Here is a 56,076-nt window from a genome sequence, read left to right on the forward strand (position 1 = left end):
GATAATCGTCTCTACGGCCTGTTCAATAACGCCGGGTATGGCGTCTATGGCCCGCTGAACACCATCAGCCGCCAGCAGATGGAACAGCAATTTTCCGCTAACTTTTTCGGCGCGCATCAGCTCACCATGCTGCTGCTGCCGGCGATGACGCCGCACGGCGAAGGGCGCATCGTGATGACCTCCTCGGTGATGGGGCTTATCGCCAGTCCCGGCCGCGGAGCCTATGCCGCCAGTAAATATGCCCTCGAGGCGTGGTCCGACGCGCTGCGCATGGAGCTGCGCCACAGCGGTATTCAGGTCAGCCTGATTGAACCGGGCCCGATCCGCACCCGCTTTACCGATAACGTCAACCAGACGCAAAGCGATAAGCCCGTAGAAAATCCGGGCATCGCCGCCCGCTTTACCCTCGGGCCGGAGGCGGTGGTGGAAAAAGTGCGCCATGCTTTTACCAGCGATAAACCAAAGCTGCGCTATCCGGTCACCCTGGTCACCCACGCGGTGGCGCTGCTTAAGCGCCTGCTGCCTGCCCGCGCGATGGACAAAATTATCCACGGCTGAGTTGAAGCGCGGAATGCCGCCCCCATGTAAAACAGAAATCGACTAACGAGAAATGCCCATGTCCGAACAGAATATTGTCAACATTAGCGAAGCGAACCTGCAGCAGACGCTACAGCAGTCCATGAACGTTCCGGTGCTGTTTTATTTCTGGTCTGCCCGCAGTCAGCACTGCGAACAGCTGACCCCGGTGCTCGAGCGCCTGGCAGCCCAATACAACGGCCAGTTCACGCTGGCGAAGGTCGATTGCGACGCCGAGCAGATGCTCGCCTCACAGTTTGGTCTGCGCGCCATCCCTACGGTTTATCTGTTCCAGAACGGCCAGCCGGTGGATGGTTTTGAAGGCCCGCAGCCGGAAGAAGCGATCCGCGCCCTGCTGGATAAAGTCCTGCCCCGTGAAGAGGAGCTGAAAGCTCAGCAGGCGCTGGCCCTGATGCAGGAAGAAAAATACGCCGATGCCCTGCCGCTGCTGAAGGAAGCCTGGCAGCTGTCGAATCAGGAAAGCCAGATTGGCCTGCTGCTGGCGGAAACGCTGATTGCTCTGCACCGTTCCGATGAAGCGGAAAGCGTGCTGAAAACCATTCCTCTGCAGGATCAGGATACCCACTATCAGGGTCTGGTGGCGCAGATTGAGCTGCTCAAACAGGCCGCCGACACCCCGGAAATCCAGCAGCTGCAGCAGCAGGTGGAACAGAATCCGGAGGATGCGCAGTTGGCCTCCCAGCTGGCGCTGCAGCTGCATCAGGTCGGGCGTAATGAAGAAGCGCTGGCCCTGCTGTTCAGCCATCTGCAGAAAGATTTAGGCGCCGGCGATGGCCAGGCGCGCAAGATGCTGCAGGAGATCCTCGCCGCCCTCGGTACCGGCGATGCGCTGGCCGCCAAATATCGTCGTCAGCTCTATTCGCTGCTGTACTAATCCGTTGCCTTCCCCGGATAGCGCTGCGCTTATCCGGGCTACGCGAACTATGCGGAACGTAGCCTAAGTAGCCCGGGTAAGGCGTGAACGCCGCAACCCGGGATCGTTCACGGGCGCTTTTTCAGCTGCGTCACCACCAGCTGATGGCGGGCGTTGAAGAACTTCCGGTAGGTCAGATAGCCGGCGATAATCGTCGACAGGCTGGCGGTCGACAGCAGCATAAAGGTCACCATGATCTGGTACTTAATCGCCTTCACCGGGTCAATACCGGCAAAAATCAGCCCCGACATCATCCCAGGCAAGCTCACCAGACCGACCGTTTTCGCCGAATCGACGGTGGGAATCAATGACGCGCGAATACTCTCGCGAATCAGCCGCGCTGAGGCCATCTTCGGCGTCGCGCCGAGGCTCAGTTTCTCCTGAATCTGCTGCTGCTCGCTGCTGAAGCGCTGGCCCATATTGTTGTAGCACAGCCCCACCGCCACCATGGCGTTCCCGGCCACCATCCCGGCAATCGGGATCACCTGCATCGGCACGAAGGCGATCGAGCCAGAAAACACCAGTACCGCCAGCGTTAGTCCAGCGCCAGTAGTGATGGCGATAAACGACGAGATAAAAGCTTTGTCGATATATTTACTGCGCTTCTTCGCATTCCATGCCGCGTTAAAGCAGATAAACAGCACCATCAACAGCGTCAGAACCGCATGATTGACGTTAAAGATATATTTCAGCACATAGCCGACGATTATCAGCTGCACGATCGCCCGGCAAATACTCCAGATAATATCTTTTTCCAGCGCCAGCTTTTCCCGATAGCTGACCAGAATAGCGATCAGCACCAGCACCATCGACAGCGCCAGCGATTCGTTCGTAATGTTATGCCCGTTCATGCTGTACCTCCTGCATATTTCCGCCGGCAGGTTGCAGCGTAATCACTTCATCGGCATGCGAAATTTCATTGCGATCGTGGGTGACCCACAGAACAGCGACCTGTTTTTCCGTTGCGTAGCCATGAATAATTTCATTCACATTCTGTTTATTACTTTCATCCAGCGCGCTGGTAATTTCGTCCAGCAGCAGCACGCGCGGCAGAAATTGTAGATTGCGGATCAGCGATACGCGCTGCTTTTCCCCGCCGGAGAGTTCATTAATGGATTTTTCCAGCATATTTTCGTCAAGGCCAAAGCGCTGCAGGTCGGCCAGCAGCGCCTGCGGATCCGGTTGTTTATTGCGGATCTGCCACGGAAAAATCAGATTATCGTAAACCGAATCACCGAACAGGGCCGGCGTCTGCGCGCAGTAAGAGACCTGTTGGCGATACCTTTCCGGCGACAGCGTCGCGACATCCGCATCGTCGAAAAACAGGCGCCCGGAGGTTGGGCTGAGCAGCGAGGCGATAATCTTCAGCAAGGTACTTTTCCCGCAGCCGGAAGGGCCGGTAATCAACTTGAATTCTCCGGCGCGAAGCTGAAAATTGATATTGTGTAAAATAACGGCATCGTCGGTCTTAAACCCCACACCGTCGAGACGCAAAAGCGCGTTATTTTCCTTCATGAGTCTTCCTGATTATTTTCTGAAACACCGCTAGTTTACCGCACTTTCCTTTCTCCAGGATGAGGAGAAAGATATACTCAGTTTAAACATGCGCTATTTCCTTGTAGCGCCCCGCCAGGCAACAAGACAGGAGGTTTTTGATGCTAATTTTTATTCCTATCCTTATTTTCGTCGCGCTGGTTATTGTGGCCGCGGCGGTGAAAATTGTCCCGCAGGGCTACCAGTGGACGGTGGAGCGCTTCGGGCGTTTTACCCAGACGCTGCAGCCGGGATTAAGCTTAGTCGTGCCGTTTATGGACCGTATCGGCCGCAAAGTGAACATGATGGAGCAGGTGCTCGATATCCCCTCGCAGGAGGTTATCTCCCGGGATAACGCCAACGTCACCATCGACGCGGTCTGTTTTATTCAGGTGATCGACGCGCCAAAGGCCGCCTACGAGGTCAGCAATCTTGAGCAGGCGATCGTCAACCTGACGATGACCAACATCCGTACCGTGCTCGGCTCAATGGAGCTGGACGAAATGCTCTCCCAGCGCGACAGCATTAACACCCGCCTGCTGCATATCGTTGACGACGCCACCAACCCGTGGGGGGTGAAAATCACCCGCGTCGAAATTCGCGACGTTCGCCCGCCGGCGGAGCTTATCGCCTCGATGAACGCCCAGATGAAAGCCGAACGTACCAAACGCGCGTACATCCTTGAGGCCGAAGGGGTGCGACAGGCGGAAATTCTGAAAGCGGAAGGGGAAAAGCAGTCGCAGATCCTCAAGGCCGAGGGCGAACGGCAGTCCGCGTTCCTGCAGGCGGAGGCTCGCGAACGGTCCGCCGAAGCGGAAGCCCGCGCCACCCAAATGGTCTCCTCGGCGATCGCCTCGGGCGATATTCAGGCGATCAACTACTTCGTGGCGCAGAAATACACCGATGCGCTGCAGCAGATTGGCGCCGCTAACAACAGCAAAGTGGTATTGATGCCGCTGGATGCCAGCAGCCTGATGGGATCGATCGCCGGGATCAGCGAGCTGATCAAAGAAGGCGCTGGCGATCGGAAAAAATCATGATCGGCATGATCCTCGCACACCCCCATCTGTTCTGGCTAAGCCTCGGCGGGCTGCTGCTGGCGGCCGAGATGCTGGGCGGCAGCGGATACCTGCTGTGGAGCGGCGTCGCCGGCGTGGTGACCGGCGCCCTGACCTGGCTCCTGCCGCTGAGCTGGGAATGGCAAGGCACGCTGTTTGCCGTTCTCACCCTGCTGGCGGCGTGGCTGTGGTCGAAATGGCTGCGCAAGCGCGTCAAAACGCAGCACCCGGCCGATGCCCAGCTCAACCAGCGCGGGCAGCAACTGGTGGGCCGCCGCCTGACGCTGGATGCCCCGCTGGTGAACGGCCGCGGCCACGTCCGCGTGGGCGACAGCTCCTGGCCGGTGATTGCCGATGAAGACTTCGCGGCGGGCAGCAAGGTTGAAGTGATTGCCGTAGAAGGGATTACGCTACGAATCAGACCCGCCGTCCGTTAAGCCTGCGCCTTGCGATGGCAGCAGCCGGAAAGATTATCGATAATCGGGCACTCCGCGCTGTCGTCGCCGGGGCAGGATTCGGCCAGCGCCAGCAGGTGCGCGCGCATATTTTGCAGCTCGCGGATATGGTTCTCGATATCCGCCACTTTCTCCAGCGTGCGTTTTTTCACATCGGCGCTGTGCCGCGACGGGTCGTTGAACAGGGCCACCAGTTCGCGGCACTCTTCCAGGTTAAACCCCACCTGCCGCGCCTGGCGCAGCAGCGTCAGCTCATCGAGATGCTGCTGACTATAGGTGCGGTAGCCGTTTTCGCTCCGCAACGGCGGCGTCACCAGCCCCTTCTCTTCATAAAAACGAATCGCTTTGCTGGTTAAGCCGGTTTTTTTCGCCACATCGCTGATATTCATTTTTTCTCCTTGACCTTCCCCTTGCTGGAAGGTTTAACCTTCTTAATACTCGATGAAAGAGTGGGTCTGGTCAATCGTTGACCGGAAAATTATTCAGGAGTTATTTATGTCTAACACTATCGACCTGACGCTGGATGGCCTCTCCTGCGGCCACTGCGTCAAACGCGTGAAAGAGAGTCTGGAGCAGCGTCCTGACGTTGAGCAAGCGGAAGTCACCCTCACTGAAGCCCATGTGACGGGCAGCGCCAGCGCGCAAGCGCTGATTGATACCGTTAAACAAGCCGGATACGGCGCGGAGCTCAGCCACCCAAAGGCTAAACCGCTGGCAGAATCATCAATCCCGTCGGAAGCACTGACAGCGGCCACTCCTGAGCTTCCGGCAGCCCATGACGAAGATGACAGTCAACAGCTGCTGATCAACGGCATGAGCTGCGCCAGCTGCGTCTCCCGGGTACAAAACGCGCTTGCCGCGGTGCCGGGCGTCTCACAGGCGCGGGTTAACCTGGCGGAACGCACGGCGCTAGTGATGGGCAGTGCGTCCGCCGCAGAATTAGTGCAGGCGGTGGAGAAAGCCGGCTATGGCGCGGAGGCGATCGAAGACGATCTGCAACGCCGCGAACGCCAACAGGAAACCGCCCTCGCGACGATGAAACGTTTTCGCTGGCAGGCGATTGTCGCCCTGCTGGTCGGCGTGCCGGTGATGGTCTGGGGCATGATCGGCGATAACATGATGGTCAGCGACGACAACCGTTCGCTGTGGCTGGTTATCGGCCTTGTCACCCTCGCCGTCATGGTCTTCGCCGGCGACCACTTCTACCGCAGCGCGTGGAAAAGCCTGAAAAACGGCACCGCCACCATGGATACGCTGGTGGCGCTCGGCACCGGCGTCGCCTGGCTGTACTCGATGAGCGTCAACCTGTGGCCGCAGTGGTTCCCGATGGAAGCCCGCCATCTCTATTACGAAGCCAGCGCGATGATTATCGGCCTGATTAACCTCGGCCATATGCTGGAGGCCCGCGCGCGTCAGCGCTCCTCGAAAGCGCTGGAAAAACTGCTCGACCTGACGCCGCCTTCGGCGCGGGTCGTCACGCCCGAGGGCGAGAAAGATCTGCCGCTCGCGGAAGTTCAGGCCGGCATGACGCTGCGCCTGACTACCGGCGACCGCGTCCCGGTCGACGGCATGATAAGCCAGGGCGAAGCCTGGTTTGATGAAGCGATGCTCACCGGCGAACCGGTGCCGCAGCAAAAAGGCGATGGCGACGCCATTCACGCCGGGACCGTGGTGCAGGATGGCAGCGTGCTGTTTACCGCCAGCGCCGTCGGCAGCCAGACCACGCTGGCAAGAATTATCCGCATGGTGCGCCAGGCGCAGAGCAGCAAACCGGAGATCGGCCAGCTGGCGGATAAAATCTCCGCCGTATTTGTTCCGGCGGTGGTCGTCATTGCGCTGATCAGCGCTGCGATCTGGTACTTCTTCGGCCCGGCGCCGCAGATCGTCTATACCCTGGTCATTGCCACCACAGTACTGATTATCGCCTGTCCGTGCGCCTTAGGCCTGGCGACGCCGATGTCGATTATCTCCGGCGTTGGCCGGGCGGCGGAGTACGGCGTGCTGGTGCGCGATGCCGATGCGCTGCAGCGCGCCAGTGAACTCGACACCCTGGTTTTCGATAAAACCGGCACCCTGACCGAAGGCAAGCCGCAGGTGGTGGCGGTGAAAACTTTCGCTGGCGTTGATGAGCATACCGCGCTGCGTCTTGCCGCCGCGCTGGAGCAGGGCTCAAGCCATCCGCTGGCGCGAGCGATCCTTGATAAAGCTGCCGACGGCCCATTGCCGGAAGTCAGCGGCTTCCGCACCCTGCGCGGCCTTGGCGTCAGCGGCGAGGCGGAAGGTCATCGTCTGCTGCTCGGTAACCAGGCGCTGCTCAACGAGCAGCATATCAATACCGCCGAGGTGGAAAGCGAGATGACAGCCCAGGCCTCACGCGGCGCCACACCGGTGCTGCTGGCGGTGGATGGTCAGGCCGCCGCGCTGTTCGCCATCCGCGACCCGCTGCGCGAAGACAGCGTCGACGCCCTGGCGCGTTTGCATCGGCAGGGCTACCGGCTGGTGATGCTTACCGGGGATAACCCCACCACCGCGAAGGCTATCGCCAAAGAAGCCGGCATTGATGAAGTGATCGCCGGCGTGCTACCGGACGGTAAAGCCGATGCCATTAAGCGTCTGCAGAGCCAGGGGCACAAAGTGGCGATGGTTGGCGATGGGATTAACGACGCCCCGGCGCTGGCCCAGGCGGATGTCGGGATCGCCATGGGCGGCGGCAGCGATGTCGCTATTGAAACCGCGGCGATCACCCTGATGCGCCATAGTCTTCACGGCGTGGCCGATGCGCTGGCGATTTCGAAAGCAACGTTACGCAATATGAAGCAGAACCTGCTGGGCGCGTTTGTCTACAACTCGCTGGGTATCCCGATTGCCGCCGGGATCCTCTGGCCGCTGACCGGCACCCTGCTCAACCCGGTGGTCGCCGGCGCGGCGATGGCGCTGTCGTCGATCACCGTGGTGAGTAACGCCAACCGCTTGCTGCGCTTTAAACCAAAAGAGTAAACGCTGTCAGATGAAACGGGCGCCGACGTTGTTCGGCGCCCGTTTTTTTGCCGGGACAAGAAAAGCCCGCCGGAAGGGTGACGTGTATCACCATATGCGCTAGCATGAAGTCCTCACACTTCGGAGCGCGTATGGGCCTGTTAAACCGGATAAAAATGCTGTGGCGAGCCGCCGTCGGCTCGTCTTATTCCTGGCCTGCGATGGATATCGTCCTGCCCGGCGAACGCTATTTGCACCTCGTCGGCAGTATCCATATGGGCACCCGCGACATGGCGCCGCCGCCGGCGAAGCTTCTGAAAAAAATACGCCAGGCCGATGCGTTAATCGTCGAGGCCGATATCAGCGGCAATGAAACCCCGTTTAGCGATCTCCCCACTTACCCACCGCTGGCGGAACGCCTGAGCGATGCGCAGCTGAGCGAGCTAGAGGCGCGAACCGGCGAGCTGGGCCTGTCGGTCGGGCTGTTCGACAGCCAGCCGCTGTGGCAGGTGGCGATGGTCCTGCAGGCCACCCAGGCGCAGAAGCTGGGGCTGCGACCAGATTACGGCATCGATTATCAGTTGCTGATGGCCGCCCGCGAGAGCAACATAGCGGTGATGGAGCTGGAAGGCGCCGACAGCCAAATCGCGCTGCTGCGCGATCTGCCCGACGGGGGGATGGCGCTGCTGGAGGATACGCTGACCCACTGGCGCACCAACGCCCGTTTACTGCAGGTCATGATCGGCTGGTGGCTGGAGCAACCGCCGTCGCGCGGCGCGGTATCGCTGCCGACGACCTTTAGCCAGTCTTTATATGATGTGCTGATGCACCAGCGCAACCTCGCCTGGCGCGAGACGCTGCTGGCCTTGCCGCCGGGGCGCTACGTGGTTGCCGTCGGCGCGCTGCACCTGTATGGCGAAGGGAATCTGCCGGATATGCTGACATAAAAAAAATGGCCAATATTGCTATTGGCCCGTCAAAGAGGAATTTCATCATTATTATTATCCCGGAATTTGCATCCCGGATCGTCTGATTGTCGCTCAAAGTGACCATCACTGCCAACACTATTGCGCAAGATGGTACTATTTTTTAGACAACCTGCGGGCGTATTCTGACGTCACGCAAAACCGGTTGGTAAGAAGGATAGCTATGACTCCCGCCGTTAAATTACTCGAAAAAAACAAAATTTCCTTTCAGATCCACAGTTACGATCACGATCCCAATGAGACCAACTTCGGAGATGAAGTGGTGCGCAAGCTCGGCCTCAATGCCGACCAGGTTTACAAGACCTTGCTGGTCGCCGTGAACGGCGATATGAAGCATCTGGCGGTGGCCGTCACTCCGGTCGCCGGGCAGCTGGATTTGAAGCAAGTGGCGAAAGCGCTGGGCGCTAAGAAAGTCGACATGGCCGACCCGATGGTGGCGCAGCGTATCACCGGCTATCTGGTGGGCGGCATCAGTCCGCTGGGGCAGAAGAAGCGCCTGCCGACGGTGATTGACGCCCCGGCGCAGGAATTTGCCACCATCTATATTTCCGGCGGCAAACGCGGGCTGGATATTGAGCTGGCGGCCAGCGATCTGGCGCAGCTTCTCGATGCGAAGTTCGCCGATATCGCCCGCCGCGATTGATAAAACGATCCCGGATAGCGGCGCACGCGCCTTATCCGGGATACCCAACTTGTAGCCCCGGTAAGCGTAGCGCCACCGGGGAAATAGCCAACCTGAAGCCCAGGCTTACTGCCAGCTCACCTCGCCTTTCGGCTCATAGGCGGCGGCATCCAGCGGCGAGTTCTTCTCGATATACTCTTTCAGCACTTCGGCATCGATAAAGCCGGTATTCACATACCCGGGTTTATCGGCGATATTCGGATAGCCATCGCCGCCGGTGGCGTTAAAGCTCAGCGTCGCCATCCGATAGGTCTTCGCCGGATCCACCGGTTCGCCTTTGATTTTCAGATCGTTCAGCTTACCGTCTTTGGCCACGAAACTGACGTTGGCAAACTGCGGATAAGCGCCGGAATCCGGCTTCATCTGCGCGACGGCGGTCAGGTAATCCACTACCTCCTTGCCGCTCATATCGACATAGGTCAGCACATTGCCGAACGGCTGGACCTTCATCACATCTTTGTAGGTGATATCCCCCGCCTCAATGGAGTCGCGGATCCCGCCGCCGCTCATCACCGCGAAATCCGCGTTGCTGCGCGCTATTTGCGCCGCCAGCAGCAGGTGGCCCATATTGGTCTGCACAAAGCGCACTTTACTGCGGTCGCCCTCCAGATGACCATTCACGCTGCCGATTTTGACCTGCAGCTGCGCCTTGCCTTTGTTCTGGAACGGCGTCAGCAGCGACATCATCTGCGGGTTCTCGGCGATCTGCGGCGTATACAGCACCCGCTCGCTTTGGCCGTTATCGTAAGTCACTTTTTTCTTCAGGTTGACCGGGATCAGCTGATAGTGCACCAGCTTCATCTCGCCGTTGCGGAACTCAAAATCGGCGCGGCCGACGTATTTGCCCCACTCATGCGCCTGGACGATCCAGATGCCGTTCTGACGATCCGGAGCGCACGGGGTGCCAGGCACATAATCGACCTGCTTTTTATTTTCCGCCGCCATGCATACCGGATCCTGCGAGTGACCGCCGACGATCATCGCCAGCGATCCCGCAGGTAAACTCCGCGCCATTTCAACATCGCCCGGCGCGTTAGAGCCGTGGTTGCCATTGTCGTAATGGCCCATATGGGTGGTGGCCAGGATCACGTCCGGCTTTTCATTCTGCTGCAGCTCCTGGATAACCAGCTTCGCCTCTTCCGCCGGTTTGCGGAATTCGATATCGGTGAAATATTCCGGATTGCCAATCTTGGCCGTATCGTCGGTGGTTAAGCCAATCACCGCGATTTTCAGCCCACCGCGCTTAAACAACGCCCAGGGTTTGAACAGCCGTTCGCCGGTGCTTTTCTGATAAATATTGGCCGACAGGAACGGGAACTTAGCCCACTTTTCCTGCTGGCGCAGTACGCTCAGCGGATTATCGAATTCATGGTTACCCACCGCCATCGCGTCGTAGCCAATGAGGTTCATGCCGCGAAAATCGGGCTCTGCATCCTGTAAATCAGACTCCGGTACGCCGGTATTAATATCGCCGCCGGATAACAGCAGGACGCTTCCCCCTTCCGCCGCCACCTCTTTCCGGATGCCATCGACCAGCGTTTTCTGCGCCGCCAGGCCATATTCGCCGTAGTCATTGCGCCAGAAATGGCCGTGGTGATCGTTGGTGTGCAGGATGGTAATTTTATAGGTTTTATCCTGCTCATAGGCCTGTGCCGACAGGCTGCCCAGCGATAAAGCGGCGAATAGCGCCAGCGCTACGCTGTGTTTGAAATAATGCATGCTTCACTCCCTGACTTAATCCCAAGTGCCGAAAGTATAGCGAGTGAGTCGCGTTGACAAATATGTTTTCAGAATTGCGACTTCCTTCAAACCTTATCAACAGGTATGTTAGTCGGATAATAATTCTACCTGCATCCTCTATACGCCTTCGCGTTGTATGGCATTGCGTCAGCCCGTTCGTCATATTTCCCATGCAGTAGCCGGGAAAATCAGGGCAGTCGCCATGGCGGACAAAAGACGAAAGCTATATAAAAAAGTGACGTGAACCTATGGCAATCAATCAGACCGCTCAACCCTTGTCCGGCCCCGCTGCGCCGCCGCAAAAAGCACGCACCTCGTTTGGCATCTTAGGCGCGATCAGCCTGTCCCATTTGCTTAACGATATGATCCAGTCGCTTATTCTCGCTATCTACCCGCTGCTGCAGGCGGAGTTCTCCCTTACCTTCGTGCAGATCGGCATGATCACCCTGACCTTCCAGCTCACCTCATCGCTATTCCAGCCGGTGATTGGCTACATCACCGATAAACGCTCGATGCCGTGGTCGCTGCCGGTGGGCATGTGCTTCACCCTCTGCGGTTTGATTCTCCTCGCGCTGGCCGGTAGCTTCGGCATGGTGCTGCTGGCCGCCGCGCTGGTAGGTACCGGCTCCTCGGTTTTCCATCCGGAATCATCCCGCGTGGCGCGGATGGCCTCCGGCGGCCGTCACGGCCTGGCCCAGTCGCTGTTCCAGGTGGGCGGCAACTTCGGCAGCTCGCTTGGCCCATTGCTGGCGGCGGTGATCATCGCCCCGTACGGCAAAGGCAACGTCGCCTGGTTTGTGCTGGCCGCTCTGTTGGCTATTGTCGTGCTGTCGCAAATCAGCCGCTGGTATGCCGCGCAGCATCGAATGAATAAGGGCAAACCGAAACCGGCCATCGTTAATCCGCTGCCGCGCAAGAAGGTCATTCTGGCGGTAGGCATTCTGCTGATGCTGATTTTCTCGAAATATTTCTATATGGCGAGCATTAGCAGCTATTACACCTTTTATCTGATGCATAAATTCGGCTTAACGGTGCAAAACGCCCAGCTTCATCTGTTTGCCTTCCTGTTCGCAGTGGCTGCCGGGACGGTGATTGGCGGGCCTGTTGGCGATAAAATTGGGCGTAAGTATGTGATTTGGGGTTCTATCCTCGGCGTAGCGCCTTTCACCCTTGTTTTACCCTACGCCAGCCTTGAATGGACGGGGATTTTAACGGTGATCATTGGTTTTATCCTCGCCTCGGCCTTTTCCGCTATTCTGGTCTATGCGCAGGAACTGCTGCCGGGACGCATCGGCATGGTTTCTGGCCTGTTTTTCGGCTTCGCCTTTGGCATGGGCGGCCTTGGCGCCGCGGTGTTAGGCCTGCTGGCGGACCATACCAGCATCGATCTGGTTTATAAAATCTGCGCCTTCCTGCCGCTGCTGGGATTCCTGACGATATTCCTTCCTGATAACCGGCAAAAAGCCTGATTATTCGGCGGCCAAAGTGCAACCCTGGCCGCCGTTAACCCTTGTGTCATCAGCCTGTTCCACGATTTCCCCCCGCCATTTTCCCTTCTGTGCCTTTTCATCGGCTAATTGCATTTTTTTGCACAACTCAAGAATTATTCATAAACAAAGTGAACGTTTTTGTCATAAACTATTACCCGGACAGGGTAGCAAAATGGACCGATACACCACTGGAAAGGAGACGGAATGCACCACGCAACACCGCTTATCACCACCATTGTCGGCGGCCTCGTGCTCGCCTTTATTCTCGGCATGATTGCCAATAAGCTACGTATTTCTCCTCTGGTGGGATATCTCTTAGCGGGCGTGCTGGCCGGACCTTTCACCCCTGGCTTTGTTGCTGACACCAAACTGGCTCCGGAACTGGCGGAACTTGGCGTCATTCTGCTGATGTTCGGCGTCGGGCTGCATTTCTCACTTAAAGACCTGATGGCGGTAAAATCGATCGCCATCCCCGGGGCTATCGCCCAGATAGCCGTGGCGACGCTGCTGGGTATGGCGCTCTCCGCCGCCCTCGGCTGGTCGCTGATGACCGGCATCGTCTTTGGCCTGTGCCTCTCCACCGCCAGTACCGTAGTGCTGCTGCGCGCGCTGGAGGAACGACAACTGATAGACAGCCAGCGCGGGCAAATCGCCATCGGCTGGCTGATTGTGGAAGACCTGGTGATGGTCCTGACGCTGGTCCTGCTGCCGGCGATTGCCGGTATGGCGGAGAAAGGCAACGTCGGCTTCGCGTCCCTGGCCCTCGACCTCGGGATCACCATTGGCAAAGTGGTGGCCTTTATCGCCATTATGATGCTGGTCGGCCGCCGGCTGGTGCCGTGGATCATGTCGCGCAGCGCCGCCACCGGCTCACGCGAGCTGTTCACTCTGTCGGTGCTGGCCCTGGCGCTGGGCATCGCCTTCGGCGCCGTGGAGCTGTTTGATGTCTCTTTTGCCCTCGGCGCCTTCTTTGCCGGCATGGTGCTTAACGAATCCGAGCTCAGCCACCGCGCCGCCCATGACACCCTGCCGCTGCGCGACGCCTTCGCGGTGCTGTTCTTCGTCTCCGTCGGCATGCTGTTTGACCCGATGGTGCTGGTCCAACAGCCGCTGGCGGTGCTGGCGACGCTGGCGATTATTATCTTTGGTAAATCCGCAGCCGCCTTTTTCCTTGTGCGGATGTTTGGTCACTCGCCGCGCACTGCGCTGACCATCGCCGCCAGCCTGGCGCAGATTGGCGAGTTTGCCTTTATTCTCGCCGGCCTGGGAATGGCGCTTAACCTGCTGCCGCAGGCCGGACAAAATCTGGTGCTGGCCGGGGCGATCATCTCAATTATGCTCAACCCGGTGCTGTTTACCCTGCTGGAAAAATATCTCGATAAAACCGAAACCCTCGACGAGCAGACGCTGGAAGAGGTCCTGGAAGACGAGAAGCAGGTGCCGGTCGATATCTGCAACCACGCGCTGTTGGTCGGCTTCGGCCGCGTCGGCAGCCTGCTGGGCGAGAAGCTGATGGCCCAGGGGATCCCGCTGGTGGTGGTTGAAACCTCGCGCACCCGCGTGGATGAGCTACGCGAGCGCGGGATCAGCGCGGTGCTCGGCAATGCCGCCAATGAAGAGATCATGGAGCTGGCGCATCTGGACTGCGCCCGCTGGCTGCTGCTGACAATCCCTAACGGCTACGAGGCCGGAGAGATTGTCGCTTCCGCACGGGAAAAATGTCCGAATATCGAGATTATCGCCCGCGCCCATTATGATGACGAAGTGGACTACATTATCGATCGCGGAGCCAATCAGGTGGTGATGGGCGAACGGGAAATTGCCCGCGCCATGCTGCGGCTTCTGGAAACGCCACCGGCCGGCGAAGTGGTCACCGGCTGATGTACTGCCCTCTCCCTGCCGGGAGAGGGACGCGCTTACCGATCCCAGTACGCCTCTTCCAGGCTGTCCTCACGCTCCGGCAGGCCGCGGGTTAAACGCGGCGAGTGCTGGTTCAGCACCTGATAGCTCACGCGGTTGGCATATTTACACACCTGCGCCAGCGAGGAGTAGGTCAGCCATTTGCATTTGTGCTTGCTGGAGTTGGGGACGTTATTGCGGTGGTAGTTATTGGCGGTGATGTCATGCAGCAGCGCCGCCAGCGCGCCGTCGCCTGCGCCGTTGGTGTTCATGATCTTCTCGGGGCCGCCCATATAGGGAGCGATATGGGAATATATGCGCAGCGGATTAACGCAATCCTGGTGACGCATCGCGCGGCTGAATTCAAACTGGTTAAACTCCGGGATCGCCCCCGGCAGCAGCGGATGCTGGGTTTTACGCTTCGCCTCTTCTTCAGTGAAGCCCGCCATATACAGGCCCGCCGGGCCGGCGGTGCACAGCACCAGGTCGACCCAGTCCAGCGCCTTATTCGCCGCTGACAGCGGATCGGCAAAGCCGGTCAGCGCTTCCCCTTCCTCTTCGTTCATTGCCAGAATAGAGACATGCTCCTGCAGGAACTCCTGCCACCACGCCGGGTTATCGGCAATCACGTATTTGGTTCCGAGGGTTAACACCACCGGCACATCGTGCTTTTTGGCATACTCAATAGCCTTCATCGTGGCGTCCGGCATCGGCTCGCCCGGCTTGCAGCGGACCAGGTAAGAGGTCAGCACCAGCGCCGAGGCGCCGGCGATCACCGCTTCCGGAATGCTTTCCGGACGCAGCTTGTTCATGTGGCCCGGGCTGATGGCGAAGGTGCGCTCGCCGCTGTCACCGATCAGGGTAAAGCAGCGGCCAATGGCGCCGTCGACGCCCTGCAGATAGTTCAGATCGGTGCGGCTGGAGGTATTGCACAGGTAACGATAGGCGTAGCCGCCGATTTCGATATTGCTGCACATCACGCCAAGCAGCACCGAGCGATCGTCCGCCAGCACCGAGTAGTTGTGCATGGTATTGCCGATGGTGCCGCCGGCAAACTGATGGGTAATGAGATTGTTGCGCACCAGCTCCTGGTACAGCGCCTCGGCGACGTCATCTTCAATCACCAGCGAATGGCCCGCGCTCAGGCCGTAGCGCACGATAAACGCCTCATCCACTTTCGCTTCGATATCCACCAGCGTCTGGTCGATACCGACCACCCAGGAGACGCTGGATTCATTCTCCGGCTGAATTTGCTGCAGCAGCGGATCGCGGGCGTTAACGGGAAAATAGTGTTTAGATTTGCGTTTACCGGGAAATTTCATAGTGGCGCTTAAATAACAGGGAACAAGCGGGAAATAGTAGCATATTCCCCGCCCTGCGCGCGATCAGCGATAAGGCGCCGTCAGATTGACCATCATCTCAATATGCGCTGCGTCCGCATTAAGCGCCGGAATATATTCATATTGCTTGCCGCCTGCTTCGAGGAATATTTCCCGGTTCTGGACAGCGATTTCTTCCAGCGTTTCGAGACAGTCGGCGGCAAACCCCGGGCACAGCACCTGAATATGCTTCGTCCCTTTCTCGCCGAGCATCTTTAGCGTTTCATCGGTGTACGGCGTCAGCCAGGGTTCCCGGCCAAAGCGCGACTGGAAAGTCATCATCACCCGCTCCGGCGGCAGCCCCAGCGCGGAAACCAGTTCCCGCGTCGTATCGCGACAGCGCTGAGGATAATCATCGCCCTGGTTGGCATAGCGCTGCGGGATCCCATGATAGGAGAGCAGCAGCAGATCCGGTTCCCCATGGACAGCGAAGGAAGCGCGCACGCTGGCCGCCAGCGCATGGATATAGTCCGGATGTTCGGCATAGTCGCGAATAAACGAGATACCCGGAATGGCGCGCTTTTTCGCCAGAATCCGCGCCAGTTCGTCCCAGACGGCGGCCACCGTCGAGCAGGAATATTGCGGATACAGCGGCAGCACCACGATGTGCTCCACCCCCTGCGCCAGTAAGTCATCCACCGCGCTGGCCAGTGACGGTGAACCATAGCTCATGCCCAGCGCCACCGGGGTATCCGGCAGCCTGGTAGCCAGCGCCTGCTGCTGGCGACGACTATACACCATCAGCGGCGATCCCTCTTCCATCCACACGGACTGATAGAGCTTCGCCACGCGCGGGGAGCGAATCGGCAGTATGACGCCGCGCAGCAGCGGCCACCATAGCAGACGAGACGTATCCACCACCCGTTTGTCGCTGAGGAATTGTCGCAGATAGCGCTTCACCGCCCCGGGGGTGGGCGCATCGGGAGTGCCTAAATTGGCCAGCAAGATACCTGTTTTCGTCTGATGCATTACCGCCTCTTAACCATTTGAATCGCAGCCAATTGTAGCTGAAATGGCGCTAAACGGAACCAATCATAGCAAAAGGTAGAAATGAGATGAGTTCTCATCCTGCCGCAGCAGGATGAGAAAAGGCTTTATCAGCCGAGGATTTTTTCCAGTTCAGCGCGCACGTCAGCTACCGCTTTGGTGCCGTCGACTTTGGCGTATTTGGTGTTGCCCGCCTGCGCTTCTTTGGTGTAGTAGCCGATCAGCGGCGCTGTCATCTGATGGTATTCTACCAGACGCTTACGCACGGTCTCTTCCTGATCGTCTTTACGGGTGGTCAGCTCTTCGCCGGTCACGTCGTCTTTGCCTTCCACCTTCGGCGGATTGAATTTGATGTGGTATACGCGACCGGATGCCGCGTGGACGCGACGGCCAACGATGCGGTCGACGATCAGTTCGTCCGGCACGTCGAATTCCAGCACGTAATCAACGGTAATGCCCGCCTCTTTCATGGCGTCAGCCTGCGGAATGGTCCGCGGGAAGCCGTCCAGCAGGAAGCCGTTACGGCAATCTTCCTGGGCGATACGCTCTTTCACCAGCGCGATGACCAGCTCATCGGTCACCAGCTTGCCTGCGTCCATAATGTCTTTCGCTTGCTTACCGAGCTCAGAGCCGGATTTTACCGCCGCGCGCAGCATATCGCCGGTGGAGATTTGCGGAATACCGTATTTCTCCATGATGAACTGAGCCTGAGTTCCTTTACCCGCGCCCGGAGCGCCAAGCAGAATAATACGCATTACGAAAATCCCCTCAAAAGTCGATTCAATTTTTCAAAAACGCTAAACCATACCACCAGAACGGCGATGGCTCAAGGAAGGCGGTGCGGCTGAAACGGTTAATGGTGAGATATTTTATGCAATCCAATGTGAAATGCCCCGCCTGAGCACATCGCTCAGACGGGGCATTTATCCCGTTCCCGGCGTCGCGTCGCTCGGCCGGGCTACTCGTTCAGGTTCGCGTCAGGAAGCCAGCAGCTGGTTCATACGGCGGATAAACTGGTTCGGATCTTCCAGCGTGCCGCGCTCGGCCAGCAGCGCCTGATCCAGCAGCAGTTCCACCCATTCGCCGAACTGCGCGTCGTCCTGGGTATCGGCCGCGCGTTTCACCAGCTGATGCGCCGGGTTCAGTTCGAAGATGTATTTCACTTCCGGCGCCGCCTGGCCCGCTGCCGCGAACAGCTTCGCCATCTGAGTGCTCATCTCGTCGGCGTCGGTGGTGACAATCGCCGGGGTGTCGGTCAGACGATGGGTCAGACGCACCTCTTTCACCCGGTCGCCAAGCAGGTTTTTCACCCGCTCAACGAACGGCTCCAGCGCTTTTTCGGCTTCTTTGGTGGACTCGTCTACTTCATCCGCCAGCTTGTCCAGCGACTCGTCGGCTTTAGCGACAGACTGGAACGCTTTGCCGTCGAACTCGGTCAGGTAGCTCATCATCCACTCGTCGATGCGATCGGAGAGCAGCAGCACTTCGATCCCTTTCTTACGCAGCAGCTCGAGGTGCGGGCTGCTCTTCGCCGCCGCATAGCTGTCGGCTGTGATGTAGTAGATCTTCTCCTGACCTTCTTTCATGCGTGAGACATACTCTTCCAGCGATACGGTCTGCGCGGAGGAGTCGGTATGGGTGGTCGCGAAACGCAGCAGTTTGGCGATCGCTTCCTGGTTGCTCGGATCTTCCGCCGGGCCCTCTTTCAGCACCAGGCCGAACTGTTTCCAGAAGGTTTGGTATTTTTCAGCGTCGTCTTTCGCCAGCTTATCCAGCATCTGCAGCGCGCGTTTGGTCAGCGCGGTGCGCAGGTTGCGGGTCACGCTGCTGTCCTGCAGGATTTCACGGGAGACGTTCAGCGGCAGATCGTTGGAATCGATCAGGCCGCGCACGAAGCGCAGGTAGTTCGGCATAAACTGCTCGGCGTCGTCCATGATGAACACACGCTGGACGTACAGCTTCAGGCCGTGTTTATGATCGCGGTTCCACATATCCCACGGTGCCTGCGACGGGATATACAGCAGGCTGGTGTACTCCTGCTTACCTTCCACGCGGTTGTGGCTCCAGGTCAGCGGGTCGCTGTAGTCGTGAGCGATATGCTTATAAAACTCTTTGTATTCGTCGTCGTTAACTTCGGATTTGCTGCGGGTCCACAGGGCCTGCGCCTTGTTGATTTTTTCCCACGAAATCACGGTTTCGCCGTCTTTCTCTTCCCGTTTTTCAATCTCAACCGGCAGCGCGATATGGTCGGAATACTTGCTGATGATAGAGCGCACGCGCCAGTCGTTGAGGAAATCATCTTCGCCTTCGCGCAGATGCAGGGTGATTTCGGTGCCGCGATCGGCTTTGGTGATATCAGCTACGGTATATTCGCCTTCGCCGGCGGATTCCCAGAACACGCCGTTTTCCGGCTTGTCGCCCGCCGCACGGGTACGCACGGTCACTTTGTCCGCCACGATGAAGGCCGAATAGAAGCCGACGCCGAACTGACCGATCAGCTGGCTATCCTTCGCCTGGTCAGAACCCATCGATTCGAGGAACGCTTTGGTGCCGGATTTGGCGATGGTGCCGAGATGGTCGATAACCTCTTCCCGGTTCATACCGATACCGTTATCGGCGATGGTCAGGGTGCGGTTGTCTTTATCAAACGAAACCCGCACGCGCAGCTCGCCGTCTCCCTCATACAAATCCGGCTGCGACAGCGCGCGGAAACGCAGCTTATCGGCCGCATCAGAGGCGTTGGAAATCAGCTCACGCAGAAAGATTTCTTTGTTGGAATAGAGGGAATGGATCATCAGGTGCAGAAGCTGTTTTACTTCTGACTGAAAACCACGAGTTTCTTGTCCTTTCATCTGATTCAACCTCAACAATGCCATTTTAAATGGGTAAAAAACCGTTGAGTGGGAGATGGGGACAGCGGGGAAATTTTTCAAGCGGAGGCGGCGAAGGCCGCCTCCATTTGTTCAGAAAGTAATCTTGTGGCGACCGGCCAGGGAGTGGGACAGCGTGGTGCCGTCGACCATCTCCAGCTCGCCGCCCACCGGCACGCCGTGGGCGATTCGGCTGGCGTCGACGCCATACTGCGCGCACAGCTCCGCGATGTAGTTGGCCGTCGCCTCGCCCTCAACGGTCGGGTTGGTGGCGAGGATCACCTCGGTGATCGACTCCGCCTCCAGCCGTTGCTCCAGGCGATCGAGCCCGATGTCATCAGGCCCGATGCCGTCGAGCGGCGACAGGTGCCCCATCAGCACGAAGTAGCGGCCGGAATACTGCCCGGTCTGCTCAATGGCATAGATGTCCGCCGGACTCTCTACCACACAGATCTGGCCGTTTTCCTGGCGACGCGGGTTGCTGCAGATATTGCACACCTCCTGCTCGGTGAAGGTGCGGCAATCGGCGCAGTGGCCGATCTCCGACATCGCACGCGTCAGCGCCTGCGCCAGGCGCATCCCGCCGCTGCGATCGCGCTGCAGCAGGGTAAACGCCATGCGCTGCGCTGACTTCGGGCCGACGCCCGGCAGACAGCGCAGCGCTTCCATAAGCTGAGTTAACAGCGGGCTGGTTTGCATCAGAACGGCATCTTGAAGCCTGGCGGCAGTTGCATACCGGCAGAAACGGAAGCCATCTTCTCTTTCTGGGTCTCTTCGATACGGCGCGCGGCGTCGTTGAACGCGGCAGCCACCAGATCTTCGAGCATCTCTTTGTCGTCTTCCAGCAGGCTTGGGTCGATCTCCACACGGCGGCAGTTGTGCGCGCCGTTAATGGTCACTTTCACCAGACCCGCGCCGGATTCGCCGGTTACTTCCAGCTGAGCGATCTCTTCCTGCATCTTCTGCATTTTCTCTTGCATCTGCTGGGCCTGCTTCATCAGGTTACCCAGGCCGCCTTTTCCACCAAACATAGGCTTCTCTCTCAGTCAGTCATCGTTAAAGGTACTGAATGCCAGTCAGACTGGCATTCAAATGGGGCGAATACTCTCTTCATCCAGATCGGCGTCGAAGAAACGACGCAGGGTCTGAATGTTATTATCCGCGATAATGGCTTCGCGCGCCTGCGCGAGCTTCTCTTCATAAATAGCCTGCCGCCACTCCAGCGGCGTACGCATCGCGGGATTATCGTCTTCCACGATGGTCAATTCAACCGGCGTACCGTACAACACCCCCAGCGCTTCAGCCAGCTTTTGCTGCGCGCTGGCGGAATTGAGGTGGCGCTGGCTGGGACGCAGATGCAGACAGACGCGGCTGCCCTCCTGCTCTTTCCACGCGTTGAGCGCCACCTGCTCGACCAGCTTCGGTACCGCCAGCTGGCTCACTTCCGCCGCCCAGCTGTCGCGCTCGACCGCTTCTTCGGCGAGCTTGGCCGCCAGCTCCGGCGTCTTCTCATGCTCCAGCGCCTTTTTCAGCGCTTTGGGCGTGGCGACTTCGACTTTGCTCTCTTCCACCACCGTCGTCGCCTTCCAGCGATAGGCCTCTTTCTTCGCCGGGGCCTGCTCCAGCGCGGCCGCGGCCGGACGAGCCTGGACGCGCTCGGTAATCGAACTCAGTCGCTCCAGCGCAGCGTTATTCACCGGCCGCGCGCGGGAAGCGGCTGCCGGTTCACTCTTTTTTGGGGTGGTTGCTCCCTGACTGCGCTGCAGGTGGCTGCGGGCCGCCAGCACCTGGCTGGTGGTCGGCGGCAAACTCTGCGGCGACTGTGGCGGCGGCGCGGCGGGGGCAACCGGCTGACGCGGCGCGGGCGCGGCGGCCTGTGCCGGCTGCACCTCCGGCTCCGGCAGCGGCTTACGCGGATGAAAAGCCAGGGCACGCAGCAGCGTCATTTCGACGCCCATCCGCCGGTCCGGGGCGTAAGGCAGCTCTTTGCGGCCAATCAGCAGCGTTTGGTAGTAGAGCTGAACGTCGCCGGGCGGTACGGTTCGCGCCAGTTCGCGCATCCGCACTTCGACCGCGGCCATGTCGGCGCCCAGCGCCGAAGGCGACAGCTGAACCATGGCGATGCGGTGCAGCAGGCTCTGCATCTCGACCAGCAGCGCCTCCCACTCGACGCCGCGTGCGGCGGCGTCATTGACGCCCGCCATGACCCGCTCGCCGTCGGCAGCAACCAGCGCTTCAATCAGCGACAGCGCCTGATCGTCATCAAGGGTGCCGAGCATGGTGCTCACCGATGCGGCCGTCAGCTGCCCTTCCCCACTGGCAATCGCCTGATCGGTCAGGCTTAAGGCATCGCGCAGGCTGCCATCGGCCGCCCGCGACAACAGCTGCAGCGCGCGGGGCTCAAAGGCAATCTGCTCTTCGCCAAGAATATGCTCCAGCTGATGGCGGATCTGTTCAACGTCCAGCGCCTTCAGGTGGAACTGCAGGCAGCGGGATAAGATCGTTACCGGCAGCTTCTGCGGATCCGTCGTCGCCAGCAGGAATTTGACGTGCGCCGGCGGCTCCTCCAGCGTTTTTAACAACGCGTTGAAGCTGTGACGCGACAGCATATGGACTTCGTCGATGAGATAGACCTTAAAGCGGCCGCGGGCCGGCGCGTACTGGACGTTGTCCAACAGATCGCGGGTATCTTCGACTTTGGTTCGCGAGGCGGCGTCAATCTCAATCAGATCGACAAAGCGCCCCTGTTCAATTTCCCGGCAGTTATCGCACACGCCGCAGGGGGTGGCGGTGATGCCGGTTTCACAGTTTAACCCTTTCGCCAGCAGACGGGCGATGGAGGTCTTCCCGACCCCGCGGGTACCGGAAAAAAGATAAGCGTGATGAATGCGCCCTAACGACAAGCCGTTCGCCAGTGCGGTCAGCACATGTTCCTGGCCGACGACGTCAGCAAAGGTTTGTGGGCGCCATTTACGGGCTAAGACCTGATAACTCATGGGCTGGCTCTGAAACGCTGGAAGGTGAAATCACGAAGGGGTCATGCTATCACAGCCCCGCCCGATCGGCGAGGCTATGTGGAGGGATTTGCTTAGTGGCCCGGGAACGGCACCAGACTGTAGCAGTGGATCCCCAGCTTCTCCAGGCGCTGTTCGCCGCCCAGATCGAAGAGATTGATAATGAAAGCGGCATCGTGCACTTCGCCGCCGAGGCGGCGGATCAGTTTGACCGTGGCGTCGATAGTGCCGCCGGTCGCCAGCAGATCGTCAACCACCAGCACTTTATCGCCCGGTTTAATGGCGTCAACGTGGATCTCCAGCTGATCGGTGCCATACTCCAGCTCATAGGTCTCGGCGATGGTTTCACGCGGCAACTTACGCGGCTTGCGTACCGGAACAAAGCCCACGCCCAGCGCCAGCGCGACCGGGGCGCCGAACAGGAAGCCACGCGCCTCAGTCCCTACCACTTTGGTAATACCCGCGTCTTTGTAGCGCTCGGTCAGCAGTTCAATGCTAAGCGCGTAGGCCTTCGGGTCTTCCAGTAAGCTGGTGACATCGCGGAAAAGAATGCCAGGTTTTGGATAATCCTCGATACTCTGGATGCTGTTCTTCAGATATTCAAGCTGCTGTGCAGTTGCGGTCATAAGTGTATGCCTGATTGAAACGGTATTACCCACGGGCGTGCAAAAGGGGCCAAAGAAACATTTGTTTAACCTTTGACCAGGCTTGCCCGCGCTCGAAAACGCCAGAATTTACTGGCTGTCGGCAACAATTGCAACAGGCATTATTGCGCATCAGTGCTTTTGTTGCTTTGCGTCAACCACCGGAATGCGCCACATAAAGATCAGCAGACAGGCCAGAATGACCAACAGCATGATGCGCACCCACGTAAGCTTAACCAGCCATAGCGAAATAGCAAAAGTCACCACGATCATCGCAATGGCGCGCGGTTTAGCGCCGCGAGGCATGGCGCGGTACTGTTGCCAGTGGCGAAGATAGCCGCCAAACCAGGAGCGATACAGCAGCCACTGGTGAAAGCGCGGCGATGAGCGGGCAAAGCACCAGGCGGCGAGCAGAATAAACGGCGTCGTCGGCAGCAACGGTAAGAAGACGCCCAGCGTACCCAGCGCTACCGCCAGCCAGCCGATAATGGTTAAAATAACAGGTGGCATAATGCGAATCGTTATCAAACAGATGAGGCTACTGTAGCACAGTTGGCTGACGGAAAATGGAGGGGGTTGGTGAAAACTGCTCAACTTTTACAAACGCTGAACGACCAGCTGAGTGAGCTGGCCGCGCTGGTGGCGCCGCTGGCGGAGCACGCGACCCTCAGCCCGCGCTTTGACCGCCAGCTCTTCCACACCCGCAGCACGCTGATGCAGGCCTATCTGGCGGAAGCCCAACACAACTTTAACCAGCTCCGCCAGGCCGTCGAGCGCCAGCAGCTGCCGCAGGTGGTCTGGATTGCCGAGCGTCTGGCGGCACAAATCGCCGCGCTGCGCCGTGAAACCGCCACCTGGTCCTTGCGCAGTTGGGACCACGCGTCGCCAACGTTGAGCCGCTGGCAGCGCCGTCGCCTGCAGCATCAGGAGTATGAGCGCCGCCTGCTGGCGATGCGCGACCAACGCCAGCGTCAGCTGGCGCAGGCGACCAGCCTTGACGAGCAGCAGCGGCTGGGGAAAGAAGTTGAAGCCTACAGCGGCCGGTTGGCGCGCTGCCGACAGGCGCTGGACAAGATTGAAAACGTACTGGCGCGGCTGACGCGCTAACAGGAGAGCCCGATGTCGCTGGAAAATGCATCCGATGAGGTCAAACTGGCCGTCGATTTAATCATGTTGCTGGAATCGCATCAGATCCCGGCGCAAACCGTGCTGAGCGCGCTGGAAATTGTCCGGCGGGATTATGCAAACAAGTTAAAAAACGCGGAAAGCGGGTCGCAAAACCCAGAGAAGTAGGATGTTGTCTCCGGCAGTGTGCTGGCAGTCTGGTCCTCTGCGCATGACGCCACTGGAGACAATATTGATGGAAAAAGTCAGTCAAACCCCACACGACGCGGTGTTTCGCCAGATGCTCATGCATCAGGCGGTCGCGAAGGATTTTTTGCAGTTGTACCTCCCCGCGCCGTTTCTGGCGATCTGCGAACTGGATTCGCTGCAGCTGGTCTCCGGTAGCTTTGTTGAAGAGGACCTGCGCGCCAGCTATTCCGATATCCTTTACTCACTGCGCACGCGTCATGGACCGGGCTATGTGTACGCGCTGATTGAGCACCAGAGTACCCCGGACAAGCTGATGGCGTTTCGCCTGCTGCGCTATGCGCTGGCCGCCATGCAGCGTCATCTGGACGCCGGCCACGACACGCTGCCGCTGGTGGTGCCGATTCTGTTTTATCACGGCAAAGTGAGCCCCTGGCCCTGGGCCCGCAACTGGCAACAGCTATTCGCCGATCCGGCGCTGGCGAAGGCGCTCTATAGCAATGATTTTCCGCTGGTGGACCTCACCGTAATGCCAGATAATCAGATCGCCCGTCATCGGCGGATGGCCATGCTGGAGCTGCTGCAAAAGCATATCCGCCATCGCGATCTGGCCGAGCTGCAGGTGCCGCTGATTGCGCTGATGACGCAAGGCTATCTGACAGAAGCGCAGCTGAATACGCTGCTGCGCTATATGTTGCAGGCGGGAACTACGGAACATCCGGGGGCGCTGATCCGCACGCTGGCGGCGCAGTCGCCCAGGCATAAGGAGCTGATGATGACCATTGCCGAATGGCTGGAAGAGAAAGGCCGTAAACAGGGACAGCAAGAGGGTGAGCAGGAAGCTACCCGCAGCATCGCCGCCAGAATGCTGGCGCGCGGCCTCGAACGTCAAACCGTGCAGGAGCTCACCGGGCTGAGCGATGAAGAACTCGCCGCGCTGGCGCCCTGATACAGCAGGGGCGGCTTTGCGCCGCCCCTCTTCGATCAGGACGCGGTGGTGGGCGTCAGATCGTCGCCTTTCCCGTCCCGTTTCACTTCGGTGACTTCATCGCCTTTTTCATTGCGCAGATGAACTTCCAGCTGGTTAAAGGCAATGTTGATGTCATTCTCCCGGCACAGGCGGTCGATGGCGCGGTTGAGCTCATCCACCGTGTAGCTGCGATCGCGCAGTTCTCGAACATACAGACGCAGTTCATGATCCAGGGTACTGGCCCCGAAGGTGGTGAAGAAAACCGCTGGCGCCGGCTCCTGCATCACTTTCGGATGATCGTGCGCGGCCTTCAGCAGCACCTCTTTCACCTTATCCAGGTCTGAGCCATAGGCGACGCCGAGGCGGATCACCACCCGGGTCACGGTGTCCGAGAGCGACCAGTTGATCAAGCGCTCGGTAACGAACGCCTTGTTCGGGATAATCACCTCTTTGCGATCGAAGTCGGTGATGGTGGTGGCGCGAATACGGATTTTGCTTACCGTCCCCGAGAAGGTTCCGATAGTGACCGTATCCCCAATGCGCACCGGACGTTCGAACAGAATGATAAGGCCGGAGACAAAGTTACCGAAGATCTCCTGCAGACCAAAACCTAAACCAACCGACAGCGCGGCCGCCAGCCATTGCAGTTTATCCCAGGAGACGCCCAGCGCCCCGAATACCGTCATCGCCCCGATAGCGATAATCGCATAGTTGAGAATGGTGGTGATGGCGTAGGAGGTCCCCTGACGCATGTTGAGCCGCGACAGCACCAGCACCTCCAGCAAACCCGGCAGGTTGCGGATCAGCGCCCAGGCGACCATTGACGCCACAATGGCGAACAACAAACTGCCCATCGTCACGCTGCGCACCACGCTGGCCCCCGCCTCGGTGCCGTTGTAGTGCCAGAGGGTAATGCTGTCGAGGTAGGCGAAAACGGTGATCAAATCAGACCAAATCGCCCAGAACATCACCGCGAACAGCGCGACCATCACCAACATGGTGATGCGCAGCGTCTGCTGGTTGACCTGCTCGAGAGCGATAGTTGGCTCTTCCTGCGGCTCGGCGCCTTCCGCCCCTTCCTTCACCAGATGTTGACGGCGCGCCAGCGCGCGGCGCCAGGCGATACGCCGCGCCGCCACGCTCAGGCCGCGCAGCACGGTCTGGTACAGCAGGTTCCAGATCATCACCAGATACACGGTCTCGATCCAGCGTCCCGCCAGACGCAGCGTCGTGTAGAAGTAGCCGGTTGCCGTCAGCACCATCAGGGCCACCGGAACGATAGACAACACCGTGATCGTCAGCAGGCGCAGGCTGTGCGACTCTTTATCGCGCCAACTTTCCCGGCACATCGGCCAAACCAGCACCGCGATCAGCAGTAAGTTGAAGAAAATCACCAACTGCCCCAGCACGTCGTCCATCAGGTTCAGCGGCGACAGTTCGGAAATCACCGACCAGAAATTCAGCGGCAGCAGCGCCAGGCTGACGCGAACAATCTGCCGCCGCCAGTGGCTGGTCAACTGCGCCGGCATATTAAAGTGGTTGACCGCGACGCCGTTCTTTTCCAGCACTTTCCAGCACAGGCCAAACACCAGCCAGAACATAGCCAGCTTTTTACTGTACGCCCACAGCAGTCCGCTAATATTTAACTGCATGGTGAGTAAGATCAGACCGATAGCCAGAATCAACAGCACCACCGGTAAGGCGCGGATCAGATCGATCAGGATCGCCTTCGGCGTATGCAGTTGGGTATCGTTGCGCAGCTGTCCCACCTGGGAAGCAAGCTTTGCCTGATAATCCTTGAGCCACTGCAGACGCCAGCGGATGAGGCCGGCAATCAACAGCAGCGGTAAACCGGCCAGGAAAGCGACAAACACCGCAGGCCACGCTTTTTCCCAGTTCACGGTGATTTTCATCGCCTTAAACTGACCTTTCAGCGCCTCCGGGAAGGCCTTAATCCACTCCCAGTCCATCGGTTTATTGCTGTTCACCCAGAAAATTTGCTGGGTCAGAATTTCCTTCAGACTGCTCGAGACGCTCATCAGCTGCTGCTGGTTGATCTGCAGGTTGATGGCCATCATCAGCTGGTTACCCAACTGTTTGTTGAACTGATCAAGCAGTTCGCGACGCATGTCGATCACTTCCAGTAGCGCGGCGTGGACTTCATCGTTCACTTCGCTGCTGTGTCCCTCCTCCAGTTTGGCGACAAAGGCATCGCTCTGGAACAGCGCGTCGCGCTGCTGGTTCACCTCAAACTGTTCAAGCCGCAGGTCGGCGATGCGGTTGGTCATATCCTGCAGCTCATCCGCCGACGGTAATGTCTGTTGCTGTTGGTAAAGAATACGCGACAGCAGCAGGCTCCCCCGCAGAACTGAAATTTGCTCTTTAATATCCCGTTCAGACTGCAGCGCGCGGTCGAGCCAGTTTTTGACCTGGATATTGCGCTGCACCAGCTGGTTACCGTTCTCTGTTGCCTGGATCAGCTTCTCGCTGAGCTGATGGTTAATATCCAGCTCCTGCTTGACCAGCGGGTTGGCCTGAATACGCGCCGTTTCGTCGGGGGTAACCGCCTCCTGGGCGGTTTTCTCGGTCAGGGTCAGCCGTTTGCTGTTCACGGCCTCCTGCAGCAGCTGTAGCTGATGCTCCAGCCGGTTGCTCCAGGCGGTGACGTAGTCACGCTGCTTCTGCAGGGTATCCTGCAGGATAGTGTTGCCTTCGAGGCTCTTGCGCTGTTGCTCGATCTGCGCGTTGAGCAATGCCTGTTGAGCCTGCAACAGCACCTGCTGGGTCGGGCGTAGGGTCTCGTCGCCCACCGAGGTGCCATTCAGACGATTGCGGATCTGCTGCAGCTGCTGGGAGGCGTTGAACATCGCATTTTGCACGCGTTCCGGCTGCGTTTGCAGGGAAACCAGCTGGCTGTTATAGGTCGCCAGATCGTTTTGCGCATTCTGCAGATCGTCCAGCGTCTGGGTGACGCGCGACTCCAGCTGACGCAGGGAGAGCGTACTTAGCGTTTTGCGCGTCGCGTCGTCGTTCGGGACATCGCTCAGGTTATTGAGGCTCTCCACCGCCTGGCGCAGCTTCGCCGGCGCCTGCTCGACCTGCTGTCGCAGCTGTGCCGTCTCGCTTTTGATACGCTCGATTTTATCCAGCGTTTCCAGCGTCTGAGTCAGATCCTGCTGGACCAGTTTGTCCTGCGGAGTCAGTTCTTTTTGCTTGTTTAACGTATTGAGCTGGCTCTGCACCTCTGCCCGATCGGGGAGATCCGCGGCGCGGCCCTGGACTGGGCTGAAAAGGCCAATAAAACAGAGCAGCGTGATAATAAAGATGAACGTGGCGCGTTGCCTGGAGATCGTGTGCAGCATAGTTAATATGAATGAATGCAAATGCCGGAGAATACCGGGGGTCGTCGCAAGCGCGCAGAATAGCACTTCTCAGCGCTGGCGAATAGCGGCGGACGGCGCTAAAAATTCACGCCCATCCGCGCGCTACCTTTAAGCTGACAAGCTCTCCGGGCCGCGTAGCGTCGGGCAGAATTGATACATCTCCAGCAGAATAGCGACGTAGTCCCGCGCTTCCGCATGCAGGTCGAACGAATCGGGGGCAAACAGCCAGTTTTCCATCAGCCCGGAAAGGTAGCTGCGCATTAACACGGCCGCCCGCCGGGTGAGTAAATTGGCGGGCAGCAGCTTCGCCGCGATGCACTCTTTCAAGGTCTGCTCGATACGCTCATAACTCGCCAGGGAGAGCTGCCGCTGGGCCTGCTGCACCACGGTCATTTCACCGACGAACTCACACTTATGATAGATAATCTCCATCATTAATCGTCGACGTTCTTCTGTCACTGTCGCTTCAAGAACATAGACTAGAATCTCCCTGATAACTGAGAGTGGATCGTTGGGGAATTTTGCCCGATACTCAATTTCGAGATCGCTAATACTGGCGTCTGACAGCTCCCAAATTTCGTTGAATAAATCTGATTTATTCTTGAAATGCCAGTAGATAGCCCCCCTCGTTACACCCGCAGCTTTTGCAATTGTTGCCAACGAGGTAGATGATACGCCTTGCTGCGAAAACAGACGCAGAGCAACATCCAGAATCAGTTGCCGGGTTTCACGTGCCTGTTGTTTGGTTTTTCGTGCCATAGGTTAATGACTTTACAGAGGTTACGTTTACATACATTTGTGAATGTATGTACCATAGCATGACCATAATAGAAAGACTGTAGTGGGTTTGTGGTTGTTTGAGCCACTGAACATTTTGAAATTGGACACTCGAGGTTTACATATGAACAAAAACAGAGGGTTAACGCCTCTGGCGGTCGTTCTGATGCTCTCAGGCAGCTTAGCGCTAACAGGATGTGACGATAAACCGGCTCAACAGGGAGCCCAGCACATGCCGGAAGTCGGTATTGTGACGCTCAAATCCGCACCTCTACAAATAACCACCGAACTGCCAGGCCGCACCAGCGCCTATCGCATTGCGGAAGTCCGTCCTCAGGTCAGTGGCATTATTTTAAAACGTAACTTCGTGGAAGGTAGCGATATCCAGGCCGGCGTCTCCCTGTATCAGATCGATCCAGCCACCTATCAGGCCAGCTATGACAGCGCCAAAGGCGACCTGGCAAAAGCCCAGGCGGCGGCAAACATGGATCAACTGACGGTCAAGCGTTATCAGAAACTGTTGGGCACCAAATATATTAGTCAACAAGACTACGATACCGCCGTTGCGACGGCGCAGCAGAGCAATGCGGCCGTGGTCGCGGCGAAAGCTGCCGTTGAAACCGCGCGCATCAATCTGGCCTACACCAAAGTCACCTCGCCGATCAGCGGCCGGATCGGTAAATCCGCCGTGACCGAAGGGGCGCTGGTACAGAATGGTCAAACGACCGCCCTGGCAACCGTTCAGCAGCTGGATCCGATCTATGTTGACGTCACCCAGTCGAGCAATGATTTCCTGCGCCTGAAGCAGGAGCTAGCCGACGGCCGCCTGAAACAGGAAAACGGCAAAGCGAAAGTGGAGCTGGTGACTAATGACGGTCTTAAGTATCCACAGTCCGGCACGCTGGAATTCTCGGATGTCACCGTCGATCAGACCACCGGCTCAATCACGCTACGCGCTATTTTCCCGAACCCGGATCACACCCTGCTACCGGGGATGTTCGTCCGTGCCCGTCTGGAAGAAGGGATTAACCCTGACGCCCTGCTGGTACCGCAACAGGGTGTTACCCGTACGCCGCGCGGCGACGCCAGCGTCATGGTAGTGGGGGAAGGCGATAAAGTCGAAGTCCGCCAGGTCACTGCTTCTCAGGCGATCGGCGATAAATGGCTGGTCACTGACGGTCTGAAATCCGGCGATCGCGTTATCGTCACCGGCCTGCAAAAAATCAAACCAGGTGTGCAGGTAAAAGCGCAGGAAGTAGCTTCTGATGATAAACAGCAAGCCGCAGGCAACGCGCCATCAGAACAAACCAAGTCTTAACTTAAACAGGAGCCGTTAAGACATGCCTAATTTCTTTATCGATCGCCCCATATTTGCATGGGTGATCGCCATTATCATCATGCTGGCTGGGGGATTATCGATCCTCAAATTGCCGGTGGCGCAATATCCGACGATTGCGCCGCCAGCAATTTCCATTACCGCCATGTACCCCGGTGCTGACGCCGAAACGGTGCAGAACACCGTAACTCAGGTTATCGAACAGAATATGAACGGTATCGATCACCTGATGTACATGTCCTCAAATGGCGACTCCACCGGTACGGCAACCATTACGCTGACCTTCGAATCCGGTACCGATCCGGATATCGCCCAGGTTCAGGTTCAGAACAAGCTGGCGCTGGCGACGCCTCTGCTGCCGCAAGAAGTACAGCAGCAAGGGATTAGCGTTGAGAAAGCGTCCAGCAGCTTCCTGATGGTTGTCGGCGTCATTAACACCAACGGCACCATGAACCAGGACGACATTTCGGACTACGTGGCGGCCAACATGAAGGATCCGATTAGCCGTACCAGCGGCGTCGGCGACGTTCAGCTATTCGGTTCCCAGTATGCGATGCGTATCTGGATGGATCCAAACAAACTGAACAACTTCCAGCTTACGCCGGTGGATGTGATCAGCGCCCTGAAAGCGCAGAACGCCCAGGTGGCCGCGGGCCAGTTAGGCGGTACGCCGCCGGTGAAAGGTCAGCAGCTTAACGCCTCGATCATCGCGCAGACGCGTCTGACCAATACGGAAGAGTTTGGCAACATCCTGCTGAAGGTGAACCAGGACGGTTCCCAGGTTCGTCTGCGTGATGTCGCCAAAATTGAGCTGGGCGGCGAAAGCTATGACGTAGTGGCGAAGTTTAACGGCCAGCCGGCATCCGGTCTGGGTATTAAACTGGCTACCGGCGCGAACGCGCTGGATACCGCCAACGCTATTCGCGCTGAACTGGCGAAGATGGAGCCGTTTTTCCCGTCGGGGATGAAGATCGTTTACCCGTATGACACCACCCCGTTCGTGAAAATTTCTATTCACGAAGTGGTTAAAACGCTGGTGGAAGCGATCATCCTGGTGTTCCTGGTCATGTATCTGTTCCTGCAGAACTTCCGCGCCACCCTGATCCCCACCATCGCGGTACCGGTGGTCCTGTTAGGCACCTTCGCGGTGCTGGCGGCGTTTGGCTTCTCGATAAACACCCTGACGATGTTCGGGATGGTGCTCGCCATCGGCCTGTTGGTGGATGACGCCATCGTGGTGGTAGAGAACGTCGAGCGCGTGATGGCGGAAGAGGGTCTGCCGCCGAAAGAAGCGACGCGTAAATCGATGGGACAGATTCAGGGCGCGCTGGTAGGTATCGCGATGGTGCTGTCGGCGGTATTTATCCCGATGGCGTTCTTCGGCGGCTCAACCGGGGCCATCTATCGCCAGTTCTCCATCACTATCGTTTCCGCGATGGCGCTGTCGGTACTGGTGGCGTTAATCCTGACGCCGGCGCTGTGCGCCACGATGCTGAAACCCATTCAGAAAGGCAGCCATGGCGCGACCACCGGCTTCTTCGGCTGGTTTAACCGCATGTTTGATAAGAGCACGCACCATTACACCGACAGCGTAGGCAACATTCTGCGCAGCACCGGTCGTTATCTGGTGCTGTATCTGATCATCGTGGTGGGTATGGCATGGCTGTTCGTCCGTCTGCCGAGCTCGTTCCTGCCGGACGAGGACCAGGGTGTATTCCTGAGTATGGCGCAGCTGCCTGCCGGCGCCACCCAGGAGCGTACGCAGAAAGTGCTGGATGAGATGACGAATTACTATCTCACCAAAGAGAAGGATAACGTGGAATCCGTGTTTGCGGTTAACGGCTTCGGTTTCGCCGGCCGCGGCCAGAACACCGGTATCGCGTTCGTTTCGCTGAAAGACTGGAGCCAGCGTCCGGGTGAGGAAAACAAAGTTGAAGCGATCACCGCGAGAGCAATGGGCTACTTCTCGCAGATTAAAGATGCGATGGTCTTCGCCTTTAACCTGCCGGCTATCGTTGAACTGGGTACCGCGACCGGCTTTGACTTCGAGCTGATTGACCAGGGCGGTCTGGGCCACGAAAAACTGACCCAGGCGCGTAACCAACTGTTTGGCATGGTGGCGCAGCATCCTGACGTGCTGACCGGCGTGCGCCCTAACGGTCTGGAAGATACACCGCAGTTTAAAATCGATATCGATCAGGAGAAAGCTCAGGCGCTGGGCGTCTCCATCAGCGACATTAACACCACGCTGGGCGCAGCCTGGGGCGGAAGCTATGTCAACGACTTTATCGACCGCGGCCGCGTGAAGAAAGTGTACATCATGTCCGAAGCGAAATACCGTATGCTGCCGGAAGATATCGGCAAGTGGTATGTTCGCGGCAGCGATGGTCAGATGGTGCCGTTCTCTGCTTTCTCGACCTCGCGTTGGGAATACGGTTCGCCGCGTCTGGAACGCTACAACGGTCTGCCGTCACTGGAAATCCTCGGTCAGGCCGCGCCAGGCAAGAGTACCGGTGAGGCGATGGCGCTGATGGAAGAGCTGGCGGGTAAACTGCCTTCCGGTATCGGCTACGACTGGACCGGGATGTCTTATCAGGAGCGACTGTCCGGCAACCAGGCCCCTGCCCTGTATGCCATTTCGCTGATTGTCGTCTTCCTGTGTCTGGCGGCGCTGTATGAGAGCTGGTCGATTCCGTTCTCGGTTATGCTGGTCGTCCCCTTGGGTGTGGTCGGTGCGCTGTTAGCCGCCACCTTCCGCGGGCTAACCAACGACGTTTACTTCCAGGTGGGTCTGCTGACCACCATCGGCCTGTCGGCGAAGAACGCAATATTGATCGTTGAATTCGCCAAAGACCTGATGGAGAAAGAGGGCAAAGGGCTGATTGAGGCGACGCTTGAAGCAGTACGTATGCGTCTACGTCCAATCCTGATGACATCTCTGGCGTTCATCCTCGGGGTAATGCCGCTAGTTATCAGCTCCGGCGCCGGCTCCGGTGCGCAGAACGCCGTCGGTACAGGCGTAATGGGCGGGATGGTGACCGCGACGATCCTGGCGATCTTCTTCGTGCCGGTGTTCTTTGTGGTGGTTCGTCGCCGCTTTAGCAAAAAAACGGAAGATATAGAGCACAGCCATCAGGTTGAGCATCATTAATCTTCACTCCTGAACAAAGGGCCGCTACCGCGGCCCTTTTTTATCACTGGCTGGCAAGGCACATATTGCCATTGTTTATTTTTCGTTCTGCATTTAATATATATTGATATGGCGCAGGCTATTTTTAGCAGCTTGTTCAACAACTCGGGATCGGCAAACACTCATTTACCAGGAATAATCTTACTATCATTATCCACGGGTCGGCGGTTTCTGAACGCGACAGCTGCCTGCCTTAAACCAATGATTCATAAGATTTCTCTATTTCTCCGGCTGTGGGCCAGCGCCTGCGAAATTAATTCGTCTATTTTTAAGATAATTTCTCTCTGATAATTGTAATTTTTCGTAATAGCACGATGAAATCTGTTGGAGAGTGGATTATAGTTAAATCAGCAGGATTACTCAGTTAGTGTCAGGTCAGTTAGTCGTGTTCATCCCACAACGGTGTTTGCTAGTCGTCGTTTAAACCACTCAAAAGGGGATGCGTTATGGACGAATACTCGCCAAAAAGACATGATATTGCACAGCTACGCTTTCTCTGCGAAACGCTGTATCATGACTGCCTTGCAAACCTGGAAGAGAGCAACCATGGCTGGGTCAACGACCCGACGTCGGCTGTCAATCTCCAGTTAAATGAATTGATCGAGCACATTGCCACATTCGCTCTTAATTATAAAATTAAGTATGCAGAGGATAATAAGCTGATCGCTCAGGTAGACGAATATCTGGACGACACTTTTACGTTGTTCAGTAACTACGGCATTAACTCTACGGATTTGCAAAAGTGGAAAAAATCCGGTAACCGACTATTTCGTTGCTTTGTCAACGCCAGCCGGGAAAACCCGGCCAGTCTATCGTGTTAGAATTATTACAATCAAAAGGTGGAATTATGTCTGATAAGCCATTAACTAAAACAGACTATTTGATGCGCTTACGTCGTTGCCAGACAATTGACACGCTGGAGCGCGTCATTGAAAAAAATAAATATGAACTGTCTGATAATGAGCTGGCGGTATTTTACTCAGCTGCCGACCATCGTCTGGCGGAACTGACCATGAATAAGCTATACGATAAAATCCCGACTTCTGTCTGGAAATTTATCCGCTAATTTACGCGTACTACGTGGTCTGCTGGCCGGACGGTACGGGTCAGCCGCCATAGGGTATCTTTGTGATAGACATCACATCATTCAGCCAACAGCAACCCTGTAACCGGTTTCTTTTTTATACTGCTACGGCCATCAACAGTCAGGTATAAGGAAGACCCATGAGTGAAGAAAAACGCAAAATGATCGCCGGTGAGCTCTATTTATCTGGCGACCCAACGCTTCGCGCCGATCGCCTGCGCGCCAGACAGTTGTTGCACCGTTATAATCATTCCGCCCCGGATGACCAGGAACAACGTCAGCATATTCTGGCCGAGCTGTTCGCTCGCGCCGGCGATGCGTATATCGAGCCAAGCTTTCGCTGCGACTATGGTTATAATATTTTTCTCGGCGCCGGTTTTTACGCCAATTTTGACTGCGTGATGCTCGACGTCTGCCCTATCCATATTGGCGATAACTGTATGCTGGCGCCAGGCGTCCATATTTATACCGCCACTCATCCGCTGGACGCCGATGCGCGTAATAGCGGCCAGGAATACGGCAAGCCGGTAACTATTGGCCACAATGTGTGGATTGGGGGTCGGGCAGTGATCAATCCCGGCGTGACCATTGGCGATAATGCGGTCATTGCGTCCGGCGCGGTGGTCACCAAAGACGTCCCTGCCTGTACCGTCGTCGGCGGTAACCCGGCACAGATCATTAAGCGCCTTCCGCCGACAAATCCGTAACTGTTATGCTTTTCTGTAACTGATCTGTTACTTTCTCCGCAGAATATTGCAACATAAAATAGCCTTCAGGCTGAGCCTGCCGCGCCTGGTCCGCCGGGCGCGGCAGGCTCATTGCAGAATTCGAGGACCAAGATGACAGAAATACAACGCCTGCTGATTCACACCATTGACGAACTCAACGTCCAGGAAAAACGCGATAATCGCCCGCGTTTTAGCATCAGTTTTATCCGCAATCATCCGGGACTGTTTGTTGCCATGTATGCCGCGTTTCTGGCGACGCTGGTGGTCATGCTGCGCTCTGAAACGCTGGTAGACTCGGTCTGGTTGCTGGTGGTGCTGTTCATTCTGTTCAACGCCTTTTTCTTCTTTGACGTCTATCCACGCTATCGCTACGAGGATATCGATGTCCTCGACTTTCGCGTGTGCTACAACGGGGAATGGTACAACACCCGCTTTGTCCCCCGGCAGCTGATCGACCGTATCCTGCAGTCGCCAGACGTCGATAGCGAGCAGAAGGCGCAGCTCAAAAAGATGGTCGCCACCAAAGGCGAGCTCTCCTTCTACGATGTCTTTACCCTCACGCGCGCCGGTGCTGCGCAATAAGGCGATTTAGGGTCCGCAGCGCCGGGAGATAGCGAGAAGCAGAGGTATTGCCATACCCAAGCACCAGTCCGCTCCGCGCTCGCTGCGGGTCGAGATAGAAATGACTTAACGCGGCGGGCGCCAGCTGAAACTGGCGCGCCTGCTGCGCAAGCGTCCGGTCATTAACGCCCTCCATCGCCACCGTCAGGTGCATCCCCCCTCCCCCGCCGAGAACGTCGCACGGCACGGTTATCTCTTGCGCCAGCGCCTCGCGCAGCTGTTGCTGACGTTTACGGTACAGGCGGCGCATCGCCGCCAGATGGCGCGCATAGTGTCCCTTCTCGATAAAGCTGGCCAGCGCCCGCTGTTCAGCACGGTGTCCCCCGCGCAGCAGCGCGCCAATGGCGTCCTGAGCAGCATCCGCCAGCGCGGGCGGCATAACCATAAAACCGATACGCAACGCCGGAAACAGCGTTTTGCTGAAGGTGCCGAGATAGACCACCGGGGCATCAGGCACCATTCCCAGCATCGCCGGGATCGGTTCTCCGCTATGGCGAAACTCGCTGTCGTAGTCATCCTCCACAATCCACGCCCCGTGCCGGCGGGCATATTCCACGAGCGCCAGACGGCGCCCGGCGCTCATGATGCTCCCACAGGGATACTGGTGTGAAGGAGAGGTGAAAATGAGCCGGGGCGGCTCCGCGACGCCGTTGGCAATACACATCCCTTCATCGTCGACAGCCATTCCTCTGACCCGCAGTCCCGCCCGCTGAAAGCCACTCCTCGCCCCCAGGTACCCCGGTTCTTCCAGCCACACGCTGTCGCCCGGGTTGGTCAGTAGCGAGGCGCATAAGTTGACGCCTTCCAGCGCGCCTTCGGTGATGACGATCTGCCGGATATCGCACCGGATGCCCCGGGAGAGCGCCAGATGACGAGCGATAGCCTCTCGCAGCAAAGGATCGCCCGCGGCTTCGCCATAACCCAGCAGCGCGCTACCATCTTCGCGTAGCACGTTATCCATCAGTCGCCGCCACAGCGGCAGCGGGAAATAGTTTACCGCCGGCATGCCTGGCGTAAATGCCAGCGTCGGTGAGTCGCGGCGCATCGCGGCTGGCAGCCTTTGCAGCCGCTCAGGCAGCACGACGGGCGGCATCTGACCCGCCTCCTGGCGGCAGGAGGCGAGTGGTGCCACCTGCGTTCCCTGACGGCTCCGTGTCAGGTACCCCTCCAGCGCCAGCTGTTCCAGTGCGGCATTGACCGTATTCCGCGACAGGTGTAGCCGTTCGGCCATCACCCGCGATCCGGGTAAACGGCAGCGGGCCGTCAGGGTTCCCTGCAGGATAGCGTCACGTAAGGTGTGGTAAAGGGCGCGCTGTAAGGTTTCGACCGTGCGGTTCCGCATCCCCTGCGTCAACAGCGTAAAAAACCCCTCGTCCGGTATATTCATATTGCCTCCTCGTGGCCCCATAAAAACATACTCTAATGGCTCTTTTTATGGAACCAGTGAGCGCGTATGCTGCCTGTAAATCCCCAATAAGGAAACCGCAATGTGCGAATATAATCAGTTTGGCCAGGCGCTCGGCGTCGCGCTGCCTGACTGGCAGCCGCGCCCCTGGCCGACACGACAGGTATTACAGGGCAGCCGTTGTCGACTCGAACCGCTGACTCTTGCTCATGCCAGCGATCTGTTCGCCGCTCACCAGCTGGCGCCAGACGCCCGCAGCTGGACGTGGCTGCTGCGTGAACCTGAGAGCAACCTTGCAGAATTCAGTGCCTGGGTGGAGCAGGTCGCCACGCTGGCAGACCCGATTCATTTTGCCGTCCTTGACCAGCAGCGAGGGAAAGCGGTCGGCTCGCTGGCGTTAATGCGTATCGATATCGCTCACGGTGTGGTAGAGGTGGGGCATGTGCATTTTTCACCGTTACTGAGCCGAACGGCCATGGCCACCGAAGCGCACTGGCTGTTGATGCAGTATGTCTTTGATACGCTCGGCTACCGTCGCTATGAATGGAAATGCAACAGTCTTAATATCCCATCAGCCCGGGCGGCAAGGCGGCTGGGGTTTCAGTACGAAGGACGTTTTCGCCAGGCGCTGGTGAGTAAAGGACACAACCGGGACACGGACTGGTTTTCGGTGATAGACGGCGAATGGCCGGAGCTGGATAACGCCATGCGCCAATGGCTGGCCGCCGACAATTTTACCGCCGACGGCCAACAGCGCCGCTCGCTGGAGAGTTTCCGTTAACGGCGTTTTTTGCGCCCCTGCACCGCTTTGAAGCGGGGGTTGCTCTTACAGATAACGTACAGCCGCCCTTTGCGTTTAACCAGCTGGCAATCCGGGTGGCGCTGTTTAGCGCTACGTAATGAGTTGACGACCTGCATCATGCTTTCCTTTTCGCATCAATAAAGCCGCCGAAGCGCTGGCGGAATCGGGCTGCACTGCCTTCATTGGCGAAGGTTTTTTGTTTGCCCGTGTAGTACGGATGCGATTTCGAGGAGACGTCGATCGTCACATACGGAAAAGTTTCGCCATCGAGTTCAATCACGCGATCGGTGCGGATAGTTGAGCCGACTTTAAAATACTCATTCGCGCTGGTGTCGTGAAACACCACCGTACGATAGGGAGGATGGATATGGGCTTTCATGCTGACCTCTTCATTACGTTATAACATAACATTAAGGGTACGCCGTGCTGTGACAAAGATCAACCCTGCTCAATTTAAGAGTAAGGTGATAAGGCGAGTTTCCCCGCCTTTGGCGTCAGGGTGCCAGACGGTGGGCGATGGCGCGGAGCTGTTCTGCAATGGCCTGCAGATCTTTTCCCTGCTCGATTCGGGCGCCGCTGGAATGGCGTATCACCAGGCGCGCCGGCAGAATGGATGAGGTATGAGGCGCCCCACTGGTGCTGGCGAGGATCCGCCGCACCGCCTCTTTCCCCTGCAGGTCGAGGTCGAGCGACACGGTACTCAGCGCCGGATAGAAAAAGGAGCTTTCGTAGGTATCGTCATAGCCAATAACCGACTTCTCACCCGGCACCGCCACCTGATGCTGATGGAAGGCGCTGAGCACCCCCAGCGCCATCTGATCATTACCCACCAGCACAGCGCTGAAATTAGGCGTTTCGCGCAGCATCTGCAGCGCGCCGGCGTAGCCGCTCTGCGCATCCCAGTTGCCGTGCAGGACGGTCACCGGCTTCAGACCGTAACCATCCAGGGTCTCCAGCCAGCTTTTTAACCGGAGTTTGGCCGAGACTGAGCTGTCCGGCCCCGCCAGCAGGGCGATCTCCCGATGCCCCATCTCATAGAGATATTTGACGCTGGCCCGGGTGCCGTCCGCCGGGTTAAACGAAACGTTAAACACGGAGCTGTAGGGATCAACGTCGAGAAACAGGCAGACGATATCATCGTTGTCAGCAGCGATTTTCTGCGCCTGTTCGGTCTCCAGCGGCACGTTGATAATGACTTTATCCACCCGCTGAGATTTCAGCTCATTGATGGAATCCTGGATGCTTTGGTTGACGCTCTCATCGATCATCGAAATCAGAACCTGGTAACCTTCCAGGTTGGCATAGCGTTTTACCGCCGCCGCCACCTGGGAAGGCGCATGCCAGGCCAGAGAAATAGTCACCAGCCCGACCGTCTGGCTCTCCTTCCCCACCAGCTGCTGCGCCAGCCGGTTTGGCACATAGCGTAAGGCCTCTATCGATTTCTCCACCTTGCGACGCGTCGCTTCGGATACATTAGCTGATTTGTTGAGTACCCTGGACACGGTCTGGTAAGAGACGCCCGCATGGCGTGCGACGTCTTCCAGAGTAGCGCTTTTAGACTTCATGGTCCGGTTCCTTATGTTGTTATCCCATGATTGTAACAGGGGCCATTTGAAAAAACGCTCACCGCCACCTCTCACTGCAAAACAATAGCGATAAAAGTATTACGTTCACAATACAACGAATTGTGAATCATCTCACCCATCGCAACAAAAACCACCGTGATTATTTGCAGTTAGTCACACAATAATCATATCTCATTTGCCTGAAGTTACATTTAGGCATTTTATGACACCAGTTATGTGAACGTAATACAAAACAATAAGAGGATAGAGATGAACACTACACTGCGCGCCCTTTCAGTCGCGTTAGCCGCTGCGCTAATCGCTCCTTCCGCGTTTGCGGCCACCGCCGCGATCCCAACGATCGATTTCCATGGCTATATGCGCGCCGGGGTTGGGGTCTCCGGCGACGGTAGCGAAGCGGAATGGCAAAAAAATAAGCTGGGCCGTTTGGGGAACGAGTCGGATACCTACGGCGAGCTGGAGCTGGGCTCTGAGGTCTATAAGAAAGATGACGTCAGCTTCTATCTCGACAGTATGGTCAGCATGGTCTCCGACGGCTCTAACGATAATGAAACCACGCTGAACGATGATGCACAGTTCGGCTTACGTCAGTTGAACCTGCAGATAAAGGGGCTGATCCCTGGCGATCCGAATGCGGTGATCTGGGGCGGTAAACGTTACTACCAGCGCCATGATCTGCATATCATCGATACCAAATACTGGAACATTTCCGGCTCCGGAGCCGGGGTGGAAAACTACACCCTCGGCCCGGGCGCCGTCTCGCTGGCCTGGATCCGCGGCGATGCCAACGATGTTGACTATCGCGTCGATGGCGACAGTAACGTCAATATCAACTATATCGATTTACGCTACGCGGGCTGGAAGCCATGGACGGGCTCGTGGACCGAATTCGGTATCGACTACGCGATGCCAAACACCACCAAAAAACAGGATAGCTACGGCGGACTGTACGATGCTGACAACGGCGTCATGCTGACCGGTGAAATCAGTCAGGATATGCTGGGCGGCTATAACAAAACCGTGCTGCAGTACGCCAACAAAGGCCTGGCGCAGAACATGGTCTCCCAGGGCGGCGGCTGGTACGATATGTGGAACTACGTGAACGACGCCACCGGTTATCGCGTGATTAACACCGGCCTGATCCCGATTACAGAGAAGTTTTCTATCAACCACGTTCTGACCTGGGGCTCGGCGGATGACATTACCGACTATACCGACAAAACGCGGATGCTGTCGCTGGTCGCCCGCGGGCAGTACCAGTTCACCGACTACGTGCGCCTGATTGGCGAAGTCGGCGGTTTCTATCAGAAAGACAGCTACAACAATGGCACCAGCTACAAACAGGCCGGTGAGAAATACACCATTGCGTTGGGCCTGGCGGACGGGCCAGACTTTATGTCACGTCCGGAATTACGCATTTTTGCTTCATATTTGAATGATTCCGAAGATGGTAAACCGTTTGAAGACCAGACGGCGAATAATACCTGGAATTTCGGCGTGCAGGTTGAGGCCTGGTGGTAATCGCGCACGGCTAAGACTCATACGTTATTTTTATCTCCTGCTGTAAGACTGTTAATTATCTTCCGGTAAACTTTATTGCCACTGCTGTCTTTGTCTTATTTTCGGGATAACCTGCTTTCAGGTTATCCCGTTTTATTTATTTCCGGGCGGCAAAATGTTCATCCAGAAGCTGACGCAGCGCATCGGACTGTTTACCGAAAATAGCATGCACCTGCTGACCAAGAATAATAACCCCTAGCGCGCCCTGCTGCTGTAATGCTTCGGAGTCCACGGCCGCAAGATGGCGAACGCTAACCCGCAGACGGGTAATACAGGCGTCCACTTGCGTAATATTCGCTTCGCCACCAAAGGCCTGAATAAGCGCCTCGATTTGCTGTTTTTCCGCCTCGCTTAATGGCTGTGCCGGACGCGCTGGGGAGAAATAGTGCAGGAAGGATTTTAAACTCACCATAATAAACTCCAGGTTTAAGATAAAAAAAAGCCTGCTCGTCAGAGCAGGCGTGGAGAAGAAGAAATTACGCGTGACGACGGAGAATACGGCAATCCCATGCCGTCAGGGTCAGTGGAGCCGATACCGCCGCGTCGGTCAGGCAATCCCGATACCCTTGCGGCAGGGTCAGGGTATGGTTTTGCGCGCTGTAGTTCTGCAGGAAGATAAATGCGTTGTCACCGTCGGTGCGCGCAGTCGCCACCACGCCGGGTGGTAACTCCGTCGCTATCGCCCGCGGCAGGGCCAGCTCCTTGCTCAGGGCGGTAAAGAAATCGCGCTGGAAGGCTAAATCGTTACGGGAGGCCACATGCCAGGCTTTGCCTTTCCCGAACGCGTTCACCGTCACAGCCGGCCGTCCGGCATAAAAATCATCCCGGTAGGTGGCCAGCGCCTGGGCGCTCTCGATATGGATCAGTTCGCAGAGATGGCGCACCTGATAAGGGCCCTGCAGACCGCACTGATTCCCGGCAAGCCCCTGCACCAGATTAAACTCGCCGTCATTCAGGCAGTCGATCTCTTCCGCCCAGATCCCCAGCAGATTGCGCAGCGGGCCCGGGAAGCCGCCGAGATAGCAGAGATCGGACTCATTGACGATACCGGTCCAGTAGGTGGTCACCAGGTGGCCGCCGTTGGCGACAAACGCCTCCGCCCGACCGGCAAAGCCGTCGCGCACCATATATAACATCGGGGCAATCACTAACTGATACGGCGTTAAATCGACATCGGCGTCAATCACATCGACGGCGATGCCCTGCTCCCAGAACGGGCGGTAGTGCTCGTTGACCGTCTTCTCATATTCCATCCCAAGATTGCGCGGCCCCTGGGCGTCATCCAGCGCCCAGCGGTTCTGCTGGTCGAAGATAATCGCTACTTTCGCCTCGGTGCGACAGCCCCTCACCTCCGGCAGCTTGCTGAGGATCTCGCCGAGCTGGCAGACTTCGCGGCCAATGCGGGTATCAATATGTCCGACGTGGTCGACCACTGCGCCGTGAAATTTCTCAACCGAACCGCGGCTTTTCCGCCACTGGAAATACTGCACCGAGTCGGCGCCATGCGCCACCGCCTGCAGCGAGGAAAGAATATGCATTCCCGGCTTCTTCAGTTTGCTGGTCGGCTGCCAGTTGGTGGCGCCCGGGGTGGACTCCATCAGCACAAACGGTTTGCCGCCCTTCAGGCTGCGCATCATGTCGTGATACATCGCGGTGTAACAGGCCAGCGCGGTTTCGTCTTTATCGCGGTGCCACATCGGATAGCTGTCCCAGGAGATGAAATCCAGCGCCTCCGCCAGCCGCCAGTAGTCGTAATCGTAGAAATACTCCATAAAGTTGGTAGTCACCGGCAGGGAGGCATTCGCCGCCTTCAGCGGAGCAATTTCATGGCGGCAGAAATCGGTCACCTGAGCGGTGTTAAAGCGATGCCAGTCAAGATTAAGACCGTGGATCGACATCTCGCCCTGCGGCGCAGGCGATTCAATCTGCGACCAGTCGGTATAGGTATGACTCCAGAAGGTGCTCCACCAGGCCTGGTTGAGGTTCTCCAGGGTCTGGTAACGCGCCTTCAGCCAGTCGCGAAAACGGTTCTGGCAGAGATCGCAATGGCATTCACCGCCATATTCGTTGGAAATATGCCAGCCCAGCACCACCGGGTGTGAGGAATAACGTTCTGCCAGCAGGGTATTGATTTGCAGGGTTTTCTCGCGATAGACCGGTGACGACATACAGTGGTTGTGACGGCCGCCGTGCAGGGCCGGCACCCGATCGCGCCCCACCCGCAGAACCTGCGGATAGCGCTGCGACATCCACGCCGGACGCGCGCCGCTCGGCGTGGCCAGAAAGACATGAATGCCGGCGGCATACAGTTTATCGAGGATAATATCCAGCCAGGCGAAATTAAATACCCCTTCGCGTGGCTCCAGTTTCGCCCAGCTAAATATTCCCACCGACATCACATTGCATTTTGCCTGCTGCATCATGGCAATGTCTTTATCAATAATATCGGGGTCATTCTCCCATTGCTCCGGATTATAATCCGCGCCATGCAGCAGCGTACTAACCTTCGGATGTAAAGGTGCAAATTTATTCATAATAAACTTCCTGAAAAAGACGACAAAAAAATTAATTAAAAACTTTTACCGACGGCAATACTTTTCCCTGGCAATCAAATAGCGCCTGATTTTCACGTGCATTACCCTCTTTCCACTCGTCGTGGATATATTTCATCCCCTCCGGGGTGGCCCAGGTATTTCCCGGCACGGCAATCCATGTAGGCTCCCAATAGAAAATACCTTTACCACGCTGGTCTGGCACATCAACCACCGCCTGCATTAAATCGTGAATATAGTTATATTGCCCCTGTACGCTGGCGGGATATCCCCCATCCTTTTCCTCTTTCGCCTGGAAACTATTTTCCGCGTTATCGCAGTTGGCCAGGGTATAGGCATAGGCCGCCTCGACGACGATGACGTCTTTGTTATAGCGTTTGCTGATGTCATCCATATTGGCCTTCAGGGCGCTGATCGGGCCATTCCAGTAGGTGTACATCGACAGACCAATCACGTCATACGGTACATGGCGCTTGTCGATCTCATCAAACCACCAGCGGAAGGTATCGTTCTTGGTCCCTTCGGCCAGATGCAGCATGATTTTCACCTGCTCGCCCTGGCGCAGGTTCTCCTTCAGGCCAGCGATAGCCGCGTTCAGCAGGCCAGCCAGCCGGTCGAACTCTCCGCCGCCCTGCCCCCAGCTTTTCCCTTCCGGCCACAGGATGCCGCCGTTGATTTCGTTGCCGATCTGCACCATATCCGGCAGCACGCCCGCCTGCTTAAAGCGGGCGATGGTATCGCGGGTATAGTCATGAATCGCCGTTTTCAGCTGCGGGTAATCCAGCTTTTCCCAGGCTTTCGGCTTGAACTGCTTGCCGGGATCGGTCCAGAAATCGCTGTAGTGAAAATCAAGCAGCAGCTTCATCCCCTGGGCTTTCGCCCGTTTCGCCAGCGCCAGGGTGGTGGCCAGATCGTTATTCCCTCCGCCATAGTCCTCGCCGCTCGCCGATTGCGGATCCACCCACAGACGGAGGCGGACATAGTTGACGCCGTTCTCTTTCAGAATAGCGATCGGATCCTTGCGCTGATTATTCTGATCGTAGAACGTCGCCCCGTGCTTTTCGGCGTCCAGCAGCGTGGAGATATCCGCGCCTTTGATAAAGTCCGCCGGCATGCCCTGAAACGCGCGGGTTGCAAGCGCGTCCGCGGCCAGAGAAGAGGTGGAGAAACTGCATGCCAGACAAACCGCAAGCCATGCGGGTGTGAATCTTTTCATGTGCTTATCCTTTAGTACTGCCCGAGGTCAGGCCGGAGACGAAGTATTTTTGTAGCGCCAGGTAGAGGATCGCCACCGGTACGGCGATCAGCACCGCCCCCGCCGCGTAGGTGGTGTAGCTGGCACCCATTTTTTGCGCCACCAGGTTATACAGACCGATAGGCAGCGTGTATTTATCCGGGGTACGCAGGATGGTGCTGGAGAGGATGAAATCCCCCAGCGGCCCAGTGAACGAGAACAGCGCCACCACCGCGAGGATGGGCCTCGACAACGGCATGATGATCTCGATAAAGATGCGAAAGCTGCTGGCGCCATCCATGCGGGCGGACTCATCCAGATCTTTGGGGATCGCGTCGAGATACCCTTTCATCAGCCAGGTATTCATCGGGATCATCCCCCCGACGTAGATCAGCACCAGCGCCAGATGGCTATTAATCAGGCCAAGCAGTTGCGACAGGACAAAGATGGCAATCAGCGCGGAAAACTGCGGGATCATCTGCAGCAGCAGGAACAGCATCAGCCCGTTCTGCCGCCCTTTAAAGCGGAAGCGGGAGAAAGCGTAAGCGGTAAAGCTAACGCTAATCAGGGTCAGCACCATGGTCAGGAAGCTGATTTTCATCGAGTTCCAGTACCAGGTGAGGTAATTCACATTGCCATTGAACAGATCGGCATAGTGCTGGAACGACACATTTTCCGGAATGATTGAGGTACTGAGCAGGCTATTGCCGGCGTTCAGCGACGCCCCGACCGTCCAGACCAGCGGATAGATAATCACCACTGAGACCAGAATAACCACCAGCCAGGTGAGAGAGAGCCGGATCCACTTTTCGCGTTTAATACTGGGTGATTGAGCCATGTTGCTTCCCTTACGCCATGTCGTCATTTTTGAAGGATTTGGTGGCGCGGAACTGCCACAGCGCCAGGCCGACGACAAAGATCGACAGCAGGATCGTGATGGTCGCCGCGATGGCGTACTGCGACGAAGACATCGTCAGCTTATAGATCCACGACACCAGAATATCCGTCCCGCCGGCGTTAGAGCCTGCCACCGCAGGGCCGCCGTTGTTGAACAGGTAAATGATATTGAAGTTATTAAAGTTGAAGGTGTACTGGGTGATGATGATCGGCGCGATCGCATACAGCACCAGCGGCAGGGTGATGGTGCGCAGACGGGTAAAGGCGCTGGCGCCGTCCATCGTCGCCGCTTCATACAGATCGTCCGGGATCGCCTGCAACACGCCGGTGGTCATGGCAAAGACAAACGGGAAGCCAAGCCAGGTCTGCATCATGATCAGCGCCGTTTTGGTCCAGAACGGATCGGTGAGCCATGCCTTCGGACTGATGCCAAAAAAGGACAGGATCGCGTTGTTGATGACCCCGAAGGAGTCGTTGAACATGCCGGCAAAAACGAGAATGGTGACAAACCCCGGCACCGCCCACGGCAAAATAAAGATGGTGCGGATCAGCGGCTTAAAGCGCAGATCTTTTTGGTTCACCAGAATCGCCAGCAGCACGCCCACCGTACACTGCAGGGTGGTCGCCAGCAGCGTCCACACCACGGTCCACTGCAGCACATCCAGGAAAGTGGAGCGCCAGATGGAGAGGGTGAAAATATTAATAAAGTTTTTCAGCCCCACCCAGTCCACCAGCTTCGCCGGCGGGGTGTGGTACAGGTTGTAGTTGGTGAAGGCGATGGCGAAACCGAACAGAATCGGAAAGATCACCACAAACACCAGCAGAATAAAGCCCGGGGTGATCATCAGGTACGGAAAGCCGTCGCTCAGCAGCATCTGGTACTGCTTACGCACGCTGTTGAGGGCGATCCCCTCATCGCGTTTTTTGCCGTTGAGCCACGCATCCCGCAGCGAGAGAAAATAGATCAGCACGCCGAAAGCGACGATCAGCACGCTGATAATCCCCTCGGCTAACAGGAAGATAGAGTTATCCCGCGGTACCTCTTCACCCAGGGTATATAACCCCCACAACCCCTCACGCAGGAAATCATAAAAAATCCCCAGAAAGCTGCTCAGCAGCACCAGGAAGACCAGCCCTTTCAGCCACTGGCGATGATAAAACTGACCGAAACCCGGCACGATTGCCAGCAGCAGGCCGCACCATGCATGGCGCCCGGGCCCGCGTGCGTCGCTAAAATTTTCGCTGGAATGGATGCTCACACTCGACTCCTTCTACAAACGGGAGGTCCCCCTCCCGCTCGGTGACTTCACGTGACGGTGAATTACTGATTGCTGGCCTGCATCGCTTCGATCTGCATCGTGATCTGTTTCACCGCGTTATCAAGCGCGGCCTGCGGCGCCTGCTTACCGGTGAGGCTCAGTTCAAGCGCGGCGTTGGCCGGCCCCCACACTTCCCCCATCTCGGGAATGCCCGGCATCGCTACCGCTCGCGCCGACTGGATGGCGACGGCGCTGGCCTTTTGGTCGTTTTTAATCACCGGATCGTCAATCATCGCCTTCAGCGGCGGAATTTCGCCAGTGGCGACATAGCGGGCTTTCACATACTGCGGCTGGTTGATGAACTCGATAAACTGTTGCGCCAGCGCTTTGTCTTTACTCCAGGTCGATACTACATAGCCTTTGACGCCGAGGAAGGAGCTCATCGGCTTGCCGTCCGGCAGGGTCGGCAGGGGCGCCACGCCATAGTTAATGCCAGCGGCTTCATACGGCTGGAAGGCCCAGGGGCCGTTGATCACCGCCGCCGCTTTTTTCTCGGTAAACAGGGAATCGATGGCATTCAGCCCGTTATCGCCGAGGATCCCCGCCGGAAAGACCTTCTCGGCATAGAATTTTTTCAGGAAGGTGACGGCTTCCACGGCGCCGGGGGTATTGAGACCCACCTGCTGCGGGTTAAAGCCGCCGCTGTCGTTTTTAGCAAAGATATAGCCGCCCATCGGGCCAATCGCCCCCCAGCTGTAATAGATCTGGTCAAACTTGGCGAGCAGGCCGTATTTGTTCTGCTCGCGCTGGGTTTTCGAGTAGTCCAGCCAGGCCTGCAGGCTGTCCAGCGGCTTGTCGATCAGGTCCTTGTTGTAGATAAGCACCAGGGTTTCCACCGCCTTCGGGATCCCATACAGCGCGTTGTCCATGCGGAAGGCATTGATGGAGGCTGGCGTAAAGGCATCCTGTTTCGCCTGATCGACGCTGAGCGGCGAGAGTAGTCCCTGAACCACGGCGCCGCCGAGCTGGTCATTCGGGATCACCAGCACGTCCGGCCCAATGCCCGCCGGGCCGTCGAGGCGCAGTTTTTCCAGTTGCTGGGCGTAGGGCATCTCCTGGAGATTGACCTTCACGTTGTACTGCTTTTCAAAATCGCTAACCGCGGTTTTGATGCCAGCGGATTTTTTAATGTCCTCCCAGACGTTAAGCTGCCCGGCGGCATGCGCCTGCAGGCTGGCGAGTTGCCCCGCCGCCAGGGTGGTAAGGATCAGTGCAGCAAGCGTGTTCTTTTTCATTATCAACCTCATGTGAAGGTATAACAATTTAATGGTTTTTATTTGAATTCCGTCTGCCAGTTAGAAAAATAAATCTTTTCAAACTGCCGTATTACGTGGAAAACATGTTCTGATGCGCTTTTGTTATACGCTACGCTTTGATCGTTGATAAAACTACCATAAGCTGCCAGTTGTGTGATCATCCTTGCAGAAATGAAACGTCCCTGTATGGCGCAAAATCCGCGGAAGTTATAGTCAGGGCATGATTTTACTGCTGTTGAACATCGTCACACTGATTTGTTACACGTAATACAAATCACACTCAACATAGCGATAAGCCAACGGCAAATAACAGCTACTCACTCCGGGGAATGTGGATGTCCAATATACGACTGAGGAATGTCACCAAAAGGTTCGGCAGCACGGTGACGCTGCACCAGGTCAATCTCGATATTGAAGATGGCGAGTTTGCCGTCTTCGTCGGCCCTTCCGGTTGTGGAAAATCGACGCTACTGCGCATGATTGCCGGGCTGGAAGAGGTCAGCGAAGGAGAAGTACTGATCGGCGATGAGGTGATGAATGATGTCGTGCCCGCCCGCCGCGGCGTGGCGATGGTCTTCCAGTCCTATGCGCTCTATCCGCACATGACGGTGGCAGAGAACATGGGCTACGGGCTGAAGGTGAATAAAGTGCCGAAAACGGAGATCCGTCGCCAGGTGGAAATGGTGGCTAAAACGCTGCAGCTCTCGCACCTGCTGGATCGTAAACCGAAGCAGCTCTCTGGCGGCCAGCGGCAGCGCGTGGCCATTGGCCGGGCGATCGTGCGTAATCCCCGGGTATTTATGTTCGATGAGCCGCTCTCTAACCTTGATGCGGAGCTGCGCGTCGATATGCGCCTGCATATTGCCCGTCTGCACCAGGAGCTGAAGACCACTATGGTGTATGTCACGCACGATCAGGTGGAGGCGATGACGCTGGCCGATAAAATCGTGGTCATGAACTACGGGAAAGTCGAACAAATGGGTTCGCCGATGGCGCTTTACTACAATCCGGTCAACAAATTCGTCGCCGGCTTTATCGGCTCGCCGAAGATGAACTTTCTGCCGGCTATCGTCAGCGACTGGCAGCCGGAACGCTTAACGGTCACCCTCGCGCAGGACCATCAGCTGGCCCTGAATATCGCCACCCAGCCGCTGAAGCCCGGCGCTGCGGTGACGCTGGGGATCCGGCCGGAGCACCTCACCCCGGAAGTCACCACCGGTACCGTGGTGGAGTTTCAATGTGAAGTGGTGGAGCGTCTGGGCAACAATACCTATCTGTTCGGCCAGTGCTACGGCCACGACAACGTCAAGGTTCTGCTGCCCGGCGACGTCCATTTCCGCCCCTGGCAGAAAATTAAGCTGGCTTTCGATGAGCGCTTCTGCATGGTGTTTGATGAGAACGACCTGCGCATCAGCGCTGATATCCCGGCGCCGGATGCACACTAGCTAACATATTGCTGTCATCTGCGCAGCGTATGCTGCGACTGAATGCCGGAACACACCCTGCCCGGCATTCACACCCTCATTTTTATTCTGCTACATCGGAATCATCCTTCTCTCCCGGCATCGCAGCCTGTTGTGATGCCGGCTTTTTCCCCAAACGACGCGTTTTCTCCCGCTGCGCCCGAATTATCTTTCGCATATACTGATGACACCCGGCGAACGATAAGGACACAGGCATGAGGACCCGGCATCTGATGGCGCTGTTTACAGGAGTGCTGATACTGGCCATCATCCTGCCCATTTCACTCAGCATCTGGCAGGCGGCGCGGCAGGCCAAAATGCAGTTCTATCGTGAACTGGATGACTATTCCAACCGTATCGTCGTTCGGACGCTGCAGGTTGCCGACCAGGCCCGGGAAGCGTTACGAGAGGCTGACGCACACACCGCCGCCTCCTGTAGCCCTGAACATCTGCTTACGCTCCGCCGCATCGCCTATACCCATCGCTACATTCAGGAAGTGCTCTGGCTGCGTGATTCCGTGCCGCAATGCTCCTCCCTGGAAGACCATAGCGTCGCGGTCACCTTCCCCCCGCCGGACCACATTGCCCCCGACGGCTATCGCACCTGGCTGACCTCAATTAACGATCTTGGCCTCGATCATCAGATGACGGCCATGGGCAGCCGGCAGCACATGGTGATGATCGACCCCGTCTCCTTTATTGATGTCGTTCCCGCCAGCGAAGAGAAGATCCATACCATGCTGTTTGGCCTGGACCACCAGAAAATGGTGATCAGCAGTCAGCCGCTGCCGGCGAAAGTCTGGCAACGCATTAAAGATCCGCATGTGGATATGCTTACTCTGGATAACACAGTCTACCGGATCCAGCGCATTCCCGAGCTGGGCTCTGGCATCGTAACCTGGTCTTCAACCTTGCCGCTGCAGCAGCGCATTCGACAGCAGCTGTTCTTCTGGCTCCCTGCCGGCATTTTCACCAGCCTGCTCGCCACCTGGCTGCTGCTGCGTCTGCTAAGGCACCTGCGCTCACCGCGCAACAGCATGCTGGACGCCCTCAATTCCGAAGCGATTCAGGTTCACTATCAGCCGATTATTTCGTTGCAGGACGGGAAAATTGCCGGGGCTGAGGCCCTGGCCCGCTGGCAGCAGCCCGATGGCACTTTTTTATCGCCGGATATCTTTATTCCCCTGGCCGAGCAGACCGGGCTCATCACGCAGCTGACGGAAGATATCGTCAGGAAAATTTTTGCCGATCTCGGCCCCTGGCTGCGGCAGCGGCCGGAAGTGCACATCTCCATCAACCTGTCGGTAGATGATTTACGCTCGCCCACCCTGCCGACGTTGTTGCACAATCAGCTACAGCACTGGGGGATCGCCGCCGAACAGATCATCCTTGAAATCACCGAGCGCGGGTTTGTCGACCCGGAGACCACCATGCCGGTGATCGCTCACTACCGTCAGGCTGGCCATCGGATCTCGATTGACGATTTCGGTACCGGCTACTCCAGCCTGAGCTATCTGCAGAAACTGGACGTCGACACGCTGAAAATCGATAAATCTTTTGTCGATACCCTCGAGTACCGGCCGCTGACGCCGCACATTATTGAAATGGCCAAAGCGCTCAATCTGGCCACCGTCGCCGAAGGGGTGGAAACCGAAAGCCAGCGCGACTGGCTGCGCCAGCATGGCGTTCAGTACGCCCAGGGGTGGCTTTACAGCAAAGCGCTGCCAAAAGAGCAGTTCATTCTGTGGGCAGAGCATAACCTCCATGCGCATTAAGCGGCGGGTGGCTTGAGCGGAACGTCAGGGGGCGCTACTTCAGATAGGATTTAATCACCTGCATCACCGTCTCCAGATCCGCTTCGCGCTGCGTCTCGTCAGGCTCTTTCACCACATGGTCGGTAAGATGCCCCTGAATAACCTGCAGCATCATGCCGTTGACCGCGCCGCGGATCGCCGCCAGCTGCTGTAATATTTCAGCGCACTCATGCTCGCGATTAAGCATTTTCTCTAACGCGGTACTCTGCCCCTGAATTTTCTTCAGCCGGGTCAGTAACATCTTTTTGTGTCGAACTGTATGTGACATTGCACGATCCACCGTTTCATTCTGTCCGGGATTACCGACCTGCGTGGTCAGCAACGCCTGCCAGCATACCATGATCCTTTTTATTAGCCGCTTTATCTACTGGGGGGTAGTATTTTACTACTGGGGGGGAGTAGGATAATCGCACTTTTGGCAAGGATCCCGATATGAACGATTTCACTTCCCTTCTGCAGCAGGGCAATGCCTGGCTGTTTATACCCAGCGCAATACTGCTCGGCGCGCTGCACGGCCTTGAACCGGGCCATTCAAAAACGATGATGGCCGCCTTTATCGTGGCGGTACGGGGAACGTTAAAACAGGCGGTACTGCTGGGGCTGGCGGCCACGGTTTCCCATACGGCGGTGGTCTGGCTGATCGCCATGGCCGGCCTGTGGTTTGGCCGCGGCTGGAACGCCCAAACCTCTGAACCCTGGTTTCAGCTGGTCTCAGGGATTGTCGTTGTGCTGATTGCCTGCTGGATGCTCTGGCGCACCTGGCGCGAATCGCAGCCTCACACGCACCATGAGCACCACCATGAACATGAGCACCACCATGAACATGATCACCACCATGACCATGATCACCGCCATGACCATGATCACCGCCATGACCATGATCACCGCCATGACCATCACCATGCGTCCTCATCCGCCGCGCCGCTGGTGGCGGAGGAGTGGCAGGACGCGCATCAGCGGGCCCATGCTCAGGAGATCAACCGGCGCTTTGATGGCCGCCAGGTGACGACCGGGCAGATCGTACTGTTTGGCCTGACCGGGGGGCTGATCCCCTGCCCGGCGTCCATTACCGTGCTGCTTATCTGTTTACAGCTGAAGAAATTCTCGCTGGGCGCCACGCTGGTGCTGGGCTTTAGCGTTGGTCTGGCGCTGACGCTGGTGGCTTCCGGGGCCATCGCCGCTCTGAGCCTTAAACATGCCACCCGCCGCTGGCCGTGGCTTAACGACCTCTCGCGCAAGGCGCCCTGGTTCTCAGGCTTACTGATTATTGTGGTGGGGATCTACATGATGCTTCATGGCCTGAGCGGCCTGTAAGCGATGAAAGGCCCTCTCCATGATGAAGAGGGCGATGGGTTAATTCAGGAGACTATTTCCCGGGGAGGGCTGACCGCGTTGCGGCTGACGGGCTGGCTGAACCACGGTAGGCACAGCTGGATCAGCGGCCCAATCGACAGCGCGTAGATGACGGTTCCGACGCCAAATTTGCCCCCCAGCAGCCAGCCAATCAGCAGTACGGAAAGCTCGATCGCCGTCCGGATAACGCGCAGTGACCAACCAGTGCGAGCATGCAGACCGGTCATCAGGCCATCGCGCGGCCCGGGGCCAAAGCCCGCGCCAATATACATTCCGGTAGCGATAGCGTTCAGCACAATCGCTCCTACCAGCAGCGCACTGCGCGCCACCATCGACTCCAGCGGCGGCAGGACGGCCAGCGTGGCGTCCGCCGCCAGTCCCAGCACGATGACATTGCTCACCGTGCCGAGCCCCGGCATTTGCCGGATCGGGATCCACAGCAGCAGTACCGCCGCGCCGGTCAGGATAATCACCGTACCGAAACTGATACCCAGCTGTTTAGCCACCCCGAGATGGAAAACATCCCACGGATCGGCGCCGAGATTGGCATGCACGAAGAGCGCCGTGGACACGCCGTAAAGCACCAGACCAATATATAACTGCAGCAGGCGACGAAGCATATTTTTTCCTCAACATCATTGCGAATGCCCTCATCATCAGCAAAAATGGACTGATAATTAATGGCCAGTTTTGGAAAAGTGGATCGCTATGTCAGCCCGACGCTTTGGAACCCAATCGCTGGTACGCCTGCTCGGCAACTGGCAGGAGACCAGCTCACGCACGCCGCTATGGCGCCAGCTGGCGGAAGCGCTCCGCCTGCTGATCCTTGATGGTCGCCTGACGCTGCAAACGCGCCTGCCCGGCGAGCGCGAGCTGGCGGCGGCCCTGAACGTCAGCCGGACCACCATCGCCAGCGCCCTCGGCCAGTTGCGGGAGGAGGGCTTTCTCTACAGCCGCCAGGGGAGCGGGTCACGCATTGTTTTGCCGGAACGCCCCGCCGATCTTCCTCTGCCTGCCGGCATCTCATCTACGCTTAATCTATCTACCGCCGCCCTCAGCGCCGGGCCGGAGGTCCATCAGGCCTTCCAGCACGCTATGACCCTGCTGCCGCCCTATCTCGCACAGACTGGCTATGACCAGCAGGGGCTGCCGGTGCTGCGGGAGGCGATTGCCCGGCGCTACAGCGAACGCGGTCTGCCGACGCGGCCCGATGAGGTGATGGTGGTCAACGGCGCCCTCAGCGCCTTCGCGCTGATCCTGCGCCTGTTCACCGGGCCGGGCGATCGGGTGGTTATTGACGCCCCCACCTATCCGATGGCCATCAGCGCCATTCAGGGCGCCTCCTGCCGCCCCGTTGGGGTTGCGCTTCCGCAGCAGGGATGGGACTGCGATGGACTGGCGGCGACTATTGCGCAGACTGCGCCGCGGCTGGCGTGGCTGATGCCGGATTTTCACAACCCCACCGGACGCTGTATGGATGCCCCCACCCGCCAGCGGGTTGCGGACATCGCCGCCAGGACGCGAACAACGCTGGTAATCGACGAGACCATGGCCGACCTTTGGTATAACGCGCCGCCGCCCCCGCCGCTGGCCAGCTTCAATCCCGATGCCGCAGTGCTCACCATTGGTTCGGCCGGGAAAAGCTTCTGGGGGGGACTACGTATCGGCTGGATCCGCGCCAGCGCGCGGACCATCGCCTCGCTTATTCAGGCCCGCGATTCGCTGGATTTGGGTACGCCGCTGCTGGAGCAACTGGCCTGCAGCTGGCTACTGGAAAATGCCGCCACACTGCTGCCGCCGCGGCGGGATATGCTCAAGGCGCGCCGGGACATGTGCGAAACGCTGATGGCGGAATATTTTCCCCGCTGGCGGTTTTCGCCACCGGAAGGTGGGCTCTCTTTTTGGGTGGAACTTCCTGACATGCTGGCCACCCTGTTCTCTGCGCGTGCGGAAAGCCAGGGGATCCATATCGGCACCGGTACGCGGTTTGGGCTGGAAGGGGCGTTCGATCGCTATTTACGTCTGCCGTTTACGCTGCCGGATGAAGCATTGCGCCGGGCCTTCTCCACGCTACAACCGCTGTGGCAAAGCCTTGCTGAACAGAAGGAAAATACACGTTTGCGAAAAATAATATAAGAAAATAGCGACGGGCTGACTTCAGCCCGTCAAATGACCTTCATCCATGAGGTATATGAGATGTTTTTATAAAATT

Annotated in this window: 52 protein-coding genes and 1 other annotated feature (1 of these 53 cut by a window edge); of the genes, 24 read left to right on the plus strand and 28 right to left on the minus strand. The window is 57.6% G+C overall.

Going from position 1 to position 56,076, the window contains the following annotated elements; all coding sequences use genetic code 11:
• Together KHQ23_RS15200 and KHQ23_RS15205 are read left to right on the plus strand one after the other, a co-directional pair.
• Positions 1-558 carry the 3' portion of an SDR family oxidoreductase gene (locus tag KHQ23_RS15200; RefSeq protein ID WP_009484702.1) on the plus strand. 252 nt of this gene lie to the left of the window's left edge, so only the last 558 of its 810 coding nucleotides appear in the window; its start codon lies beyond the left edge, outside the window; the stop codon is at positions 556-558.
• Between the two features lie 58 nt (positions 559-616).
• Complete coding sequence (locus tag KHQ23_RS15205) at positions 617-1,471, plus strand: co-chaperone YbbN (RefSeq protein ID WP_002892263.1); 855 nt, start codon at positions 617-619, stop codon at positions 1,469-1,471.
• Positions 1,472-1,578: 107 nt separating this feature from the next.
• On the opposite strand, the gene fetB is transcribed toward KHQ23_RS15205, so the two are convergent.
• Both fetB and fetA read right to left on the minus strand, forming a co-directional pair.
• Complete coding sequence (gene fetB / locus KHQ23_RS15210; protein ID WP_004177223.1) at positions 1,579-2,361, minus strand: iron export ABC transporter permease subunit FetB; 783 nt, start codon at positions 2,359-2,361, stop codon at positions 1,579-1,581.
• Positions 2,348-3,025: an iron ABC transporter ATP-binding protein FetA gene (fetA, locus tag KHQ23_RS15215; protein ID WP_004177224.1), complete on the minus strand. Its 678-nt coding sequence runs from the start codon at positions 3,023-3,025 to the stop codon at positions 2,348-2,350. Before fetA ends, fetB begins: the two co-directional genes overlap by 14 nt.
• A gap of 140 nt (positions 3,026-3,165) precedes the next feature.
• On the opposite strand from fetA, the gene KHQ23_RS15220 reads away from it, so the two are divergent.
• Both KHQ23_RS15220 and KHQ23_RS15225 read left to right on the plus strand, forming a co-directional pair.
• Positions 3,166-4,083 carry an SPFH domain-containing protein gene (locus KHQ23_RS15220; protein WP_002892258.1) on the plus strand — a complete coding sequence of 306 codons (918 nt, stop codon included), beginning with the start codon at positions 3,166-3,168 and terminating at the stop codon, positions 4,081-4,083.
• Positions 4,080-4,538 (plus strand): NfeD family protein, encoded by a 459-nt coding sequence (locus KHQ23_RS15225; protein ID WP_032434110.1) that lies wholly within the window; start codon positions 4,080-4,082, stop codon positions 4,536-4,538. Before KHQ23_RS15220 ends, KHQ23_RS15225 begins: the two co-directional genes overlap by 4 nt.
• On the opposite strand, the gene cueR is transcribed toward KHQ23_RS15225, so the two are convergent.
• Positions 4,535-4,945: a Cu(I)-responsive transcriptional regulator gene (cueR, locus tag KHQ23_RS15230; protein ID WP_002892208.1), complete on the minus strand. Its 411-nt coding sequence runs from the start codon at positions 4,943-4,945 to the stop codon at positions 4,535-4,537. The genes KHQ23_RS15225 and cueR overlap by 4 nt on opposite strands.
• A gap of 106 nt (positions 4,946-5,051) precedes the next feature.
• Between cueR and copA the strand changes: the two genes are divergently transcribed.
• The 3 genes from copA to ybaK all read left to right on the plus strand — a co-directional run bounded on the left by copA (position 5,052) and on the right by ybaK (position 9,161).
• Positions 5,052-7,553, plus strand: a complete 2,502-nt coding sequence (copA, locus tag KHQ23_RS15235; protein WP_032421659.1) for a copper-exporting P-type ATPase CopA — start codon at positions 5,052-5,054, stop codon at positions 7,551-7,553.
• A gap of 131 nt (positions 7,554-7,684) precedes the next feature.
• On the plus strand, positions 7,685-8,479 hold the full coding sequence (locus KHQ23_RS15240) for a TraB/GumN family protein (protein WP_004178774.1): 795 nt from the start codon (positions 7,685-7,687) through the stop codon (positions 8,477-8,479).
• A gap of 202 nt (positions 8,480-8,681) precedes the next feature.
• A complete protein-coding gene (gene ybaK / locus KHQ23_RS15245; RefSeq protein ID WP_211776960.1) occupies positions 8,682-9,161 on the plus strand; it encodes a Cys-tRNA(Pro)/Cys-tRNA(Cys) deacylase YbaK in 480 nt (159 codons plus the stop codon).
• A gap of 105 nt (positions 9,162-9,266) precedes the next feature.
• On the opposite strand, the gene ushA is transcribed toward ybaK, so the two are convergent.
• Positions 9,267-10,919 (minus strand): bifunctional UDP-sugar hydrolase/5'-nucleotidase UshA, encoded by a 1,653-nt coding sequence (gene ushA, locus KHQ23_RS15250; RefSeq protein ID WP_021313242.1) that lies wholly within the window; start codon positions 10,917-10,919, stop codon positions 9,267-9,269.
• A gap of 269 nt (positions 10,920-11,188) precedes the next feature.
• Between ushA and KHQ23_RS15255 the strand changes: the two genes are divergently transcribed.
• Entirely contained in the window at positions 11,189-12,409 is a 1,221-nt protein-coding gene (locus tag KHQ23_RS15255; RefSeq protein WP_004147385.1) for an MFS transporter, read from the plus strand.
• Between the two features lie 225 nt (positions 12,410-12,634).
• Positions 12,635-14,311, plus strand: a complete 1,677-nt coding sequence (ybaL, locus tag KHQ23_RS15260) for a YbaL family putative K(+) efflux transporter (RefSeq protein ID WP_002892195.1) — start codon at positions 12,635-12,637, stop codon at positions 14,309-14,311.
• Positions 14,312-14,346: 35 nt separating this feature from the next.
• Here ybaL and KHQ23_RS15265 read toward each other — a convergent pair whose 3' ends face one another.
• From KHQ23_RS15265 to KHQ23_RS15305, 9 genes are all read right to left on the minus strand, one after another.
• Entirely contained in the window at positions 14,347-15,651 is a 1,305-nt protein-coding gene (locus KHQ23_RS15265) for an inosine/guanosine kinase (RefSeq protein ID WP_002892192.1), read from the minus strand.
• 63 nt (positions 15,652-15,714) lie between these two features.
• Entirely contained in the window at positions 15,715-16,677 is a 963-nt protein-coding gene (hemH, locus tag KHQ23_RS15270; protein WP_004223083.1) for a ferrochelatase, read from the minus strand.
• Positions 16,678-16,805: 128 nt separating this feature from the next.
• A complete protein-coding gene (adk, locus tag KHQ23_RS15275; protein ID WP_002892184.1) occupies positions 16,806-17,450 on the minus strand; it encodes an adenylate kinase in 645 nt (214 codons plus the stop codon).
• 222 nt (positions 17,451-17,672) lie between these two features.
• Positions 17,673-19,547, minus strand: a complete 1,875-nt coding sequence (gene htpG / locus KHQ23_RS15280; RefSeq protein WP_004177228.1) for a molecular chaperone HtpG — start codon at positions 19,545-19,547, stop codon at positions 17,673-17,675.
• A 111-nt stretch (positions 19,548-19,658) separates the two neighbouring features.
• Positions 19,659-20,264 carry a recombination mediator RecR gene (recR, locus tag KHQ23_RS15285; protein WP_002892177.1) on the minus strand — a complete coding sequence of 202 codons (606 nt, stop codon included), beginning with the start codon at positions 20,262-20,264 and terminating at the stop codon, positions 19,659-19,661.
• A complete protein-coding gene (locus KHQ23_RS15290) occupies positions 20,264-20,596 on the minus strand; it encodes a YbaB/EbfC family nucleoid-associated protein (RefSeq protein ID WP_002892173.1) in 333 nt (110 codons plus the stop codon). The genes recR and KHQ23_RS15290 overlap by 1 nt, the downstream gene beginning before the upstream one ends.
• A gap of 57 nt (positions 20,597-20,653) precedes the next feature.
• Complete coding sequence (gene dnaX, locus KHQ23_RS15295) at positions 20,654-22,561, minus strand: DNA polymerase III subunit gamma/tau (RefSeq protein ID WP_004147381.1); 1,908 nt, start codon at positions 22,559-22,561, stop codon at positions 20,654-20,656.
• Positions 21,257-21,321 (minus strand) — a sequence feature (DnaX frameshifting element). Its footprint overlaps the gene before it by 65 nt.
• A 92-nt stretch (positions 22,562-22,653) precedes the next feature.
• On the minus strand, positions 22,654-23,205 hold the full coding sequence (gene apt, locus KHQ23_RS15300; protein WP_002892145.1) for an adenine phosphoribosyltransferase: 552 nt from the start codon (positions 23,203-23,205) through the stop codon (positions 22,654-22,656).
• A 150-nt stretch (positions 23,206-23,355) separates the two neighbouring features.
• Positions 23,356-23,733, minus strand: coding sequence for a DUF454 family protein (locus KHQ23_RS15305; RefSeq protein WP_002892144.1), 378 nt, complete (start codon positions 23,731-23,733; stop codon positions 23,356-23,358).
• Positions 23,734-23,802: 69 nt separating this feature from the next.
• Here KHQ23_RS15305 and priC point away from each other — a divergent pair, with 69 nt between their 5' ends.
• The 3 genes from priC (at position 23,803) to KHQ23_RS15320 (ending at position 25,483) form a co-directional block, all read left to right on the plus strand.
• Positions 23,803-24,330, plus strand: coding sequence for a primosomal replication protein N'' (gene priC / locus KHQ23_RS15310; protein WP_002892142.1), 528 nt, complete (start codon positions 23,803-23,805; stop codon positions 24,328-24,330).
• Positions 24,331-24,342: 12 nt separating this feature from the next.
• A complete protein-coding gene (rsmS, locus tag KHQ23_RS15315) occupies positions 24,343-24,516 on the plus strand; it encodes a pleiotropic regulatory protein RsmS (RefSeq protein ID WP_002892136.1) in 174 nt (57 codons plus the stop codon).
• Positions 24,517-24,583: 67 nt separating this feature from the next.
• Positions 24,584-25,483: an Rpn family recombination-promoting nuclease/putative transposase gene (locus tag KHQ23_RS15320; RefSeq protein WP_004183208.1), complete on the plus strand. Its 900-nt coding sequence runs from the start codon at positions 24,584-24,586 to the stop codon at positions 25,481-25,483.
• A 35-nt stretch (positions 25,484-25,518) separates the two neighbouring features.
• On the opposite strand, the gene mscK is transcribed toward KHQ23_RS15320, so the two are convergent.
• Together mscK and acrR are read right to left on the minus strand one after the other, a co-directional pair.
• Positions 25,519-28,866 (minus strand): mechanosensitive channel MscK, encoded by a 3,348-nt coding sequence (gene mscK / locus KHQ23_RS15325; protein WP_020316518.1) that lies wholly within the window; start codon positions 28,864-28,866, stop codon positions 25,519-25,521.
• Between the two features lie 129 nt (positions 28,867-28,995).
• Positions 28,996-29,646 (minus strand): multidrug efflux transporter transcriptional repressor AcrR, encoded by a 651-nt coding sequence (acrR, locus tag KHQ23_RS15330; RefSeq protein ID WP_002892080.1) that lies wholly within the window; start codon positions 29,644-29,646, stop codon positions 28,996-28,998.
• 142 nt (positions 29,647-29,788) lie between these two features.
• Between acrR and acrA the strand changes: the two genes are divergently transcribed.
• The 5 genes from acrA (at position 29,789) to maa (ending at position 35,981) form a co-directional block, all read left to right on the plus strand.
• Positions 29,789-30,982, plus strand: a complete 1,194-nt coding sequence (gene acrA, locus KHQ23_RS15335; protein ID WP_004177236.1) for a multidrug efflux RND transporter periplasmic adaptor subunit AcrA — start codon at positions 29,789-29,791, stop codon at positions 30,980-30,982.
• A gap of 22 nt (positions 30,983-31,004) precedes the next feature.
• Positions 31,005-34,151 carry a multidrug efflux RND transporter permease subunit AcrB gene (gene acrB / locus KHQ23_RS15340; protein WP_004147373.1) on the plus strand — a complete coding sequence of 1,049 codons (3,147 nt, stop codon included), beginning with the start codon at positions 31,005-31,007 and terminating at the stop codon, positions 34,149-34,151.
• Between the two features lie 485 nt (positions 34,152-34,636).
• The gene (gene tomB / locus KHQ23_RS15345) at positions 34,637-35,011 is read left to right on the plus strand and encodes an Hha toxicity modulator TomB (protein ID WP_002892066.1); all 375 of its coding nucleotides are present in this window, start codon (positions 34,637-34,639) and stop codon (positions 35,009-35,011) included.
• A gap of 26 nt (positions 35,012-35,037) precedes the next feature.
• Positions 35,038-35,256 (plus strand): HHA domain-containing protein, encoded by a 219-nt coding sequence (locus tag KHQ23_RS15350; protein ID WP_002892050.1) that lies wholly within the window; start codon positions 35,038-35,040, stop codon positions 35,254-35,256.
• Between the two features lie 158 nt (positions 35,257-35,414).
• Complete coding sequence (gene maa / locus KHQ23_RS15355; RefSeq protein ID WP_002892030.1) at positions 35,415-35,981, plus strand: maltose O-acetyltransferase; 567 nt, start codon at positions 35,415-35,417, stop codon at positions 35,979-35,981.
• On the opposite strand, the gene KHQ23_RS15360 is transcribed toward maa, so the two are convergent.
• Complete coding sequence (locus KHQ23_RS15360; protein WP_004147370.1) at positions 35,953-36,093, minus strand: hypothetical protein; 141 nt, start codon at positions 36,091-36,093, stop codon at positions 35,953-35,955. The genes maa and KHQ23_RS15360 overlap by 29 nt on opposite strands.
• Before the next feature lie 20 nt (positions 36,094-36,113).
• Here KHQ23_RS15360 and KHQ23_RS15365 point away from each other — a divergent pair, with 20 nt between their 5' ends.
• Positions 36,114-36,584 (plus strand): YlaC family protein, encoded by a 471-nt coding sequence (locus KHQ23_RS15365; protein WP_002892026.1) that lies wholly within the window; start codon positions 36,114-36,116, stop codon positions 36,582-36,584.
• Here KHQ23_RS15365 and KHQ23_RS15370 read toward each other — a convergent pair.
• On the minus strand, positions 36,559-38,010 hold the full coding sequence (locus KHQ23_RS15370; protein WP_002892023.1) for a PLP-dependent aminotransferase family protein: 1,452 nt from the start codon (positions 38,008-38,010) through the stop codon (positions 36,559-36,561). The two genes, KHQ23_RS15365 and KHQ23_RS15370, sit on opposite strands and share 26 nt — an antisense overlap.
• Positions 38,011-38,110: 100 nt before the next feature.
• Between KHQ23_RS15370 and KHQ23_RS15375 the strand changes: the two genes are divergently transcribed.
• Complete coding sequence (locus KHQ23_RS15375) at positions 38,111-38,809, plus strand: GNAT family N-acetyltransferase (protein WP_032434109.1); 699 nt, start codon at positions 38,111-38,113, stop codon at positions 38,807-38,809.
• On the opposite strand, the gene ykgO is transcribed toward KHQ23_RS15375, so the two are convergent.
• From ykgO to KHQ23_RS15390, 3 genes are all read right to left on the minus strand, one after another.
• Entirely contained in the window at positions 38,806-38,946 is a 141-nt protein-coding gene (ykgO, locus tag KHQ23_RS15380) for a type B 50S ribosomal protein L36 (RefSeq protein ID WP_002892018.1), read from the minus strand. The two genes, KHQ23_RS15375 and ykgO, sit on opposite strands and share 4 nt — an antisense overlap.
• Positions 38,946-39,209 (minus strand): type B 50S ribosomal protein L31, encoded by a 264-nt coding sequence (locus KHQ23_RS15385; RefSeq protein ID WP_002892011.1) that lies wholly within the window; start codon positions 39,207-39,209, stop codon positions 38,946-38,948. Before KHQ23_RS15385 ends, ykgO begins: the two co-directional genes overlap by 1 nt.
• 115 nt (positions 39,210-39,324) lie before the next feature.
• Complete coding sequence (locus tag KHQ23_RS15390) at positions 39,325-40,395, minus strand: LacI family DNA-binding transcriptional regulator (protein WP_002892007.1); 1,071 nt, start codon at positions 40,393-40,395, stop codon at positions 39,325-39,327.
• A gap of 270 nt (positions 40,396-40,665) precedes the next feature.
• On the opposite strand from KHQ23_RS15390, the gene KHQ23_RS15395 reads away from it, so the two are divergent.
• A complete protein-coding gene (locus KHQ23_RS15395) occupies positions 40,666-41,937 on the plus strand; it encodes a maltoporin (protein ID WP_002892005.1) in 1,272 nt (423 codons plus the stop codon).
• Positions 41,938-42,073: 136 nt separating this feature from the next.
• Here the strand turns inward: KHQ23_RS15395 and KHQ23_RS15400 are convergent, their stop codons facing one another.
• The 6 genes from KHQ23_RS15400 to KHQ23_RS15425 form a co-directional block, all read right to left on the minus strand.
• Positions 42,074-42,388, minus strand: coding sequence for a glucose PTS transporter subunit EIIB (locus tag KHQ23_RS15400; protein WP_002892003.1), 315 nt, complete (start codon positions 42,386-42,388; stop codon positions 42,074-42,076).
• 64 nt (positions 42,389-42,452) lie between these two features.
• Positions 42,453-44,510: a beta-galactosidase gene (locus tag KHQ23_RS15405; RefSeq protein ID WP_073553422.1), complete on the minus strand. Its 2,058-nt coding sequence runs from the start codon at positions 44,508-44,510 to the stop codon at positions 42,453-42,455.
• A gap of 31 nt (positions 44,511-44,541) precedes the next feature.
• Positions 44,542-45,744, minus strand: coding sequence for an arabinogalactan endo-beta-1,4-galactanase (locus KHQ23_RS15410; protein WP_073553420.1), 1,203 nt, complete (start codon positions 45,742-45,744; stop codon positions 44,542-44,544).
• Positions 45,745-45,748: 4 nt separating this feature from the next.
• Complete coding sequence (locus KHQ23_RS15415) at positions 45,749-46,600, minus strand: sugar ABC transporter permease (protein ID WP_000079398.1); 852 nt, start codon at positions 46,598-46,600, stop codon at positions 45,749-45,751.
• A gap of 10 nt (positions 46,601-46,610) precedes the next feature.
• Entirely contained in the window at positions 46,611-47,918 is a 1,308-nt protein-coding gene (locus KHQ23_RS15420; RefSeq protein ID WP_004177243.1) for a carbohydrate ABC transporter permease, read from the minus strand.
• A gap of 62 nt (positions 47,919-47,980) precedes the next feature.
• Positions 47,981-49,213: a maltodextrin ABC transporter substrate-binding protein gene (locus KHQ23_RS15425; RefSeq protein WP_002891991.1), complete on the minus strand. Its 1,233-nt coding sequence runs from the start codon at positions 49,211-49,213 to the stop codon at positions 47,981-47,983.
• Positions 49,214-49,569: 356 nt separating this feature from the next.
• On the opposite strand from KHQ23_RS15425, the gene KHQ23_RS15430 reads away from it, so the two are divergent.
• Both KHQ23_RS15430 and KHQ23_RS15435 read left to right on the plus strand, forming a co-directional pair.
• Complete coding sequence (locus tag KHQ23_RS15430; RefSeq protein WP_004213738.1) at positions 49,570-50,679, plus strand: ABC transporter ATP-binding protein; 1,110 nt, start codon at positions 49,570-49,572, stop codon at positions 50,677-50,679.
• Positions 50,680-50,912: 233 nt separating this feature from the next.
• Positions 50,913-52,472 carry an EAL domain-containing protein gene (locus tag KHQ23_RS15435; RefSeq protein WP_004142709.1) on the plus strand — a complete coding sequence of 520 codons (1,560 nt, stop codon included), beginning with the start codon at positions 50,913-50,915 and terminating at the stop codon, positions 52,470-52,472.
• Between the two features lie 34 nt (positions 52,473-52,506).
• Here the strand turns inward: KHQ23_RS15435 and KHQ23_RS15440 are convergent, their stop codons facing one another.
• On the minus strand, positions 52,507-52,779 hold the full coding sequence (locus tag KHQ23_RS15440; protein ID WP_002891985.1) for a metal/formaldehyde-sensitive transcriptional repressor: 273 nt from the start codon (positions 52,777-52,779) through the stop codon (positions 52,507-52,509).
• A gap of 164 nt (positions 52,780-52,943) precedes the next feature.
• On the opposite strand from KHQ23_RS15440, the gene KHQ23_RS15445 reads away from it, so the two are divergent.
• The gene (locus KHQ23_RS15445; protein WP_004151333.1) at positions 52,944-53,825 is read left to right on the plus strand and encodes a nickel/cobalt efflux protein RcnA; all 882 of its coding nucleotides are present in this window, start codon (positions 52,944-52,946) and stop codon (positions 53,823-53,825) included.
• A gap of 44 nt (positions 53,826-53,869) precedes the next feature.
• Here KHQ23_RS15445 and KHQ23_RS15450 read toward each other — a convergent pair whose 3' ends face one another.
• The gene (locus tag KHQ23_RS15450; protein ID WP_004223037.1) at positions 53,870-54,484 is read right to left on the minus strand and encodes a YitT family protein; all 615 of its coding nucleotides are present in this window, start codon (positions 54,482-54,484) and stop codon (positions 53,870-53,872) included.
• Between the two features lie 88 nt (positions 54,485-54,572).
• Here KHQ23_RS15450 and KHQ23_RS15455 point away from each other — a divergent pair, with 88 nt between their 5' ends.
• Complete coding sequence (locus KHQ23_RS15455) at positions 54,573-56,000, plus strand: PLP-dependent aminotransferase family protein (protein WP_004142690.1); 1,428 nt, start codon at positions 54,573-54,575, stop codon at positions 55,998-56,000.
• The last annotated feature ends 76 nt before the right edge of the window (positions 56,001-56,076 follow it).

The sequence above is a fragment of the Klebsiella sp. 64 genome, assembly GCF_018223915.1.
Classification (GTDB): domain Bacteria; phylum Pseudomonadota; class Gammaproteobacteria; order Enterobacterales; family Enterobacteriaceae; genus Klebsiella; species Klebsiella pneumoniae.

What these genes read in the sequence shown, in the direction of transcription:
- KHQ23_RS15255 (WP_004147385.1), top strand. Translation starts at nt 11,189, where the DNA reads ATGGCAATCAATCAGACCGCTCAACCCTTGTCCGGCCCCGCTGCGCCG.
- KHQ23_RS15405 (WP_073553422.1), bottom strand. Translation starts at nt 44,510, where the DNA reads ATGAATAAATTTGCACCTTTACATCCGAAGGTTAGTACGCTGCTGCAT.
- maa (WP_002892030.1), top strand. Translation starts at nt 35,415, where the DNA reads ATGAGTGAAGAAAAACGCAAAATGATCGCCGGTGAGCTCTATTTATCT.
- KHQ23_RS15410 (WP_073553420.1), bottom strand. Translation starts at nt 45,744, where the DNA reads ATGAAAAGATTCACACCCGCATGGCTTGCGGTTTGTCTGGCATGCAGT.
- KHQ23_RS15360 (WP_004147370.1), bottom strand. Translation starts at nt 36,093, where the DNA reads ATGAGCCTGCCGCGCCCGGCGGACCAGGCGCGGCAGGCTCAGCCTGAA.
- fetB (WP_004177223.1), bottom strand. Translation starts at nt 2,361, where the DNA reads ATGAACGGGCATAACATTACGAACGAATCGCTGGCGCTGTCGATGGTG.
- KHQ23_RS15365 (WP_002892026.1), top strand. Translation starts at nt 36,114, where the DNA reads ATGACAGAAATACAACGCCTGCTGATTCACACCATTGACGAACTCAAC.
- acrR (WP_002892080.1), bottom strand. Translation starts at nt 29,646, where the DNA reads ATGGCACGAAAAACCAAACAACAGGCACGTGAAACCCGGCAACTGATT.
- KHQ23_RS15400 (WP_002892003.1), bottom strand. Translation starts at nt 42,388, where the DNA reads ATGGTGAGTTTAAAATCCTTCCTGCACTATTTCTCCCCAGCGCGTCCG.
- ushA (WP_021313242.1), bottom strand. Translation starts at nt 10,919, where the DNA reads ATGCATTATTTCAAACACAGCGTAGCGCTGGCGCTATTCGCCGCTTTA.
- rsmS (WP_002892136.1), top strand. Translation starts at nt 24,343, where the DNA reads ATGTCGCTGGAAAATGCATCCGATGAGGTCAAACTGGCCGTCGATTTA.
- KHQ23_RS15370 (WP_002892023.1), bottom strand. Translation starts at nt 38,010, where the DNA reads ATGAATATACCGGACGAGGGGTTTTTTACGCTGTTGACGCAGGGGATG.
- KHQ23_RS15265 (WP_002892192.1), bottom strand. Translation starts at nt 15,651, where the DNA reads ATGAAATTTCCCGGTAAACGCAAATCTAAACACTATTTTCCCGTTAAC.
- KHQ23_RS15350 (WP_002892050.1), top strand. Translation starts at nt 35,038, where the DNA reads ATGTCTGATAAGCCATTAACTAAAACAGACTATTTGATGCGCTTACGT.
- KHQ23_RS15290 (WP_002892173.1), bottom strand. Translation starts at nt 20,596, where the DNA reads ATGTTTGGTGGAAAAGGCGGCCTGGGTAACCTGATGAAGCAGGCCCAG.
- KHQ23_RS15320 (WP_004183208.1), top strand. Translation starts at nt 24,584, where the DNA reads ATGGAAAAAGTCAGTCAAACCCCACACGACGCGGTGTTTCGCCAGATG.
- KHQ23_RS15305 (WP_002892144.1), bottom strand. Translation starts at nt 23,733, where the DNA reads ATGCCACCTGTTATTTTAACCATTATCGGCTGGCTGGCGGTAGCGCTG.
- tomB (WP_002892066.1), top strand. Translation starts at nt 34,637, where the DNA reads ATGGACGAATACTCGCCAAAAAGACATGATATTGCACAGCTACGCTTT.
- KHQ23_RS15225 (WP_032434110.1), top strand. Translation starts at nt 4,080, where the DNA reads ATGATCGGCATGATCCTCGCACACCCCCATCTGTTCTGGCTAAGCCTC.
- mscK (WP_020316518.1), bottom strand. Translation starts at nt 28,866, where the DNA reads ATGCTGCACACGATCTCCAGGCAACGCGCCACGTTCATCTTTATTATC.
- copA (WP_032421659.1), top strand. Translation starts at nt 5,052, where the DNA reads ATGTCTAACACTATCGACCTGACGCTGGATGGCCTCTCCTGCGGCCAC.
- apt (WP_002892145.1), bottom strand. Translation starts at nt 23,205, where the DNA reads ATGACCGCAACTGCACAGCAGCTTGAATATCTGAAGAACAGCATCCAG.
- KHQ23_RS15435 (WP_004142709.1), top strand. Translation starts at nt 50,913, where the DNA reads ATGAGGACCCGGCATCTGATGGCGCTGTTTACAGGAGTGCTGATACTG.
- ykgO (WP_002892018.1), bottom strand. Translation starts at nt 38,946, where the DNA reads ATGCAGGTCGTCAACTCATTACGTAGCGCTAAACAGCGCCACCCGGAT.
- dnaX (WP_004147381.1), bottom strand. Translation starts at nt 22,561, where the DNA reads ATGAGTTATCAGGTCTTAGCCCGTAAATGGCGCCCACAAACCTTTGCT.
- KHQ23_RS15205 (WP_002892263.1), top strand. Translation starts at nt 617, where the DNA reads ATGTCCGAACAGAATATTGTCAACATTAGCGAAGCGAACCTGCAGCAG.
- KHQ23_RS15220 (WP_002892258.1), top strand. Translation starts at nt 3,166, where the DNA reads ATGCTAATTTTTATTCCTATCCTTATTTTCGTCGCGCTGGTTATTGTG.
- htpG (WP_004177228.1), bottom strand. Translation starts at nt 19,547, where the DNA reads ATGAAAGGACAAGAAACTCGTGGTTTTCAGTCAGAAGTAAAACAGCTT.
- ybaL (WP_002892195.1), top strand. Translation starts at nt 12,635, where the DNA reads ATGCACCACGCAACACCGCTTATCACCACCATTGTCGGCGGCCTCGTG.
- KHQ23_RS15440 (WP_002891985.1), bottom strand. Translation starts at nt 52,779, where the DNA reads ATGTCACATACAGTTCGACACAAAAAGATGTTACTGACCCGGCTGAAG.
- KHQ23_RS15445 (WP_004151333.1), top strand. Translation starts at nt 52,944, where the DNA reads ATGAACGATTTCACTTCCCTTCTGCAGCAGGGCAATGCCTGGCTGTTT.
- KHQ23_RS15415 (WP_000079398.1), bottom strand. Translation starts at nt 46,600, where the DNA reads ATGGCTCAATCACCCAGTATTAAACGCGAAAAGTGGATCCGGCTCTCT.
- KHQ23_RS15390 (WP_002892007.1), bottom strand. Translation starts at nt 40,395, where the DNA reads ATGAAGTCTAAAAGCGCTACTCTGGAAGACGTCGCACGCCATGCGGGC.
- recR (WP_002892177.1), bottom strand. Translation starts at nt 20,264, where the DNA reads ATGCAAACCAGCCCGCTGTTAACTCAGCTTATGGAAGCGCTGCGCTGT.
- KHQ23_RS15240 (WP_004178774.1), top strand. Translation starts at nt 7,685, where the DNA reads ATGGGCCTGTTAAACCGGATAAAAATGCTGTGGCGAGCCGCCGTCGGC.
- KHQ23_RS15450 (WP_004223037.1), bottom strand. Translation starts at nt 54,484, where the DNA reads ATGCTTCGTCGCCTGCTGCAGTTATATATTGGTCTGGTGCTTTACGGC.
- KHQ23_RS15395 (WP_002892005.1), top strand. Translation starts at nt 40,666, where the DNA reads ATGAACACTACACTGCGCGCCCTTTCAGTCGCGTTAGCCGCTGCGCTA.
- adk (WP_002892184.1), bottom strand. Translation starts at nt 17,450, where the DNA reads ATGCGTATTATTCTGCTTGGCGCTCCGGGCGCGGGTAAAGGAACTCAG.
- ybaK (WP_211776960.1), top strand. Translation starts at nt 8,682, where the DNA reads ATGACTCCCGCCGTTAAATTACTCGAAAAAAACAAAATTTCCTTTCAG.
- acrB (WP_004147373.1), top strand. Translation starts at nt 31,005, where the DNA reads ATGCCTAATTTCTTTATCGATCGCCCCATATTTGCATGGGTGATCGCC.
- acrA (WP_004177236.1), top strand. Translation starts at nt 29,789, where the DNA reads ATGAACAAAAACAGAGGGTTAACGCCTCTGGCGGTCGTTCTGATGCTC.
- KHQ23_RS15375 (WP_032434109.1), top strand. Translation starts at nt 38,111, where the DNA reads ATGTGCGAATATAATCAGTTTGGCCAGGCGCTCGGCGTCGCGCTGCCT.
- KHQ23_RS15455 (WP_004142690.1), top strand. Translation starts at nt 54,573, where the DNA reads ATGTCAGCCCGACGCTTTGGAACCCAATCGCTGGTACGCCTGCTCGGC.
- fetA (WP_004177224.1), bottom strand. Translation starts at nt 3,025, where the DNA reads ATGAAGGAAAATAACGCGCTTTTGCGTCTCGACGGTGTGGGGTTTAAG.
- cueR (WP_002892208.1), bottom strand. Translation starts at nt 4,945, where the DNA reads ATGAATATCAGCGATGTGGCGAAAAAAACCGGCTTAACCAGCAAAGCG.
- KHQ23_RS15385 (WP_002892011.1), bottom strand. Translation starts at nt 39,209, where the DNA reads ATGAAAGCCCATATCCATCCTCCCTATCGTACGGTGGTGTTTCACGAC.
- KHQ23_RS15430 (WP_004213738.1), top strand. Translation starts at nt 49,570, where the DNA reads ATGTCCAATATACGACTGAGGAATGTCACCAAAAGGTTCGGCAGCACG.
- KHQ23_RS15425 (WP_002891991.1), bottom strand. Translation starts at nt 49,213, where the DNA reads ATGAAAAAGAACACGCTTGCTGCACTGATCCTTACCACCCTGGCGGCG.
- hemH (WP_004223083.1), bottom strand. Translation starts at nt 16,677, where the DNA reads ATGCATCAGACGAAAACAGGTATCTTGCTGGCCAATTTAGGCACTCCC.